Source organism: Pseudoalteromonas sp. NZS127_1, assembly GCF_015864295.1.
Classification (GTDB): Bacteria; Pseudomonadota; Gammaproteobacteria; order Enterobacterales; family Alteromonadaceae; genus Pseudoalteromonas; species Pseudoalteromonas arctica.
In genome coordinates this window covers 57,672-115,342 of record NZ_JADYXO010000006.1, presented here as the reverse complement: position 1 = coordinate 115,342, position 57,671 = coordinate 57,672, and the positions used below count along the sequence as shown (strand labels likewise).

Genomic DNA, 57,671 nt, shown 5'->3' with positions numbered 1-57,671 from the left:
TTTTTGTGTATTCATAATATTTGTTATTCTTGGCTCACTGTTACTAAAAAGAATTATAATGACTGAACTTAACTGCACTCAATGCCACAGTACTCTAACGTGTAATGTAGACGATATATCAGCGTGTTGGTGCAATGAGCTGCCGGCTATTTTACCGCTTGATATCACAGCAACAAGTTGTTTATGCCGCAAGTGCACGCTTAATAAAATAAATACTTTTTTAGAGGGTGTTTATACACAACCTATTAAAACCCAAATAGACTTTGCAAAACAATTTAGAGGTAACGAAAATTTAATTGAAGGCCTCGACTACACCATGCAAAGTGGTTACATGATATTTAGTAAGTGGTTTTTTTTAAAGCGTGGTTCGTGCTGCAAAAATGGTTGTAAAAACTGCCCTTATGGTTTTAGAAAGTAAAAACCATTTAATACAAATACGAGCAAACATTGGTTTTTACCTTCTCATTTTCTTCTCTTTCACTTTTTCTTGTGAGTAATATTTTTAAATACTGTTATTCACAAAGAGGTTTAGAGGCGCTGCGCTTTTAGAGTAAGCATTAGTTTTACCTTCTCATTTTCTTCTCTTTCACTTCTCCTTGTGAGTAATATTTTTAAATACTGTTATTCACAAAGAGGTTTAGAGACGCTGCGCTTTTAACGTGAGCAAGCTTTACATATCCAACACGTCTACTTTTCTCCCGTGGCGATGGGCAATGAATCACTTGCGCCCCACTCACTCCACGAACCATCATAAACGCTTAAATTACTGTAACCACACTCGGTAGCAAATAACGCTAAAACACAGGCTGTAATACCTGAGCCACAGCTAAATTGTAGCTGCTGCGCATCATCAACCACGTCATTAAATATCGCTTTAATTTCAGTAAGTGGTTTTGCTTCACCTTTATTGAGTAAATTCATAAAAGGTAACGAGCGACTATTTGGGATATGCCCGCTACGCATACCTTTTCGGGGTTCACTTTCTTCGCCTGTAAAACGCTTATAAGCACGTGCATCTAGCAATGCAGTGCTGGGCTCATCGATTACGTCAACCACTTGTTGGCTATTAATAAAATACGCAGAGTTATAGTTTGCCGTAAAATCACCTTTACCTGACGCTTTGCTATAACCTTGTTGTGTGGCGTAATCGCTCTCTAACCACTTTTTAAGGCCACCACTGAGTACTTTAACATTGTGATGCCCCATAGCTTTAAACATCCACCACGCTCTTGCTGCGCTAAATAAACCGCCATCTTCGTATACAACTATAAACGAGTCGTTATTTACACCTGCATTTTGCATCATGTGGGTAAACTGCTGCTCGCTGCATACCATACTTGGTAAGGGATTTGATCTATCGGCCAATTCGTTTTTTATGTCAAAACGTTTAGCGTTAGGCAGCATTGCTTGCGGCGAATAAGTACCCAAAACACCTGGGCGCAGCATACCTGCATCAAATATCACTAATGCAGGATTATTAAGTTGCTCGTGTAATTGCTGACAGCTAATTAGGTTTTTCATTAATTATTTAGCACTACATATTTTGTCTAATACGTTTCTTAATTTCGTACTAGATGTATGAGAGGTATAAGAGAAATAACATATTTCAACATTAAACTTTTTAAAGTCAGCTTCTATTTGGTTCCACTTATCGGTGCCCTTCCAATCATCACCCACGAACATTTTATCAAATTTTAAGTTGTTCCAGGCTTCTTCTTTGTCATAGTTAACCTGGGGAACAACTTCATCAACAAATTTTATTGCTTCAACTATTTCCATACGCTCCTGAAAAGGAATCACTGGCTCTTTATTTTTAGCTGACTTGCTTAACTCATCGGTAGTAATACCCACAATTAAGTAATCACACTCTAATTTGGCTCTTTTCAGAATATTTAAATGACCTATGTGGAATAAGTCAAAAACACCCGTTGTATATCCAATTTTTTTCATTTCTAAAGCCCAATTATAATTTAGAGTTTATAAATCCTTTTAGTAGTTCGATTACATCCAAATACTTTTGTAATAGTTATTTATTTTTTATTAAATATTGAACAATTCTGTTACTTGCTTTACCGTCCATTTTACCCGCTAACTTTTCTGATAAAGACAATCTAATATTAGCTAAGCTTTCTGGTTCAGCCAGTTGTTGTTCAACTAACTTTTTAAGGTTTTTATATTTTTTGGCGTGTATAGCAACATTCGCATACTCACCATAATCTTGATCCATTCGCTTTTTAAAACGATATGAAAATATTCCTTTGTATCCCCAACGCAACTTCAAAAAATCGCACCAAATGACCGGCTTGTTTAACAGAGCAAATTCAAATAAAGCTGATGATGCATCACTAATCAATAAATCTGCTTTATCTAAAAAAGGCACTAACGAATAATCTTCTACTTTTGCTAAATATACATTGGGATACGTTGACCAATGATCTAGCAATTTCACGTGTTTTTTATAACGCTCTTTACTAATAGAAAAGTAATGAGGTTTTATTAAGATGTTGTAATCGCCAAAATGTTCCGGCCAATTTTCAGGAAATAACTCTAAGCTGCTTGGATAAAATGTAGGAGCGTATAAAATAGTTTGTTTTTTATTATCAAAGTTAGTTAATTCTAACGTGCCATCAATTTTTTCCTTATTGAAAATAGGGTCTAATTTGCAAAAGCCTACATCAACAAATTCATCATTTGGATACATTGATTTTAAACGGTTTAGTCTGTACTGACCTTCAACAAACCTAACTGTCATTGCTTGACTAGACTTAGTATAGTAACTTGATTTAGGGCCTATTCCATGTCCGAGCTGAGCGCTTTTAGATACTTTATGTAAGCGGTCTAGGTAACAAAAAGAGTTAGCAAAAAAAACCCAATCAGCTTTTTCATTTTCGTAATAAGCAATTGATTGTTGTTGTTCGTTAACCCAGATGTGCTCTAAGTCATAGTCATCTATAACACGCTGAATTAAATGTTCATGGCTATTTTTATAAAATACAAATTTACTTTTGATGCCATTTCTACATAATTCTTTATATACAGGGATATACTGAGGGAGATAGTAAAGGCTTTGTGTATCAAAAATTATATTCATATAGGATCACTATTATTTTTTCTTTATATTCTACCTTGAAAGGAGCATAACAAAAACAAAGTGATTACATTTTTATAATTTCACTACGAAGTGGCGCCATTCTAGAAAGAATATCGTTTTGTAAGCTATGGCTAATATTTTGCTCATTCATTGCATTTATAAGCAAATCAACAACATGATTAAAATCTTTCTCTGTAATATGCATACCAGTATGAATAGCCACCATAGAGTCGCCATCGTATGTACATGGGCCTTCTACTAACATGCACATATGAGTAATAAACCCTTGGCGAAAGTACGCTATATTACTGTGTTCAAAGTAATGAATTATCTGCTCGTCATTACCTATTTGATAGATAAAGCTATCAATAATTCTGCCTATCCCCGCTTTACCATCCAGCTTTTGATAAAGTGAGAGCTTAGTAGAGTTCGCGCACCCACTAAGCAACCCTAAACAAATCAAAAAAATACTAACGCTTTTCATTACCAATACCCTGTTACCGATAAATACCAACCTGTTTGATCGTCAGCCCCTGCAATGCTTCCTAAATCAAGGTAAGCCGCTGTCACACTTACGTGCTTATTAGGCATCCATGCTACAAATAAGTCTTTCCAATCTTGTTCGCCTAAGTTTAAGTTATTTGATTTTTGACGATACTCAACACCTACGGCTACTTCACGACTAAAAAATATAGCTGTGCTGCCTTCAAATAGCACTTTACCACTACCATTTTCTCCACCGTAGCCAAGCAAACCAAGTTGATTAGCTTCGCTGTATCGTGTAGTTACGTTCCAAAACCAGTTATAACCAGCAATAGCCCCTAAATGTAATTTACTAGCAGCAAGGTAGTAGTCAGTGCCGCTGGTATCTTCTGCGCCTACAAGCGTTGCAATACTGCCATCATCCAGTGATTTATGCTGAATACCTAAGCTAAGTTGTGGCCAATCACTGTAAACAATATCACCATATAAACGTATTTTAGCACCTGTAATTGATTGCTCTATTTCAGCATCAAGTGCTGGTACATCAAAGCGCTGTTGGGCATAACTGAGCTCAACACGATTAAATAAATTAAGTTGTGCACCACATACGTCAAGTGTGTAGTCGGTTACATCTGCGCGGCTACAAAAGCCATTTACCGAAAATTCGTCATCACTTGCGTACCCAGCAAGTTGTGCCCACGGTACAATACCACCGCCGCCACTGCCTTCAATTTGAGAAACGCCCGGCGTAGCTAGCAGTTTTCCATTGCTTGCAATGCTCGGTACACTAATTATTAAAAACAAACTTGCTAATAAGTATTTAATTTTTTTCATAGTATTCCTCCAGCCATTCTTCTAATAGTTCTGCTTTTAAAGGCCTACTTAAGTAATAGCCTTGTGCATGGTCACACTGCATACCTCTAAGTAAATTTAATGAGCCAAGTGTTTCAACCCCCTCAGCTACAACCGAGAAACCTAGCTGATGCCCCAACGTAATTGATGATTGCACTATAAATTGATCTTTTTGCGATTCATCAAGTTTTAGGATAAAGCACTTATCTAGCTTAAGCTCATCAATCGGTAACATTTTTAATCGACCAAGTGATGTTTGCCCTACACCATAATCATCTAATGATATTTTAACGCCAATTGCCTTTAGGTTTTCGAGCGCTTTAATACCTTTTTCTTCGTTTTCGATCATATCGCGCTCAGTAAGCTCAATAGTAATCAGCTTAGGATCTACTTTGTACTTTTTAAGCGTACGAACTAATGCAGCATGAAAGCCCGGAAATGCTATATCTTGCGCAGATACATTTATTGCAGCCTGTAAGTTTATATTTTTAGACTGCCAATCCGCTACTTGTGCTACAACCGTATTAACAACCCACCCTGTAAGCTCAACAATAAGGCCCGACTGCTCAGCTAAGTCAATAAACAGTTCAGGATTAACCCAACTACCATCTTTTCGCTGCCAGCGAATAAGCGACTCAACTTTATCTATTTTTTGCGTTTTCATGTGTAATTTTGGCTGATAGGTCATAAATAGCTGACCATCATCATCACTAATTGCCTGCTTTAATTCATCAAGCATTATTAAGCGCTCTAAGTGCGCCTCGTCTTCACCATTTTGATAATAATGTATGCTCTCTTGTGTGTTTGCAGCACTTTCAACAGCAATTAGCACGCGGCGCATTAAGTCATCACTTGCAATTCCTTGCGTAGGATACTGCACAATGCCCGCACTAAAGCGTAAGTTAATTTTTAGTTTTTGAATGGTGTAGCACGCTTGTAATTGTGCCATTAAGCCAACAATACCGCTTTTGTGTTCGCGCGCTGCCGCAGTCGGAAACACAGTTAAAAACTCATCGCCGCCAATACGAGCATGAAAGCCCCCTAACTCATCCGAAAACTCACTTATCCTGCAAGCAACCGCCTTTAGGCAGTCATCACCAATGCGCGGACCGAGCTTATCGTTTATATGGCGAAGACCTTTGATGTCTATTGCAACGAGCGTGTACTCGGCTGATGAATCTAACTCTTCATCAAGCACCTCAAGCATGGCTGAGCGGTTATAAAAGCCTGTTAGGGAGTCGTGTCTGGCTTGAAAGCTAATTTGTTGCTCGCGCTGATTAATATCATTACCCATGCTATCAAACGCTGCGACTAGCGTGTCTATTTCGGTACTTTGCCTTCGCCCTTTAAATTCAAAAGCATAATTACCTTGTGCAAATTGCCTTGCTATTACAGCTAGTTGAGTAAGTGGCGTAGTTAAGTTATTTGCAAATATGCTGCTCGTAATAACACCTACAAACATAGTTAAAATAGCTAAAATAATAAGTGTAAAAAGAAGTTTTTCGAAGTCACTATAACTTTGTGTTAAATCGGCGCTCAGTAAAATAATTATAGGATGGGTCAACAACGATGGTAAATCTATATCTCGGTTACGATACACCAAATACTCACCAAAAAAACGCGATGTGGTTACGGTACTAAAATAGCTAACAGGTTCAAATTGCTCAGGGCGATTAGCTAATGAACTAATAACAATATCGTCAGCGCTACCTATAAAGCTCACATCCATGCCTGTTAAGCTTTTTAGTTCATGGGCTACATTGTCATCAATTTTAAAACCCACCAAACTATAGGCCACTGTACGTGGCGCTCTTACGGGTAATAAAATAATTTGGTAAAGCTCGTTATTTAGCACCACAAAACTAGACTCTTCTGGCGCACTTAAAAGCTCTTCCATTAACGGCTTTAAGTTATGTGCAAAAGCGTCTTCGTTAGTATTGGCGGAAATTAGCCTACCCGATAAATCAAGTAGCAGCATTAATTCGGCATCAATACGTTGGCTATGATTAAACAGCACACTGCTTATTGTCCCGGCATCCCGCGTTGCTACAGCTTGCTTAAAACCAAAGTCGGAGGTGAGTACTTTTGCTGCGGTTAGTAGTAGGCTTTCTTTTGATTTTAAATATTGCTTATAAACATTTTGCGCTACGGTAATGTCTTGATTTACTTTTTCTTCTTGAAACTTACTCGTAGACCACCAAAAACTAAACAAGCTGACCATAGTGGTTAATAACACTAAGCCAACACATAAAATGGTTATGCGATTTCGTAAACTATTAGTCATTACCAGCCTTAAACTTACTACCAAAGGTATTTCTAGGTGCTGGGGTCGATGTGTTTACTGTTATCTGTAACTGTTTTTGAGAACTAATTGTTATCATTTTTTTATTCTCCAATGGCGCTGTTTGTAAAGGGTGCCACACACTCACTTGTGCAGGCAGCGTATTAATAGGCAAACTAACATAGCCTTTTTTATCTGTTTTATATACGGATTCACTACTAGCTACATAGATATAGCCAACCATAGAGTCATGAATATTACACCCTAAAACAACAACCCCTTGTTGCTCAAACGTAATGGGCTCTTTTGGTTGCCCTGAATATAATCTTAGTTGAAAAGGCTTAGCTTGTGAAAAAGAATAAACATGATGGCGAATATTATCGCTGTTAGGAAAGTTAACTTTTTGACCCTGTTGTACAACTAATAATTCGGGTAAAAACTGCTTATGGACTTGATCCATTATAGCAATGGGCAAATTTGATGGTGTGGCTTGTTTGTCAGCAATATTAAGCTCAACCACTGCACCTGATAACTTTTGGCCGTGTTGATCTTCTATTACTAATTCAATATTAGCACTTAAAGCAAACTGACTAAAAAACAAACCTATAGCTAAAAAGTAACTGCTTTTTACAAATTTTTGCAATGCCCGCTCAAACATAACAACACCTAAATATTAATGTTAGGTTAAGTTAATTAGAGACGAGCACTAATTGCAAGAATTATAGCCCAGTAACTAAAAATAAAGACTTAGTTACTGGCTTTGTTAGCACTTAAGTGCTGCTATTTAACAATTAATCCGTAATCGTTATCTAAAATAGTAATTACTTCTTGGCGAGGATTCTCAGGGATCACAATATCTTTACCTACAATTTTACTCGCTATGCCAACATAGGTATTTGACACTTCAAGCATTACTGATTCAGGTAAAATATAATCTTTTGCTAACTGCTCACGCTCACTCATGCGATCTTTATTTAATAATACGTCGCTCTCTGGCACATTATTAATAAGTAATTGGCGAAAGCCTTCTTTAGAGTTTTCAACAATTTTACCGTTTTTGTATGCAGCTTCATCCCAAATACGCGATGAATCTGGCGTGCCTACTTCATCAATATAAATAAGTTGCTGTGCGCCATTTAAATCCTCTACATAACCAAACTCAAATTTTGTATCTACAAAAATCTGGTCAAGCTTAGCAAGTTCATCACTAATTAATTTAAAACCTTCAACTAACAGTTTTTCGTATTTTGTTACATCATCTGCCGATTTAAAGTTAAATACATCTAAGTTATTAGTAATGTTAGCGCGAGTAATATTTACATCATCAACGGCCGGAATATCGGCAACGCCTTCAATAATACCTTTTGTTGATGGCGTAATTAAAACGTTATCAAGCTTTTGGTTCGCTTTTAAATCCTCTGGCAAGTCAATACCACAAAAGTTACGTATGCCTTTGGCGTAATCGCGCCACATGCTACCCGTAATATATTGGCGAGCAATTGCCTCTACTTTTACTGTACTGGCTTTGCGTACAATCCACACATACGGATGCGGAATATCAACAATGTGGTTACCCGCAAGACCCGCTTTATCAAATAACTTAAACCAATGGGCTGCAACCGAGTTTAACGCTATACCTTTACCTGGTACGCCATTTAAACCATTTTCGCCTTGCCAAATGCAATCAAATGCAGAAATTCGGTCTGAAATAACCATAATCGCCAACTCAGTACCCTGTGGCACTTTGTAGCCTTTATCTTTAATTAGTCGCGCGCTATCTTCATCAGTTAACCAATAAACTGAACGAACTTTACCGCTGTGTACTTCACCTTTGGTACGAATGGGTAAATCATCGTTTACGTCTAAAACTTTATAGCTAGTCATGCTATCTCCGGGGTTAGGGATGCTCTTTGAGCAAAGTATGGTATGGGGTTATATGGGCTGTATAATAATCTAGCCAACCTCAAAGCTCAATCGGATGCTTAAAACAAATAAAGGCATATATTTATAAGCGAGTCGCAATGGGGTAAACTTAATGTGCCAACCAGCCTGAGGAGATAGCTTGAACTACTTAACTGCCACTAAAAATAAAAAATACTTGATGTATATTTCTCAAAACTATTCATATGCTATTTTGAGGCCTATTCAGGCTGCAATATTAGCTAATGGTGGTGAAGTGCGCTGGTTTTTACAAGGTTTGGCAGTCAATCCTAATTTTTTAAAAAAAGAAGAAAAACGGCTTAATACAATAGTAGATATTCACGAATGGAAACCCGATGCAACGTTTGCACCGGCTAATCTAATACCCACTTTTTTCCCTGGTATCAAAGTAGGTGTGTTTCATGGCTTTGATGCAGGTAAGCTAGATAAAAAAGGGAATAACGATCATCTTAAAGCTAGAGGTTGTTTCGATCTGTATTGTACACAAGGCCCAAATACAACAATCCCATTTAAAGCCTTACAAAGAAAACTAGGCTATTTCAAGGTAACAGAAACTGGCTGGCCTCCTCTTGACCGATTATTTGATGGCATCACCGAAACGCCTTATACAAATAAATCAGACACCCGACCAACCTTATTAATCTGCTCTACATTTTCAAAGCGACTATCGCTTGCACCAAAGCTATATGAGCAAATAAAACATTTTAGTGAAACCGGAAAATGGCGAATTTTAATGCAATTTCATCCAAAAATGCCAACTGAATTGGTGAGCAAATATAAGGCATTAAGCAATCAAAATTTAACGTTTATTGAGACCGACGACGTAGTCCCTTTATTAAAATCAGCCGATGTTATGTTATGCGATACATCATCAGTACTTTTAATGTTTTTAGTCCAACGAAAACCTGTGGTCACCTTTTGTAATAATGCTCCTGAGGAACACCTACTTAATGTAACAGACCCTAATAAAGTTGAAGAAGCCTTAGAGCAGGCTTTCACGTACCCTAAAACACTTATGAAAAACATTGAAAACTATTGCCAAGAGCTTCATCCATATACTGATGGGCAGTCGAGTGAACGCGTAGTTGCTGCAACAAATGAGTTTTTATTAAGTGAAGATAAACTAAAACCTAAGCCATTTAATATTATTAGGCAATTTAAAACGCGCAGAAACCTCAATTATTGGAAATGGTAAAATAAAGTAATGATCAACCTAAAAAACGTAACTTTTAAGTGGCATAAAAGCGATAGCTCACCCACGCTCAACATAAAAGAGTTAGTTATAGAAAAAGGTGAGCATATTTTTTTACACGGTCCTAGTGGCTCAGGTAAATCGACATTGTTAGCGATTCTTGCTGGTATTAATACAGCCACCAGCGGTGAGGTATCAATTTTAGACCAAAACCTAACTACATTAAGCAATACTACCCGTGATGTTTTTAGAGCGGATCACATTGGCTACATTTTTCAAAACTTTAACCTGCTTCCTTATTTAACTCCTATTGAAAATATAACGCTTGGGTGTGAGTTTTCAAAAAGCCGAAAACAAAAAATATTAAAGCAATCATCAAATAAAAACTCTGCCTTACAAAAAGAAGCGATGCGGTTATTAAATGCTTTAGGCCTTACTGCGCAGTATCACCATAAAGATGTAGCGACATTGAGTATTGGACAGCAACAGCGCGTTGCTGCCGCTCGCGCATTTATAGGCAGCCCTGAATTAATAATTGCTGATGAGCCCACATCTGCACTCGATACAAATAACCGTGAAAGCTTTATAAACCTACTGTTTGAGCAGGCAACGTTATCTAATAGTACGCTGGTATTTGTGAGCCACGATGAAACACTAAAGCCTTTATTTGACCGCTCCATTGACCTTATAAGCTTGCAGGAACAAGTATGATTCTCGCTAAACTTGCTTACAAAAGCTTATTAAACCGCCGCGCAAGTGTACTGCTTACATTATTTACTATCGCAATTAGTGTAATGCTACTTTTAAGTATTGAACGTGTACGAATTGATGCTAAAAGTAGTTTTAGTAATACTATTTCGGGCACTGATTTAATTGTTGGTGCACGTACCGGCGACATACAGTTGCTGCTTTCGTCAGTATTTAGAATCGGCCATACTAATAACGGCGTAAGCTGGAAAAGTTATGAATACATAACCAGTCAGCGAGGCGTAAAATGGAGCATACCTATAAGCCTAGGCGACAGCCATAAAGGCCAAGCGGTACTAGGCACAACACTTGATTATTTTAGCCATTATCGCTTTGCAAAAAAACAAAATTTAACCTTTAATAAAGGCCACCCTTTTGCTGCAATTAACGAAGTGGTGCTAGGTAGTGAAGTCGCTAATAAATTAGGTTATAAACTTAACGACTCTATTGTTATATCGCACGGTATGGGGAACACCAGCTTTCATCATCATGACGACAACCCATTTAAAATCGTCGGTATTTTAAATCCAACAGGCACGCCTGTTGATAAAACATTACATATACCTTTAGCTGCAATCGATTTAATTCACGGCGGTAAAGCGAGCCTTGAGCATGACGAACATAACAACCTAGTTGGGCATCCTAAACAAATTACAGCATTTTTAATGGGATTTAATTCGCCTTTGTACACACTACAAATTAGGCGCAATATAAATCAATATAAGCCAGAAGCCCTGCTTGGCATTATGCCAACCGTAACACTTAAAGAGTTATGGGAAATGCTCGCCATAGTAGAAAAGATACTGTTACTATTCTCAGCTGTTGTCGTGTTAGTAAGCCTACTTGGCATGCTAACGACATTGCTTGCAAATTTAAGTCAGCGTCGTCGCGAACTTGCTATATTACGTTCGGTAGGCGCTCGCCCTTGGCATTTATTTACACTTATAAGTATTGAGTCACTACTGACCACTTTACTTGGTTGCCTAGTAGGTAGTGTGCTTTACTATTTAGTTATTTTTTCAGCCGGCGGTTACTTACAAAGCCATGCCGGTATAAGCGTAAATATCACAATACTCTCTTACTATGAACTGGGCTTAATCGGCGTTATTATGGCAGCCGGTTTTATTATTGGCTTAATACCCGCTACTCGCGCTTATTTTTATTCACTCAGCGATGGTATGAGTATAAAAGCATAATTTTTAGGGATTTTATGACATTTTTTAAAACAGCTTTTCAGTACATTGCTGCTATTGGCTTATTATTTATAAGTGTAGCGAGTTATGCTAATCCACCAAAAGAAATTTTTTGGGAAGACTTAATCCCTAAAAACCACGTGCAAATAGACACTCAAGCACAAGCTAATCACGAAGGTAGTGATCAAAACTGGGTGCAACCCGATTTAGATGCACCAGTAGTAAAAGCACTTGATGGGCAATCGGTAAGCTTACCCGGCTTTGTTGTACCGCTTGAGGGCGATAGCGAAGTCATTACCGAGTTTTTACTCGTCCCTTATTTTGGCGCCTGTATACACGTACCACCACCACCGCCAAATCAAATAGTCCATGTAACAATTAAAGGTGGAGTACCAATAGATAGCCTATACGACGCAATTGTTGTAACTGGAATAATAAGTACTGAAACATGGTCGGGCGAAATAGCGCAGGTAGGATATAAAATGAAAGCGGTCGGTGTAGCACCGTTCGAGCTTTAAAATAAAGGGCCAGCTTTTAAAGCTGGCCCTTAAATATCATTAAATTTAGAATCGATAAAATTAAAATAACTAGATAACTACTTTTGGCAATTTGAGCAAAAAATAGTACTGCGCTGCCCCAATCTAATTTCTTCCAATTCGTTTTCACACGTCATACATGGCTTGCCTTTGCGCCCATATACTAATAACTCTTGAGCAAAATACCCTGGCTTACCATCACTTTGTGCAAAGTCTTTAAGCGTTGTACCGCCTTGCATAATGGCCGCAGCAAGCGTGTCTTTTATAATAGGGATAAGTGCTTGATAACGTTTGAGCGATACTTTTCCCGCTTCTCGCTTTGGATGTATACCCGCTTTAAATAACGATTCATTCGCGTAAATATTACCAACACCAACCACCACTGCGTTATCCATAATAAATTGCTTTACGGGTACTTTTTTATTGCGCGACTGTTCGTACACGCGTTTAGCAAAAAAGTCATCGGTAAGCGGCTCAGGACCAAGCTTAGAGAGTAGTTTATGCACTTCACCTGGCTCTTGCCATAAGCAGCAACCAAAGCGACGAGAATCATTTAAGCGCAGTGCTTTACAGTTACCAAAAATAAACTCTACGTGGTCATGCTTTTTAAGCGGCTCACTTTTATCTACAACACGTAAATTACCTGACATACCCAAATGTAAAATAGTGCTCCCAAGTTCACAGTGTAAAAGTAAGTATTTAGCTCGTCGTTCAATACTAGTAACAATTAGCCCTTCAAGTTGATACACGTCATCTGGCACTGGCCAGCGCATACTGGCATTGTAAATATTTACCTTTGTAACAACTTGGTTTTGTACGTGGGGAGTGATGCCCATTCGGCTCACTTCTACCTCTGGTAATTCAGGCATTAATTAGACTCACTTTGTGAAAAATCAAAACTAGGAAATAACTGCTGTGCAGTTTTTAAATCGAGTGCGAGTATTCGTTGGCTACTCTTTTCGAGTAAGTAATATTGCCCATCGCCTTTATAAAGCAAATAAACCCAAGGTAAACTCTCGCCAGCCAACTCAAATGTAGCAACATATAAAGGTGCATTAGGATTAAAAACAACAGATTCGTTAACACCCATTAACTGCGCGCTTTGCCATTGGTTAATTAAATCACTAAGTTGCTGCTCAGATGCTTGCCACACAAGCGGTATGTCTTTTTGTAGTGGGGTTGTACGCCAGCTTGTTCCTATTCGCTCAATTTTTTGATCAACAAATTGCAGTGTCAGTACAAAACTTTGCTGGGGGAGTACGGCTTGTAATGTTGGTTTATCCTCCCCTCCCAAAAGTTGCTTATGCCAGCCATTTAAGAAGAAGATCATAATCAACATCGAAAATATTATAACGTTGTTCCAACCTTTACGGCCCAGTCGCATATTAATACACCTAGTAAATTCAAGATTTTAAAGTGTAACTAAAACTTAATTGCGCTGTCTATATGTTAAAGGCCGCAGACTTTGTTAGAATATCGGCAAATTTAAAGGAGTTCCGTCAATGTCTATGTATGTAGTGGGCCATAAAATCCCAGATTCAGATTCTATTTGTGGTGCAATTGCACTGGCTTATTTAAAAAACCAAATCGATGAGCCTGCAATTCCAACTCGTCTTGGTGAAATTTCACCTGAAACTCAATTTATCCTTGATAAATTTGGCTTCGAAGCACCAGAGCTTAAATTAAGCTACGCGGGTGAAGATGTGTATATTGTAGATCACACAGAAAAAACACAAGCACCCGATGATATCGACCAAGCTCGCGTTGTTGGCGTGGTAGATCACCACAAATTAGGTGACTTAACATCATCTACCCCGCTTGAATGTTGGATTCGTCCTGTTGGTTGTTCAAACACCATTATTAAAATGATGTACGACTTCTACAGCGTAGAAATCCCTAAAGACATCGCGGGTATTATGATGTGTGCAATTTTAAGCGACACAGTCATATTTAAATCACCAACATGTACCACTGCCGATATTAAATGTGTTGAAGCGCTAGCTGAAATTGCAGGCGTAGAAGACTTTAAAGAACTGGGTATGGATATGTTCCGTGTTAAATCTGCGGTAGAAGACACACCAGCACGTGATTTAGTAATGCGTGACTTTAAAGATTTCAACATGAACGGTAACCTGGTAGGCATTGGCCAACTAGAAGTAATCGACCTTGCTGTTTTTGACGATATTAAAACAGACCTTGCAGCCGATATTGCTAAGCTAAAAGTTGAGGGCAACCGCCACTCGGTATTTTTACTGCTTACCGATATAATGAAAGAAGGCTCAGAAATGCTAATTGTATCTGACGATGCAAACTTAGTTGAGCAGGCTTACGGTGTAAAACCAGAGAATGATAAAGTATGGTTAGATGGTGTACTGAGCCGTAAAAAGCAAGTAGTACCACCACTACAAGATGCATTCACAAAAATATAATTGTGTTTTCATTTATTGATTTAAAAGCCTTGTTGGTTATGCCAACGAGGTTTTTTTATATCAATTCACTAATCATATTTTTAAAAACAAAAAACCCAGCCTAAGCTGGGTTTTTAAATTCTAAAAGAACTAAAATTACTTAATTTTAGCTTCTTTAAAAAGAACATGTTTACGAATCTTTGGATCAAACTTTTTGATTTCCATCTTCTCAGGCATGTTACGTTTGTTTTTGTCAGTAGTGTAGAAAAAACCAGTACCGGCAGTTGAAACTAAACGGATTTTATCGCGCATGATTCAGATCCTTAAACTTTAACGCCGCGAGCACGGATTTCTGTAAGAACCGTGTCGATGCCTTTTTTATCGATAATACGCATACCTTTAGTAGTAGTGCGTAATGTTACAAAACGTTTTTCACTTTCAACCCAAAAACGGTGTGTTTGTAGGTTAGGTAGGAAACGACGTCTAGTCGCGTTTCTCGCGTGTGAACGGTGATTACCAACCGCAGGACGCTTACCTGTAACTTGACATACTTTAGACATGTCTATATATCTCCAATAACTTCGCTCGAGCTTAATTTAATCTAAGGCCGTGTATTTCCGCCCTAGAGATAAATCGAAGGGCGCTCTTTATACAGCTTTTACAGGCAAAGATCAAACACTGATCTATCCAATCAGCTCATATATGTAAATTTGATAGCGGCTAATTATAAAGATCGAATGCCCTTAGGGAAAGTAAAAACTGCATTTAAATTAAACTAATTTGCCAAAACACGTTAAACAGCTCATTTTTAACACACTTCTGTATCTAACAAAGCTAAATCAGGCCTCGCTCGGCAAACGAAACACACGTTTCTCCGCCCACAATGATGTGATCGAGCACACTTATGTCGACCAATTGCAGTGCTTGCTGCAATTTATTAGTAATAAGTTTGTCTGCTTGGCTCGGTTCTGCAATACCACTTGGGTGATTATGTGCAAAAATAACAGCGGCTGCGTTATTTTTAAGCGCTGCTTTTACCACTTCACGCGGATACACACTGGCAGAATTAATAGTGCCATAAAAAAGTATCTCGTCTTTTACTAATCTATTTTGGCTATCTAGGTATAACACCATAAAGACTTCTTGTTGTAAGCCCCGCATTTGAATTGTTAGGTAATCGTAAACTGAGTTTGGCGAATTAAACACGGCGTCTCGTTGGCAACGCTCCTGCATATAACGTTGGCTTAGCTCTAACACAGCTTGTAGCTGAACATACTTAGCGGTCCCTAACCCCTTTTGAGAGCAAAACTCCTCAATGCTTGCATTAAACAAATTATGAAGTGTTTTATTCTCGTTTAATAAATGCTGAGCCAACTCAATTACATTCATTCCCGGTAACCCTGTTCGTAAAAATATGGCAAGAAGCTCTGCGTCAGTCAGCGCCTTAGCCCCCTTTGCTATGAGCTTTTCACGAGGTCGAAGTGAGTTTGGTAGTGAAGTAAGTTGCATTATTCATCCTTGAGAGGCGAAAGTGTCTTATAAATGTAATGCAAATTTGAAATTTAGCCTGTTATTTCGAATTAAAAAACTTCGCTGTATGGGTAAAGATTTGTTATTTTAAGCCCAATATTTAATAAAAACTGATGAACATCCATGACTAACTTAACAAACAAAAAAATTGTACTAGGTATTACCGGCGGTATTGCAGCTTATAAATGTGCAGAACTCGTTAGGCGATTAAAAGACTCTGGTTGTGAAGTAAAAGTAGTTATGACTGAATCAGCTAAATACTTTATTACACCACTGACCATGCAAGCCGTTAGTGGAGAAACAGTCTCTGACTCATTACTAGACCCTTCTGCTGAAGCTTCAATGGGGCATATTGAATTTGCAAAATGGGCTGACTTAATTTTAGTTGCTCCAGCGACGTGTAATATTATTGCTAAAATGGCAGCCGGCATTGCTGACGACCTACTAACAACGTTACTGCTAGCAACGCCTGCAAAAGTCGCAGTTGCACCAGCCATGAACCAGCAAATGTATGCACACGCAGCAACACAAGCTAATTTAGCCACATTAAAGGCACGTAACGTACTTATTTGGGGCCCGGGTAAAGGTGAGCAAGCGTGTGGTGATATAGGCGCTGGACGCATGTTAGAGCCTCATGAGCTAGTTGCGCTATGTATAGCAAAAGAGCAACCGCAATTACTTGCAGGAAAAACAATTACAATAACAGCAGGCCCAACGCGTGAGCCTCTCGACCCGGTACGCTTTATATCAAATCACAGCTCTGGAAAAATGGGTTATGCACTGGCAGAAGCCGCTTTGCAACTCGGTGCTAAGGTTAATTTAATTTCGGGTCCGGTCACTATAAAAGCCCCTACTGGCGTAAACCTTATCAATATAGAAAGCGCTGAGGAGCTATTAACTGAGTCACTTACCTATGCACCGCAATCAGATGCATTTATTGGCTGCGCTGCTGTAGCAGATTATCGAGCTGCAAACATTGCGACTCAAAAAATGAAAAAGCAAGGCGACGAACTCACTCTTACTTTAACTAAAAACCCTGACGTAATTGCAGCTATTGCCAACCTTAAACAAAACCGTCCTTATACTGTGGGGTTTGCCGCCGAAACTCAAAATGTAGAAAGCTATGCTAAAGGTAAACTACAAAATAAAAATCTAGATATGATTTGCGCTAATGACGTATCAAAAAGTGGCTTAGGGTTTAATTCCGATCATAATGCTTTAACACTGTACTGGCATAACGAACAACTAGAATTACCAACTACAAGTAAAATAGAAATAGCTCGCAAGGTGATCGAACAGCTGGCTAAACATCTATAAAAAGGCTGGAAACAAACTGAATAAAACATTAACATACGCCAATCATTTGAACAAAAAATGACTAGGGTTCTTAACTGCGCCACTAAGAATAACTAATAAAAAGGAATGTTCATGCCTGCGACAAAAAGAAGTAATCGCAAAGAGCAAATACTGCAAGCACTCGCACAAATGTTAGAAACTAATTTAGGACAACGTATCACCACAGCAAAACTAGCTGCTGAGGTGGGTGTGTCTGAAGCTGCGCTATACCGTCATTTTCCGAGCAAAGCGCGTATGTTTGAGGGCTTAATTGAGTTTATTGAAGATACCCTTTTATCGCGTATAAATATTATTATTGAAAACGAAAAAGAAAGCCAAACGCGCATTTACAACATTTTATTATTACTTCTAACCTTTGCTGAAAAAAACCCAGGCATTACCCGTATTTTAACCGGCGACGCATTGCAAGGTGAGCAGGAACGTTTACGCGAGCGTGTACAAAGTCTGTTTGAAAAATTAGAAACTCAGTTTAAACAAGTACTTCGTGAGCGTAAATTACGTGAAGGTAAAAACTTTCAAAGTGATGAGCTTACTCTTGCAAACTTTTTACTTGCCTACGTTGAAGGAAAAATGAATCAGTTTGTACGCAGCGACTTTAAAGCAAAGCCCAGTGTTCAATTTGAAAAACAATGGCTTGAGCTGCAAAAAATTTGGCTGTAATTACTGCTAAATTAATAAATTAAATACTAAATTAAATACTAAAAAACGACCTACGGGTCGTTTTGTCGTATGTAACTGCCATTTATCTGATCCGCTCGAATTATGAACCAAACTCGTTACAATGAAACCATGTCATAATACGAGAATCAATAATGAAAACAAAACTCACCCTATTAAGCACAGCACTCATTGCTAGCTTAACTAGCGCCGCCATACACGCTAAAGAATCGCTACAATTTAAAGATGTATTTGGTTTTAAATCAGCTAAAAGCACGCAACTGTCTGACAATGGTCAAGTACTCACTTTTAGTGCAACGCCGTATCGTGGTAATGCAACAGGCCAAGTTTACTCACTACAAAGCAATACTCTCATCGCAGAAGTAGAGCGCGGCACTAAGCCTCATATTAATAAAGCGGCAAACTGGGTCGCTTTTACACAAGTACCTACCTTACTTGAAAAAGAAACAACCAAAAAAAAAGACACCCTTAAAAACAATCTGGTACTCGTAAACACGCAATCAGGTGCCCAACAAAACTTTGCTGATGTAAAAGATTACACGTTATCTGATGACGGTATGTGGCTTGCTTATCGTTTAAATAAAAAAGACGATGACGCAAAAGTAGAAGATAAAACCGATAGCACTAAAAACGAAGAAGATAACGCTATCACGCCCGATAAAAAAGATAAGAGCTATGCGCTTGTTATCGTAAATTTATCTGATAAACGCACCCATACAATAGAAAACGTATTTAGCTACGCTATTAACTCAGCTAACAGCCAACTATTAGTGAGTCAAAGTTACAGCGACGGTAATAACAACCAAATAGCGTTAATTGAGCTAAGTAACTTTAATAACAGCGTATTAATTGATGAACCGGGCGTAATCGCAAATAAAATAGCGTGGCACCCAACTGACAACATTGCAGCGTTTACATTGGGTAATTATGTAAATGATGACACGCGTCGCCGTAGCTATAGTTTACAGCTATATAAAAACGATAAACTTTCAACAATAGCATCACCTGATAAAACATGGGTTTTAGGTAAAACAGCCTCTCTTAAGTGGTCAGAAAATGGCGAGCGCTTATATTTTGAAAACCATCCAAAATTAGCAGCTAAAGTAAAAGCCAAAGAATATACCGATGAAGCCTCATTGTACGACTTTGATACCATACGTGAACATAAAGGTTTAGATGTATGGCATAACAACGATGCGCAAATAAAACCACGTGAAGAACAACAATGGAATCAAGTTAATAAAAACCGCCATTACAGCGCGGTATATCACGTTAACTCGCAAAAAGTGGTACAACTAAGTACCTCTAATATGCCTGAAGTTGCGCTAAACCCTGAGCGAGATGTGTCTTTACTTGGCTCATCTAACATCCCCTACCTAGAAAAAATAATGTACGGCGGTTTTTTTGCTGATTACTTTGCAGTAAATATAAATACAGGTAAGCAAACACCCATTATTAGCAACTACCCGTTTAGACCAAGCCTTGCACCAAATGGTGAATTTGCGGCTTATTTTAACGATAGCCAAATACAGCTAAAAGATTTAAAAAATAATAAAGTAACACCGCTTACAAAAGCTATCCAGGCAACCTTTGCTGATGACAAACACGACTACCCATCTACCCAACCTGGTTATGGTTTTGCTGGTTGGATGACTGATAGCAGCCAAGTGCTTGCTTATAGTAAATACGATATTTGGGCGTTTGATGTAAAAACGCAGCAAGCTAAACGCCTAACGAATGGTAAGCAAAGCAATACGCAGTACCGTGTTATTAAGCTTGATAAAACCCAAGTGGGCTTTAAAAAAGGCGATACATTACTTGTCTCTGCTATTAATTTACAAACTAAACAAAGCGAAGTTGCAAAGCTCGACTTAGCCACTAACACAATCACTAACGTGCTTAGCGGTAATAAACGCTTTGATGTAGTTAAAAAAGCAAAAACTGCTGATAAATACATATTTACCGAGCAAACTTATAGTCAATTTCCTGATTACTACCAAACAGATTTTAGCTTTAGCGCACCAAAACAAGTGACCACGCTAAATCCACAAATTAGTAGTTTTGCATGGGGCGAAAAACCAGAGCTAATTAGCTATAAAGGGTTTGATGGCGAAGACCTACAAGGCGTACTAATAAAACCAGCGGGCTATAAAAAAGGCGATAAAGTGCCTGTGGTTGTGTATTTTTACCGTTACATGAGCCAGCGCATGTTTGATTTTCCAAAAATGGAATTAAACCATCGCCCTAATTTCCCTATGTTTACCTCAAACGGTTATGCAGTATTTTTACCTGATATACGCTTTGAAATAGGCCACCCTGGTAAATCGTCAACCCAAACAATGATTAACGCCACTCAAAAACTGATTGATTTAGGCATAGCTGATAAAAATAAAATTGGTTTGCAGGGTCACTCTTGGGCAGGTTATCAAAGTGCATTTATGATCACCCAAACAGATATGTTTAAAGCGGTTGTATCGGGTGCGCCAGTATCTAACATGACCAGCGCGTATAGTGGCATTCGCCTTAAGTCAGGTCTTGCACGTCAATTTCAATACGAAACAGGGCAAAGCCGTATTGGTAAAAACTTATTTGAAGCACCAGAGCTTTATATAGAAAACTCACCGGTATTTTTTGCAGACAAAGTTAATACGCCTATTTTAATCATGTCTGGCGACAAAGATGATGCAGTGCCTTGGCATGAAAGCGTGCAGTATTATTTAGCGCTACGCCGTGCAGGAAAAGATGCTACATTTTTACAATACGAAGGTGAACCACACCACTTGAAAAAGTTTCCTAATCAGGTCGATTTTTCAGTACGTATGATGCAGTACTTTGATCATTACTTAAAAGGCAAACCAGCTGCTAAGTGGATGACACAAGGTGAGGCATTCGTTGAAGAGTAAATAACCCACACTAAAAAGCCGATATTGCATAAACAATATCGGCTTTTTTGTTTTTAAAATTTCTCTTAAACTACAAACACAGCTCTCTAAATGGCAAAGTAGCTGCGCCAATTGATACCGGAAAATTATCAATATTAGATACCACCAACTTAGGCATTGGCCGCTTAGCGCCACGTCTAAATTGTGCATAAACCTCAGTACGTGCAATAACTTTTTCAGCCAACTCTTTTGGAATATGACCACCAATAATAATCGCTTCAGCATCTAATAATGCAGAGCAACAAGTTGCCACTAAATCAAATGAGTCTTGAACTTTAAACAGCCACTCTTCAACGCCTGGCCAATCGGGGTCAAAGTTGTCGTGCAGATCGTAAATAGAAGTAACGGCTACGCCATTTTTTTTCAAAATACGTTTTAGTAATTCAAGATTAGGGTGCGCATACAATTTAGGCGGTAGCATGTCGCCAAGCTCACCTGCGTTTCCGTAAGTACCACGCAGTACATCGCCATTATTTACAATACCGCCACCAAATGCGGCCGATACAAACATATAAACAAAGTTTTTGTACTCACGACCAATACCAGCAACGCCCTCGCCTGCAGCTGCGCCTGTTGCATCGTTAACAACCCACGTAGGAAGCTGAAAATGCTGCGACACAATATCGATAATATCAACTTGCGACCACTCTTCTAGCATATGATGGGTATTCATTTTCCCATCCATTGAGCTAAAAAAGCCAGAGATACCCACGCCCATTCCCAGCACTTTTTCACTTGGGATGTTCCGCTCAGCGCTTATATCTTCCACCAGCTTTTGTGCACATTTAAGCACATTATTAATGCTCATATCCGACATTAGCTGCATATGGGTGTAAACCACCTTTCCCGTAAAATCCATTACGGCAATTGAAATAGCATCAAGCAAAATAGCTAAGCCAAAGGTAAATCCATAATCGGGGTTAAGGGCAATGCCAAACCCTGGCTTACCTTTTTTATTTGGAATTAGCGTATCGCTTTGCACAATTACGCCGTGCTGGGTTAACGACTTAAGTAAACGCGACACAGTTTGTTGTGGAATACGAGTTGCGCTCACAATATGGCTTTGTGTTACGCACTTCTCCCAAAACACCACTTTTATAATATCGCGCTCAATATCTTGAAATAGCTTTTCGCCTTTCCCAAGCTCAAAACCAGAGCGTAATAAGTTACTGTTGTTTAACGAAAACATAGGTATTAACCCTAACAAAATTGGAGCACAAGATTACGTGAAACAATTATAAAGAACAAGTAGATAAACTGCGCCTATTCAATCACTATCACTCTAAAATCATTCACATTTGTGTTAGTTGGCCCAGTAATAATTAAATCATCAATAGCTTTAAAAAACTGATGGCTATTATGCCCTTCTAACTGTGCTTGAAGGCTCTCCCCGGCGTTTTGAGCGCGTGTAATTGTGGTGCTATTTATGTAAGCACCCGCTACATCTTTACTACCATCTACACCATCGGTATCACAAGCAAGTGCGTAAATACCCGCTTCGCCATTAAGTGCCTCAGCCAGCGCCATTAAGTATTCTTGATTTGGCCCGCCATCTCCATAAACATCAGCAACGGTGACGGTAAGCTCTCCACCGGAGAACAACATAACGCGCTTGCCTTGGGCTTTTTGCTCAAGAGCGATAGTCGCATGTTGCTTTGCAACCTCTTTAGCCTCGCCTTGAATATCATATCCTAGTACCAGGGTTTCCCAGCCTTGATGCTGTGCAACACTTATAGCGTTATCAATAGCATGCTGCGCGTTTGCAACAACAAAGTGCTCACCTATAGTATCGGCAGCTCTTTCTTGCTCAGGTTTTAATAAATGCGCTTGAACCTCTTTAATTGCCGGCCAATTGTACTTTTGTAAAATAGCCAGAGCATCGGCTTTAGTACTGCCATCGCTAATAGTCGGACCTGATGCTATATCACTTGGTTTATCCCCTACTACATCTGAAATAATGAGCGTAACGTAATCCGACTTAGCGGCCTGTGCTAACTTGCCACCTTTAACAAGTGAGAGTTGTTTGCGCACAACATTAATTTCATCAACGCTTGCACCACTTCTCAGTAAAAACTGATTAAGCTTTTGCTTTTGTGAAAAAGGTACATCATCAACAGGTAGGCACATCAACGACGAACCGCCACCCGAAATAATAAACAAAATAGGAATATCAGCCGGATTGTTTTTTACAAGATCCAATAACTCTTTACCTGCAGCTAAGCTGTTATCGTCTGGTGTTGGGTGGTTTGCACTAAGCACTTTAATTCGCCCAGTATCGCCGCTACTTTCGTAGCCATAACGCGTTACCACTGCGCCAAAACATTTATCACCATAAAAGCGATTAACTTCGGCGGCCATTTCAGCGGCGGCTTTACCCGCCCCCACTACACATAAACCTTTGCTTGCATCTATATTTTCTAAATACTTACTCATGCAAGCACTCGGTTTACAGGCATTTACCGCAGTGGTAAATAAATCAATTAAAAACGACTTTTTAGAATCCATTAGTCACAGCTCACGAAAAAATTGAAGGAATAGCTAAACAAATTAATATCATCACAATAAACATGCTAAGTAGCATAACGATATCTTTGCCAGTTAAAATTGAGTTTGATACTGTCTCGGCATTTTGTACTTTTGTTACTTCGTTTACCTCTCTTGGAATTAAACGACTCGTAACATAAATAATCACAGCAGCGCTTACAAAACCGATAAAATTCCACCAAAACCAGAAAATATCAGGCGCAAATACCGACACCAACAAGTTAATTAATACACCACTAATTAAGCCAATATTGGCATGCAATGCAGCACTGCGTTTACTTAGTACAGCAACTAAAAATACTGCCAGTATTGGGCCATAAAATAACGAGCCGACTTTGTTAATAGCTTCAATAATGGTCGGCGCTATGTCACCGGCAAAAAGTGATAGTACTAAGGTAATTGCGCCCCATGCTAAACCTAAGTATTTAGCTAACTTTAAGTAAGATGGTTGGTCTAGCTCTTTATTAGATATACGGCTGTAATCTTCAATACTTACCGCCGAAAGTGAATTAATTGCAGAGCTAAGTGACGACATCGCTGCCGACAAAATAGCGACAACCAATAAACCAATTAAGCCATGCGGTAGGTAATCTAAAATAAATATAGGCATCATCCAATCAGGGTTATCTGCTGGAATTTTTGCTAAAAATTCAGGGTTACTCATTGCCAGAGTGCCAACAATTAAACCCGACACGCAATATAAAATAGTAATAGGAAAGCGCACTACACCATTTGCTAAAATCATGTAGCGTAGGTTTTTAGGATCTTTTGCACTGAGCGCACGTTGCGCTTGCGTTTGGTCACACCCATAGTAAGAAGCGTAAAGTACCACACCACCAAAAATCATCGGTAAAAAGCCAAAGCCATCACCACTAAAACCAAATGAGTCAAACTTAATCGCTTCTAATCGGCTCGAATCAACATTGGCAATAAAGGTATCAACCCCACCCAAGTGATATAGTCCAAACCCAATACAAGCAATAGTACCCAATACAATGATGATCATTTGAATCGCATCACCGTACACTACGGCTTTCATCCCGCCTTGCAGTGAATATAAAACGGTTATAACGCCCGTTAGTACAATAGCTTGCCATGCTTCTATTCCCATGGTGCCTTGTAAAATAAGCGATACCGCGTAAATCATAATGCCGGTCGCAAACGCACGGCTAAATTGAAAAACCACACTAATAAGTACACGGGTTGAGCGCCCAAAGCGCATCTCTAGATAGTCGTAAATACTGACAATGCCGCTTTTATAAAGCTTGGGTAAAATAGTCGCTAAAATTAAAATCATCGCCAGCGGAACACCCAGCTCATACGAGAGCCATTGCATACCACCACCTTCACGCAAACCAACAAATGCAGGAGCCGAAATAAAGCTAATAGCCGAAAGCTGAGTGGCCATTACCGACAAAGCCAAAGGTTTCCAACCTAAGCTTTTACCCCCTAAAAAGTAATCATTTTTATTGGTTTGTTCGCGTAGCATAAATCCCATTACCAATAAGGCACCAAGATAAAGAGCAACTATTGAAAAATCTAATATATTCATAATTAATTCGCGTATTCACAATATGAAAACACTGCGCCTTTTCAAAAATAAAATACCAAATGGCTACCTGCCCTTATCTTTTTAATAAACGAGCCTAGTCAAAAAGATAAACCTGTAGCTAACTTAGCTGAAAAATGCATCACAATGCAAAAAACCTATTAACCCCAAAGTGAGTTAATAGGCATAAAGCATTTATTTAAAAGTCGTATTTAACTCTTAAAGTAACGCGTCGTGGGAGAATTGGGCGACCGACAAAGTATGGGTTATCTGCCGTTTGGCTATTACCTAGACGAGGTGAACCTTCAGTAACACCGTCAGAATCAAACAGGTTAAATACCCCAACGCTTAAGCGTACTGTTTGCTCTGGTGCAACTTGCCAGTTATAGCCTGCATCAAATCTAAATAAGTGGAATGAATCAAGTTCTACCGAGTTTGAGTCGTTAGCATAGTTTTTACCGGTAAAGTTATGGTAAATCGATGCATCCCAGTTATCTGCGGTGTAGCTAATAGATGAGTTAAATAATATTTTTGGTTTACGACGTAATTCGTTACCAATAATAGAAGGGTCTGAGTCAAATTCAGTAAATTCGTGATCGGTATAGGTCATATTGGCATCAACAGCCCACTCATCGGTAATATCGTAACGACCGGTAAGCTCAACACCCGTTGCTTTAGTTGATTGCATAACTGGCAGCTCTAATACGCCCCCATTACCATCATTTACAAAGTCTACGCTGCGTCTGTCTTTTAAGTCAGTTCTAAATAACGCAATGCTGCCGCTAAAGTCGTTATCAAAAAACTTAACACCTAGCTCGCCTTGCTCAACAATTTCAGCTTCATAGCTGGCAGGCTCGCCTAAATCATTGAACTGAATACCTCTAATTTCTGGGAAGAAAAACCCGCGTGATACATTCGCATATACATTTAAATTATCAGTTAAGCGATATAACGCCGCACCCGATACAGCAAATTCAGACGTATCTACTTCACCGTAGGTCATTACACCACTACCGGTTGTGTTTACTTGTAAGTTAGATGCGAGTGATGGGTCATTATTTATTTGTACAACTTGGCTGCCTTCGCGGCTAATTTTGCCTTCAATTTCTTCGTAGCGAACACCAAAGTCAAAAATCCAATCGTCACTTTCCATTTGATCCGCTACGTATAATGCACGGCGGGTAGCGCTAATGGTTTGGTTAGTATAAGAAATACCTGGGCCACTAATGCCATTTTGAGTGTACTGAATTTCGTCGCCATTAACATCGGTATACGTTAAGTCGATTAAGCGAGGGTTGTTATTAAATTCACCTAAGTAAGTCGTAATAACGTTATCGTCGTCGGCTTCACTGTGAGAGAAAAATGTACCGACTGTAATATCATGGCTAAAATCACCTACATAAATACTTTTGATGATATTAAATTCTGCAGAAAAATCTTCAGCTGGGCGGTCGCGGTCTAAAATGCGGTTAGCAAATAGTAAGTCATCGCTTGCAAGTGCGATACCTGAATTAACATAAGAAAACTCAGCGCCGCTTGCATCACCTAAGCCACGGTTAGCTAAAAAGTCGTCTTGGCTTTCAGGTACATTAATAATACCGTCGCCATCTAAAAATAAATTAAATTCGTGTTGGTATTTAGCGTATTTACTGCGCATGTTGATAGCAAAATCGTTAGCGAGTTCTTTTTCAAACACCACTGAAACAGAGCCACCTTTAGTGACTACACCATCGCTGATTGGCGATTCATAACGACCATTTGCTGTATCGTACGTTAAGTTAGATACTTGCGCTGTTTGCAGTGATTCTACTTCACGACCATCGTTACCGATTAAGCGCTCACGGCTTTCGCCATCAAGTGGAATAGGTAAATAAAACTGAGCTTGGTCGTCAATGTACTGTCCGTAAACCGTAAATGAGCCAGAGCCATCATCAAATTCTTTACGAATATTACCACGTAACTGAGTACCTTTAGTCTCAAGGCCTGTATCTAAAGGGCCCTCGTCGTAGCGGTAAAAACCAGAAAGCGCATAATATAAGCCGTCTTCATTAAGTGGACCGCTCGTTGCAAAATCTAAGCGTGTACGCCCTTGGTCAGAAAGCTCCATTTGTACGGTACTTTGCGGATCGTCACTGCCCGTTTTAGAAATATAGTTAATAATGCCGGCCACAGAGCCTTGGCCAAATAAATTAGATACACCACCACGCACAAACTCTACGCGTTCAATACCCAGATCGTTACGGTAATACACATCAAACGCCGATGAGTTCAAACCAAAAACACTCAGTGTCGGTGAACCATCATACGACAGTGGCGTAAATTGAAACTGACCCGATGAAGGTAAGCCTCTTACTTGAAGGTTAGTAGCGACTTCACCGCCACCGCCTTCTACTTTAATACCCGGAATATAGCGAAGCACATCTGCTTGGCTACTTGAAGAAAGCTTTACCAGCTCGTCTTCGCTAATAGATGTTACTGATTGTGGAGTGTCTGAAATAACACGCCCTTTACTGGTACCAGAGACGATAATACGCTCAACGTTGTTAGCTTTTTTTGCTGTATCTGGTGCAGTTTCTTCTGCTGCATAAGCGCCCTGTGCAAGGCATAAAGATACAATAGAGGCGATCGTAGTTTTATTCACGGGTATTCTCCATTTGTGCTAGTTGTCTGTGTGTATTTACTTAGAGTGTGGCTAAGTAAAGCCGAAATAATCAAGTGAACATGTTAGTTTTTTGTTACTTCGAACAGGATTTAAGCACAGAAAAAAAACATTTACAACCCATAATGAGTGCTTTAATATTGTCCAAATCGAAAATAACACACAAAGAGCACCCAATATGACTACTATAAACAGCGGTAAAATTGACTCAGCAACGGCTTCATCGCTTGCAGACCTTGCTACTAAAACACTTATAGCAAACGACTTAGGTGGCTATACAGTACCAACACATGGCCTATACCCGTTTCAGTGGAACTGGGACTCAGCCATTACAGCGCTAGGTTGGATGAAGTCTGACGAAAGCCGCGCATGGCAAGAAATTGATGTGTTATTTTCAGGCCAATGGGATGATGGCATGGTGCCGCACATCTTGTTTCATAAAGATTCAGATACTTATTTTCCAGGTCCTGACGTATGGGGATCAGATAAAAAAATCAAAAGTACCTCTATTTCTCAGCCGCCAGTAGTTGCTACTGTAATGAAGGAGATGCTTGCCAGTGCGAAAGACAAAACACTTGCAGAACAAAAAGTTAAAGCATTATTTTCACAAGTAGTTGACTATCATTTATGGTGGTACAACGACCGAGATCCTGAAAGTACTGGTTTAGTAGTGACATATCACCCGTGGGAGTCGGGCATGGATAACAGCCCATCGTGGGATGACGCTCTTCAAGCTGTGCCATGTGTGGATTGGGAATATACGCGCCGTGATACAAGCCATGTAGACTCTTCTCAACGTCCACATAAAAGTGAATACGACCGCTTTTTATACCTTGTAGACTTTTTTAAACGCAACAACTTTGACAGTAAAGTAATTTACGAAACCAGCCCGTACAAAATGAATGACCTAGGTATTATTGCTATTTTGCACCGTGCAACCAAAGATTTACTCAAAATGGGTGAACAACTTGGTTTAAACGATGCCCGCACTGATTACTTAGCACAGCGTTTACAAAAAACAGAGCAAGCCATAAACACTTTATGGTGTGAGCAAAGTCAGTATTTTTATTGTCGTGATGTATTAACTAACAGCTTAGCGAAAGTTAAAACATCAGCCGCGCTATTAACTGTATATGCAGGCTTAACAAGCGATGAGCAAACTAAAATAATTAATACAGCCACTGAAGATTTTATTGAGTCGAGCCAATTTAGTGTGGCTTCTACCCACCCTAAAGAAGAAAAATACGAGCCACAACGCTACTGGCGCGGCCCTATTTGGTTACACATTAACTGGATGATAGCCACAGGCCTTAAAGAAGCCGGCTGTGTAACAACGGCTGAAAAAATTCAAGATGATACGCGCAACCTCGTTGTTAAGTCAGGCTACTACGAATACTTTAACCCAGAAACAGGCGCAGGCTGTGGTGGTAAAGACTTCTCGTGGACAGCTGCAATAGCATTACATTGGCTACTTGACTAACAACTAAGGCAAGATCATGAAACACACAATATGCTTTGGTGAAGTACTGGTTGATTTACTTTCAAATAAATTGAGCCAAAACAGCAACGAACACGAAGCGTTTACAAAGTTTGCAGGCGGTGCGCCTGCAAACGTAAGCGTAGCTATTGCAAAGCTAGGCGGTAATGCCTACTTTGCAGGAATGCTAAGCACTGATAGCTTTGGCGACTTTTTACATAACGCATTAAAAGAGCAAGGTGTAAAAACCGACTTTATGCGCTTTACTGATCATGCTAAAACGGCGCTTGCGTTTGTGTCACTTGATAACGACGGCGATCGTACGTTTGAGTTTTATCGTGATAACACCGCCGATCTGCACTTTAGTAATAATGACTTTAGTAGCGAATGGTTTGAGCAATGCGATATTTTTCATATTTGCTCAAACACGTTAACCGACGAAAACATCAGAAACACCACCGCTTACGGTGTTAAATTTGCAAAACAAAATAACTCAATTGTGAGCTTTGATATTAACTTGCGCCTTAATTTATGGCCTAGCAATGCCAACCCTCGCGAGCATATTTTACCGTTATTAAAAGACTGCTCAATAATTAAAGCCTCAAAAGAAGAGCTTGAATACCTTGCGGGTGAGCAATCGAGTGATGAATTTATTGCCCAAACACTGAGTAACGGCTGTGAGTTATTTGTAGTTACTGATGCAAGTAACCCAATGTATTGGTTTACTAAACACGGCAAACAAATGCTTATCCCTAAAAAAGTAACTATGGTTGATGCTACCGCCGCCGGCGATGCCTTTGTAGGTGGCCTATTATATCAGCTAGGCTTACAAGCACTTACACCTGTGAGCTTTAGTACGCTTTGTGAAAATAATTCAAAGCTAAATACTATTTTTGAATTTGCTTCATTATGTGGTGCCCACGCAGCATCTTACAAAGGGGCATTTAACTCCCTACCTAATGAAAAATCTCTAAATGATTTTAGGAGCGCACTATGAAAAGCACACCTGATAACTTTAAAAGCCATGAATTTTTAACGCAGCACATTAGCGACACGTTAGCGTTTTATGAGCCAAATATTGACGACGAACACGGTGGTTTTTACCAAAACTTTTCTGATAATGGTGAGGTGTTTGATAAACAAACGCGCCATTTAGTAAGCTCTACTCGTTTTGTATTTAACTATGCACGCGCGTATCAAACCTTTAATGACGAAAAGTATCTTAATCGTGTTAAGTCGGGGATTGAGTTTATTCGTAAGCATCACCTTGTTGAGCAAACTGGCGGCTACAACTGGTTATTAAAAATTGAAAACGGCCAAGCAACCGTACTTGATAACACTAACCATTGTTATGGCTTTGCGTTTGTTATTTTAGCGTACAGCTGGGCATACCGTGTGGGCGTTACAGAGGCGCGTGAATACCTCAACGATACATTTCAAACAATGGAAACACATTTTTGGGATGCAAAAGCCGGGTTATATAAAGATCAGCACAACAGCGACTTCACAAAGTGCGATTCATACCGTGGCCAGAACGCCAACATGCACACCTGCGAAGCACTTATTGCCGCCTATGAAGCCACAAAAGACGAGATATTTTTAAACCGTGCGCTTACTCTTGCCGACAACATGGTTAACCGCCAAGCTAATTTAATGGGCGGATTAATCTGGGAGCATTACGATATAAATTGGCAGGTCGATTTAGAGTACAACAAAAACGATCCTAAAAATTTATTTCGTCCGTGGGGCTTTCAGCCTGGTCATCAAACAGAGTGGTCAAAACTGCTTATGTTTTTAAATAAACATAAACCACAAAAATGGCTTATCGAGCGCGCTCAAGCATTATTTGATAACTCAATAGATGTAGCATGGGATAAAAAACACGGCGGTATTTGCTACGGTTTTGCACCTGATAAAACTATTTGCGATGACGATAAGTACTTTTGGGTTCAAGCCGAAACACTGTGCTGTGCAGCCTACCTTTATGAAACCACAGGTGATGAAAAATACCAGCAATGGTACGACAAAATTTGGCAGTATTCATGGCAGCATTTAGTTGATCATCAATACGGTGCTTGGTTTAGAATTTTAACCGTAGATAACAAAAAAATGGATACCGAGAAAAGCCCTATTGGTAAAACTGATTACCACACTATGGGTGCCTGCTTTGATGTGCTCGAACTATTAAAGTAACTATGTAGTTATAACTTTTACAGTATTGTGTAGACCTTTTAACCGCCAGTTTGGCGGTTTTTTTCTTAATGGGTGGCCAAAATCACTGTACCACTTGTATCTTGAGGTTTTGGATGCAATCTCATCAGAGAAACAAACTCAGGCTAAAAAAACTGGTAAGGCTCGTAAACGCTCTGTTAGCACTGACTTGGAGAGAATTAAAGAAGATAAATCAAAAGAAAAAAGGCTAAAAGATAAATACCGACATGAGTTAGATGTTGCTAATCAAAGGCTAGATGAAGCATATGCAGAGCAAACAATGCTGTTAACTGCGATGATGAATTTTCTAGATATAGAAGATAGAATTAGATTATTACGAGAATCAAAACCTAAGATCGTTAGCATTAAATAGCTAGAGGTTATTAATAATTGCCGCTACATTGTAGGGAAAATATAAATGAAAAAGATAACAAGGAAGCAGCACTTCGTACCCAGGTGTTTACTTAAAAACTTTAGCTATAACGATGGTGCTATTAATATATTCGATTCAACTAGGAATAAGTTACGGCCATCTAATGTTGGAGCTGAACTATTCGAGAATAACTTCTATGATAAAGACAACACGATCGAAAATTTTTTGCGTGATTATATTGAAGGGCCAGGCGCTCAGGCTTTAAAAATAATTACAAGGGAAGTTGATGGACAATTGGATTTTGAAGGGCGAGTAGACCTTCTTCGGTTTATTTTAGTTCAATTAAGCCGTACACCAAATGCATATTCTTCCTCGCTAGATAATATTGACAATTATTTTAATGAATTAATAAATCAATTAGGTCAATTAAATGGTTTTGATAAAGAAGCTCTAGACGGTATAAAAGTTTCTTTTGATAACCCAAAATATTTTCTTCAACTGCAAACACTGGAAGCAGCGCTCAAAGTGCCTCTTCTCTTAGATTTAGAGTGGCACATACTAATTAATGAAACAGCCACTGAGTTTGTGATATCAGATCATCCTGTGGTTCATTACAACTGGTATCTTCGTAACTTACACTCAATAGATATCAGTGGTTTGTCTAAATGTGGATTGCAAGTTTTCTTACCAATATCAAGCACTATTACCTTATGTTTATATGATAGTAAGATCTATAAAATGGGAGCTAAAAATAGTTCCTGTACCATAATTGAAAACTTACCAGATATACATCTGCTAAATGAACTTCAATTTAGGAGTCGAGGCTCATTTATTGTTTTTAGGTCTACAGATGACTCAAACTATGTTAAAAAAATGAGCGATAAGTTTCCAGCGAATAGCATTTATAGTAATACAGTAAAAGCCATAGCTCCCACAATTATTGGAAGGGAAGCTAAAAGTAAAATCACCCTCTGGCGTAAATCTTATATTTTTGATAGATGGTTGTCATTTTGCAAAGTTAAAAACAAGAAAAAAAGTCAGGATATAACCTGTTATGATCGAATACCTGAAGAATTAGCTAAACATGAACAATTCATTAAAGAAATGAGGTCAAAAAAAGAATAAAAATATGACTTATTTGCTTGTTTTTCAATCGCTATTTTATTGCTTTTATGACTTAAATTATGACTTTATTTTTAAGGAATAAAATACATTAAATTCAAGTGGTTAACTTTCAATCATATTTTAAATAATATTTTTTACCAAGGTTAAGGGGTGAAGCGATCACCCCAAGGTTACAAACTTTATTGTCTCTACACAACCTAAGCATACTGCCCACAAGCAAATCCACAGCTCCACGCATACTGAAAATTGTAGCCCCCTAACCAACCCGTTACATCGGTTACTTCGCCTATAAAGTATAGGCCTTTAGCTTTTTTAGCTTCAAAGGTTTTTGAGCTCAACTCGTCGGTATCTACACCGCCCAATGTTACTTCTGCTGTTCTATAACCTTCTGTGCCATTGGGTTTAATTTGCCACGCATGAATATAATTTACTAACTCATCTATTTGAGCATGTGTAAGCTGATTAATATTACAATCTGGTATCGCTTTGCTTTCGTGCAGTACTTCTATAAAGCGTTTAGGTAAAATAGTCGCAAGGCTATTTTTTAACGACTTTTGAGCTTGTGTTTCACGCCAATCAGCAAGTTGTTGCCTTAAATCTATTTCAGGTAATAGGTTTATAGTAACAGCCTGCCCTGCTCGCCAAAATGAGCTTATTTGTAATATTGCAGGGCCCGATAACCCTCGGTGAGTAAAGAGGATATTTTCTTTAAATACGGAGCCATCTTCGCTTGAAACTTCACATGGGATACTAATTCCCGAAAGTCCTTCAAAACGGTCTTTATCGTGCTGGTGCAAAGTAAATGGTACAAGTGCTGCCATGGTTGGTAATACATTTAACCCAAACTGCTCTGCAATTTTATAACCTATTGGTGTAGCCCCTAGTTTTGGCATGGTTAAGCCACCTGATGCTATAACTAACGACTCACAGCTTAAGGTTTCTTGCTCTGTGGTAACGCTATAGCCGGTTTCGGTTTTTGATACGCTGATCACTTCACTGCGTAGCTTTATATTTACTCCGGCCCACTCACATTCGGTTAGTAAAATATCAACAATGTCTTGTGCATTGTTATCGCAAAAAAGCTGGCCTAGTGTTTTATGGTGATACGCCAAGCCATGTCTGTCCACCAGCTCAATAAAGTCATGCTGTGTATAACGACTTAAGCATGATTTAACAAAATGAGAGTTTGTGCATAGGTAGTTATCCGGGGTTGCATTTTCATTTGTAAAATTGCAACGCCCACCACCACTTATTAAAATTTTACGACCTGGTTTTTTCCCCATATCAAGTACTGTAACGCTTCGGCCACGGTATCCAGCTTGCGCTGCACACATTAATCCTGCTGCTCCCGCACCTATTACAATTACATCTACTTGGGTCATTTATTTATCTCATTAAAAAATTTGCTCGATTATAGCAAAGTTTAATAGCTAACAACGCAGCATTTGAATTATTAGTAATAACACAACAAAAACACATCAGTAATAAGTGGGGAATAATTACCCTCACAATAAAACAATCCTTTATACTTATTTTTAATTTATATGACAAATACTAAACAACGAGTAAACCGCTAAAAACCTGGGTTATAACTAAATGAAAGAGGTACATAATAAATTGATATTTTAACCTGATTAACAGATCGTTTACTTTTGTTCCCGCATCGTGATCTTATATCACGAAATAATAAATAAAAATCTAGGGATAATTATGACAACTAGTAAAACTTTTAAAAGATGCGCAATTGCAATTACAGTTAGTACGCTTTTTGCAGCAACATCTGGCATGGCTCAATCAGTTTCAAGTTCAATGGCTGAAACATCGGCTAAACTACAAAGCCAAGGCAGTTTCGAAACTCAGTTCATTATTAAATATAAAAATAATAACGAAATGGCGAGCTTTTCAACTGCTGACGCAAACCCGTCTAGCATGAAAAAGCGCGCACAGAGCTTTGTTAAAAACTTCGCTTCTAAAAAAGGCAAAGTAAAAGCAAAATATATTCGTGCAATGGCACTTAATAACCACCACGTAATGCGTGCTGATAAAAAATTAAGTGCGGCAGAGGCCCAAGAGTTTATGCAAGAAATGGTTGATTCAGGCAATGTTGAATACATTGAAGTGGATCAAATGTTAAAGCCGTTTTCAACTCCTAACGATCCACGCTTTGATGACCAATGGCACTACTACGAGCAAGCCGGTGGTTTAAACTTACCTACTGCATGGGATACCGCAACGGGTAGCGGTGTAGTTGTAGCTGTACTAGATACGGGTTACCGCCCACATGCCGATTTAAATGCTAACATTTTACCGGGTTACGATATGATCTCTAACCTATCGGTAGCTAACGATGGCGGTGGTCGCGATAGCGATGCACGTGATCCTGGTGATGCAGTTGCTGCGAATGAATGTGGCACTAACGGTGCACAAAACTCTAGCTGGCACGGCACGCACGTAGCCGGCACAGTTGCTGCGGTAACCAATAACGGTGAAGGTGTTGCAGGCGTAGCTTATAACGCAAAAGTAGTGCCTGTTCGTGTACTTGGTAAGTGTGGTGGTTTAACCTCTGATATTGCAGATGGTATTATTTGGGCATCTGGCGGAAGTGTTTCAGGCATTCCTGCTAACTCAAACCCTGCAGATGTAATAAATATGAGTTTAGGTGGCAGCGGTTCATGTAGCTCTACAACTCAAAATGCAATTAACACCGCGCGTAGTAACGGCACTGTGGTAGTTATTGCTGCAGGTAACGATAACGATAACTCCGCAAACTACAACCCAGGTAACTGTAATGGTGTAGTAAACGTAGCATCAGTAGGTCGTAATGGCGGTCGAGCTTATTACTCAAACTACGGTAGCAATATTGATGTTGCAGCACCGGGTGGCGCGCAAAGTTTTGCAAACGACTCCGAGGGTGTTCTATCAACTTATAACTCAGGTTCGTCTACACCTTCAAGCGACAGCTACGGTTATTCGCAAGGTACATCAATGGCTGCGCCTCACGTAGCAGGTGTTGCGGCACTTATTAAGCAAGCAAAACCAGATGCAACGCCTGACGAAATAGAAAGTATTTTAAAATCAACAACCCGTTCGTTCCCTGCTACATGTACTAGCTGTGGTACGGGTATTGTTGATGCAGCCGCAGCTGTTGCAGCTGCAAGTGGCGGCACTACTCCGCCTACAGGCGGTGATAGCGAGCTTATTAATGGTGAAGCTAAAACAGGTTTAAGTGGGGCTGCAAATGCACAAGCGTTTTACACTATGACCGTACCAAGCGGTGCAACTAACGTAACATTCACTATGAGTGGTGGTACTGGTGATGCTGATTTATACGTACGTGCGGGCAGTAAACCTACAACTACTACCTATGACTGTCGCCCTTATAAAGGCGGTAATAGCGAAGAGTGTTCTATTGATAACCCTACTGCGGGAACTTACCACGTAATGCTTAACGGCTACTCTGCGTATTCAGCTGTGAGCTTGGTAGGTAATATTACTGGTGGTTCATCGTCTGGTGGCGGTACAGGCACTCCACAAGCAGGCGGCGGCACTATAAGCGATGTGACAGCCAATACTGGTCAGTGGAAACATTACACGTTAGATGTACCTGCAGGAATGAGTACGTTTACAGTAACAACGTCGGGTGGAAGTGGCGATGCAGACTTATTTGTAAAATATGGCAGCCAACCAACAACCACTACGTACGATTGTCGCCCTTATAAAAATGGCAACGCAGAAACATGTACATTTACCAATCCACAAGCAGGTACTTGGCACTTAAGCGTTAACGCCTATAGCACTTTCTCTGGTTTAACACTTAGCGGACAATACCAACCGTAATTTAAAATTTGAGCCGTAAATAAAAAACCGATGTTGTTTCCAACATCGGTTTTTAAATAGTAAGTAGCTGATTAATTAAAGCTAAAACCTACATTTTATTACTGTTATAGCTTCTCTAGTACTGATTCTGCACGGCTTACAACAAACTCTTTGTCTTGCTCTAAAAATAAACCAGTTACTACTGCATTTTCAACAATCATAGCGTAACGCGTTGAACGTAAACCACCAAAACTAGCGGTATCTTTATCAAGCCCTAACGATTTAGTGAAACTTCCATCGCCATCAGCAAGCATTGTAATTTCTTGCGCGTTTTGCGAGTCGCCCCATGCTTTCATAACAAATGCGTCATTAACAGATACACAGTAAATAGCATCAACACCTTTTGCTTTAATTTTATCAGCAAGAGTAATAAATTCAGGTAGATGTGCATTTGAACACGTTGGTGTAAATGCACCTGGCACTGCAAATAACACGACTTTTTTACCTTCAAACAACTCTTTGTTTGTAAGAGATTGCATACCGTCGTCAGTTAATTGCGTTAACGTAACCGATGGTAATTCTTGGCCTTGCTCAATCATGGTGGTTCCTTTAAAAGATCAATACAGAATAAGTAACAATCATACTACGTAACCTATTACAGTGTAGGTAAAGTGTAACTAACTTAGTAACCCAGAGTAGTCTAGCAAAGGTTTATAGACCGCGTTCACTACATTTTATGAAAACTATTTTAGCTTCTATAGTTTTCATAAAATTTATTGCTCTGTAGTTAAGGTAAATTCAAATCGTTTATAAAGCGAGAAAAGTCATTACCTAACTTTTTATCCCGCATGCTGTACTCGACAATTGCTTTTAAATAGCCTAACTTATCTCCGCAATCGTGAGAGCGACCACTCATATGGAATGCTTCAACAGTTTCTTGTGCCATTAATGCGTCAATAGAATCTGTAAGTTGTATTTCACCGCCAGCACCTACAGACGTTTTTGCAAGTAGAGGCCAAATATTCTTACTCAGTACATATCGCCCTACAACAGCAAGATTTGAAGGTGCTAAATCTGCATCAGGTTTTTCAACCATTGCTTTAATTGCAGCACTTTTACCTGGCATTAACTCAACACCGTTTATATCAGCAATACCATATTTACTAACGTCTTCTTTAGCTACTGGCTCAAGCATTATTTGGCTTGCTTGAGTTTCTTTAAAGCGTTTAATCATGGCCGCTAAGTTTTCAGTTTCTTGATCGGCAGTATAAGCATCAAGTATCACATCTGGCAGGAGCACTACAAAGTTATCGTCACCAACTATTGGCTTAGCACACAAAATAGCATGCCCTAGCCCTTTAGCTTCTCCTTGACGTACACTCATAATGGTGACATCAGGCGGACAAATAGAGCGAATCTCATCTAATAAAGCACGTTTAACACGTTTTTCAAGAGTAGCTTCTAGCTCGTAACTTGTATCAAAATGGTTTTCGATTGCATTTTTAGAGCTGTGTGTAACTAATACAATATCTTTAATACCGGCAGATACACATTCGCTGACAATATATTGAATTAGAGGTTTATCAACTATAGGGAGCATTTCTTTTGGAATAGCTTTTGTCATAGGGAGCATTCTCGTCCCTAAGCCTGCTACTGGAATTACAGCTTTCATATCTATCCTTAGTGATTAAGTTTGTAAATAAACTAGCAGATACAAAATAGATACCAGCTGAATAAAGTTACCTCTTTTGAAGGAGTAAATTTGAAGCTGCTTTTAAAGTGAAGACTCTACACTTTGGGAATATAAAATAGATAGGTAAATAGTGAACTTATTAATGATTTTGTTGGGGGGGGGGGTGAGATTACATTAGCTAAATAAAAAAGCCTGAGATTGTTATTAATAACAACTTCAGACTAATCAATATTTAACAATACCTTACTGAAGGTAGAGTTATAAAACCTTTTTATAATTAAAGACCAGCGCGATCTTTAATCACTGCAATAAGTGGTGAGCTAGCAAAGTTGCCTTCAGCCCAAGCAATATCAGCACCATCTGTTAACGCACTTTTTGATAAGTTTTTAACTATATACTCACCAGTATCCACTGCATTACTAGCAACAGCATGACGTAATAAGTTATTACCATTACATTGTACTGCATCATAAATATTACGAATTTTTACACGAGAGCTTTTAAGCTTGCTGCGTAATCGGTTTTTATCGTCTGCCGCAATATATTCACAAATAGATACTGCTAATTGATCTTCAGCATTTGCAGGTGCTGTATACGAAAAAGAACTTACAGCGACAACAGCAGTAAGTGCAACTAGCTTTGGTAATTTAAACATGACAAACCCTTTATAATACTTTGTTCTTATATAGACTATCGAATATTATATCAATCTATCAAAAATTACGCAATAATGTTAATGTTCTTTATACAAAGTTACGAATTTATAACTAGATTTGTTTTTTTCATCAGGAAGGTTTTGTTGCTCTTCCTTCACGTTCCAATTAGCAACTTTATTGTAATCAGGAAACTGTGTATCGCCTTTAATATCTAAATCAATAAAGGTTAAATACAAGCGTTCTGCTTTTGGTAAAAATTGCTCATAAATATTACCGCCACCAATAATCATTACTTCTTCAACAGCACAAACTAGTTCTAGTGCGGCCTCTGGTGTGGTTACCACTTCAATACCCTGTGCAGTATATTCGCTGTTTCGAGTAATAATAATATTACGACGCCCGGGTAAAGGACGGCCTATTGACTCAAAAGTTTTACGACCCATGATCACAGGTTTACCCGTAGTTATTTTTTTAAAATGCTGAAGATCCGCAGGTAAATGCCATGGCATTTTATTATCTAGGCCAATTACACGGTTATTTGCCATTGCTGCAATCATTGAAATTATCATAATAAACACCTAGTACTTTATTCTTAAACAAAGAAAAAGGAGCATAAGCTCCTTTTTAATAAATTCTATTTAATTAACGCTCGTAGACAACTTCTACGTCGTAATCATCTTCATCCCAGTCGTCCCAATCATCATCATTGCCTTTACCTTTAGTGGCTTTTTCATGATAGGTATCCCACTTAAATTCAACTTCTTCATCTTCAACTTGTACAAACTTCTCTTTAGGCATGCTATCAAGTAGTGTCATTATGTTGTGGATTAAAGGTTGAGTATTAAGTTTATTAATTGCTGAAATGTGATAAATATTTTCAGTTTCGCCCAGCTCTTCTGCAATCGCTTCGCATAGCGCTTTTGCTTCATCTTCTGGTAATAAATCTATTTTATTAAACACTAACCAGCGTGGCTTTTCAGCTAATTTAGGGCTGTATTGGTGTAGCTCGTTAATAATCGAGAATGCATTATCAACAGGGTTTGAACCATCTACCGGCATTACATCAATAATGTGCAATAACACACGACAACGCTCTAAATGCTTCAAGAAGCGAATACCTAGGCCTGCACCATCAGATGCACCTTCAATTAGACCCGGAATATCGGCTATAACAAATGATTTATTTGCTTCTGGACGTACCACACCTAAATTAGGAATAAGCGTCGTGAATGGGTAATCAGCTACTTTTGGTCTTGCTGCAGATACACTGCGGATAAACGTAGATTTACCTGCATTTGGTAATCCTAGTAAGCCTACATCAGCTAATAATAGTAACTCTAACTTTAAGTTACGTACTTCACCGGGTGTGCCCAATGTTTTTTGACGAGGTGCTCGGTTAGTACTTGATTTAAAACGTGCATTCCCCAAGCCGTGGAAACCACCTTTTGCAACCAAAATTCGTTGACCATCTTGAGTTAAGTCGCCAAGTCCCTCTTGGGTATCAACATCCATGATGCGCGTGCCTACAGGCACCATAACAAATAAGTCATCGGCTTTTCGGCCTGTACAGTTACGGCTACGACCGTTAGTACCACGTTCAGCTCTATGAAAGCGCTCAAACTGATAATCAATTAGGGTATTTAAGTTTTCATCAGCTTGTAGATAAACACTACCACCGTCTCCACCGTCACCGCCGTCTGGTCCACCATCTGGAACATATTTTTCACGACGGAAAGACACGATGCCACTGCCACCGTCTCCAGCTTCTGCGCGAATTTCTACTTCATCTACAAACTTCATGATTACTCACTTTAGGGATTGGCTTGTTTAATAACTCTATTATATACACAAGCCAACACAAATGCAGGCTTGGGTATATATTTTGACTGACTACAAAACAAAAAACCCCGCAAAGGCGGGGTTTTTAACTACCTTACTGATTACTCAGTTACGATAGTTACGTATTTACGGTTTAAAGGACCTTTTTGTTCAAACTGAACTTTACCATCTGCTTTTGCGAAGATAGTGTGGTCTTTACCGATACCTACGTTAGTACCAGGGTGGAAACGAGTTCCACGCTGACGAACAATGATGCTACCCGCTAGAACTGATTCGCCACCAAAACGCTTAACACCTAGGCGTTTGCTTTCTGAATCGCGACCGTTACGAGTACTACCAGCTGCTTTTTTATGTGCCATTTCTAAGTACCTCTAATTAAGCGCTAATGCTAGTGATTTTAACTTCAGTGAACCATTGACGATGGCCCATTTGCTTACGAGAATGCTTACGGCGTCTAAATTTAACAACCTTAATCTTCTCACCGCGACCATGTGAAACAACCTCAGCTGTTATCTTGCCACCGTTTACGAACGGTACACCGATCTCGATTTTCTCACCATCAGCAACTAAAAGTACTGAATCAAATTCTACTGCCGCACCAGTTTCAACGTCTAATTTTTCAAGACGAATCGTTTGACCTTCAGTCACACGATGCTGTTTACCACCACTTTGGAAAACCGCGTACATAATTAACTCCGTCTGTGCACCCTCAAATCGGCGCAACTAAAATATTCTTCGATAGGGCGCGAAGTTTACGCTAACGCGAAATAACTAGCAAGCCTATTTTGTAATTAAAATGAATAAAAAGTAGCTGCTTTGAGAGCAATTCAATATTTACCCCATTTTATATTAATTAGCCCTTTTGCCAAGCGCTTTTTAACTCTTAGTCGAAATAAATTAATGTACTCAAATATGACCCTCACAGCTTAATATCTAAGCACACCATAAACTGTATATTGATTATCAATTAATCAGTTATCTTGGCTAATTCAGTCTAAATTAAGTACTTTAATAGTGTTTTTTCAATCAATCGTCACAAAATATCGAGCTAGTGCATTTTTTGTTGTACAATCTGCGCCGTTCACACATAAAAATTGGCTCGGAGATCAATGGATATAAAAGCTATCCAGGCGTTAATCGAAAGCGATATGAATGACGTCAATCAACTTATACATGCGCAAATGCGCTCAGATGTGGCGTTAGTTAATCAGCTTGGTTTATATATAGTTAGCAGTGGCGGCAAACGCGTTCGTCCAATGCTGGCGATTTTAGCAGCCAAAGCGCTCGGTTATCAGGGTAAAGATCACATAACACTTGCAACAATTGTTGAGTTTATTCATACAGCAACGCTATTGCATGACGATGTTGTAGATGAATCAAACTTACGACGTGGCACACCTACAGCAAATGCTGAATTTGGTAATGCTGCTAGCGTATTGGTTGGTGACTTTATTTACACTCGTTCATTTCAGCTTATGGTTGGCCTTGGAAAAATGCAGGTTATGCAAGTACTTGCCGATGCAACAAACATTATTGCTGAAGGTGAAGTATTGCAGTTAATGAACTGCAACGACCCAGATACGACCGAAGCCAGTTATATGCAGGTTATTTACTCTAAAACAGCTAAGTTGTTTGAAGCAGCGACAGGCCTTGCTGCCATTATTACTGAGCAAGACCAAACTACGCTCGATGCACTAAACCTTTACGGTATGCATTTAGGGACTGCGTTTCAGCTAGTAGACGATGTACTTGATTACAATGCAGATGCTGAGCAGCTGGGTAAAAACATTGGTGATGATTTAGCTGAAGGCAAACCAACGCTTCCACTTATTTATGCTATGCAACATGGTAGCGAGCAGCAAACGCAGCTTATTCGTGATGCAATAGAGCACAGTAATGGTATGGAGCATTTAGAAGACATTCTATCGGCACTGAAGCAAACTAATGCGCTTGAATTTACAATGCAAAAAGCAGAGCTTGAAGCTGACAAAGCTATTGCCTGTTTAGACTTTTTAGCTGAGTCTGACTATAAGCAAGCACTCATAAGCCTTGCTCGTATTGCGGTTGACCGCGACCACTAGTTACACAGTGTGACATTAATTCTGAGCAACAAAAAAGCCTGCAAATGCAGGCTTTTTTGTTATTCTACTTTGGCTATTACGCCATGAAATCAACACCTTCTTTGATGTCTTTTTTCAGTGTTTCAAGCATGTCATTTTTTGCTTTTGTTTCAAATGCGCTTAGTTCGCCGTAAGAAAGAATTTCTTCTACGCCGTTTTTACCTAAACGTACTGGGTGTGCAAAGTACTCTGCATCGCCATTTTCAACAGCAACGTAAGCGTAATCTACAACTTCTTCACCCTGTAGGCCTTTAACTAAAGACATACAAAAACGAGCAGCAGCTGCGCCCATTGATAATGTAGCTGAACCGCCACCGGCTTTAGCATTTACAACTTCAGTACCCGCATTTTGGATACGTGGAGTAAGTGCAGCAACTTCTTCATCAGTGAAAGAAACACCTTCAACTTGAGAAAGTAGAGGAAGAATGGTTGTGCCTGAGTGACCACCAATTACTGGTACTTTCACAGTTGCTACGTCTACGCCTTTAAGTTCAGCAACAAATGCTTCTGAACGAATAACGTCAAGCGTAGTAATACCGAATACGCGTTTAGCGTCGTAAGTACCTGCTTTTTTGAATACTTCAGCAACGATTGGAACTGTGCCATTTACTGGGTTAGTAATAATACCTACTAACGCTTTAGGACAGCTAGCAACAATGCCTTCTGCTAAAGTTTTGATGATACCAGCATTTACATTAAATAAATCAGCACGATCCATACCTGGTTTACGTGGCATACCCGCTGGGATAAGAACGATGTCAGAGCCTTCAAGCGCTTTGTTTAATTCGTCTGCGCCAAAGCCTGCTACTTTAACATCTGTTGGGATGTGAGAAAGGTCAACCGCAACACCTGGTACTACTGGTGCAACATCATAAAGTGATAATTCAGAGCCAGCTGGTAAGCCTGTTTTTAATAATAAAGACAACGCTTGGCCGATACCGCCTGCAGCACCTAATACAGCAACTTTCATTGGAATTCTCCGTAATTTGAGGTAGGAAACATTTGTGGCTCTTAAGATAATGAAATTAGCGACTAAAAACAAATTTATCCTGTCTATTTCAAGTATATTTTCGACCATAGTCGTAAACTTTTGTGATTTAACGCATCAAACTGGCAAGTTAACTAAACAACTGCTGCATAATTATTCATTTTTGTGTAGAATTTGCGGCATAAATAACAAAAACGAATAAAGACTATGCAACCACAAGATAAACAAGAAGCATTGGTAAAAGCATTTAAATCACTATTAAAAGAAGAAAATTTTGGCTCTCAAGGCGAAATAGTTGATGCATTAAAAGATCAAGGCTTTGACAATATAAGCCAAAGTAAAGTATCGCGCATGCTAAGTAAATTTGGTGCTGTACGCACACGTAACGCCAAACAAGAAATGGTTTACTGCTTACCAGCTGAAATGGGTGTACCTACGGCTAAAAGCCCATTACGCCAATTAGTAATCGACATTATGCACAACGAAATGATGATCATTATTCGTACCAGTCCAGGCGCCGCTCAGCTTATCGCGCGTTTATTAGATTCATTAGGTAAAGCAGATGGCGTACTAGGAACAATTGCAGGCGACGATACTATTTTTATCGCTCCTGCTAAAATATCTGAAATAGATGTAACACTTGAACGTGTTCGCATTTTATTTGATACGGTTTAATAGCAAACTAAATTTGTTTTAAAAACCCGACTGAAGGCGCAAAGAAAGCAGAACCCATATCGGCTTGAGTAAAATCAAGCCAGTGGTCGTAGCAATCACCTTCTCCTAAACGACTTTTAAGTACTTTTTCAAATGCAGTACCCGTACTAGCGCATGTAATTGATAACATTCCCTGCTCATACACATCGCCATAAGGCATGCTCTGATTTAATAATAGCGGTTGTCCGTCTTCGTCTTTTAGCTCACTACGTGAAGCATGGCTGGTTTCAATCGCGGGGATAATTAGTGTGTTATCAAGGCGCGTACGCCCCATTATTTGTTCTTGCTCACTCAATGATAAGTGCTGCCACATAGTTAAATCATGCTTATAACGCTGTACATGAATATAACTCCCCTGATCTTCAAAATTGCCAGGGTTACTAATTAAAGCCGTAGCGCGCTTTTTTCTTCCATGTGCGGTGTCGCCACCATAAATAAAACCATTAAAATCACGACCATCTAAAAAGCGAAAATTACGAATTTGCTCCACCAGCTCAACATCGGGGGCAAATAGTTTTAAAATTTGCAGCGCAAATAAATGGTTAACGTCTTCACGGTCAGAGCGAATTTGCACAAATAAATCGCACGGTTGTACGCTCATTTGATGATCGCTATGGTTTATATTAGGAAAGCTCTGTAATTCGCTTGGGATGTATTCAGGGAGGATATGCGGCCAATATTGCGCACCAATAGCAACCATACAAGAGAGCATTGATTCTGAAAATTGATCGCTAAATTCTTCTTCAATAGCGCTTACTTGTTTTAACTTTGCGCGAAGTGATTCATCTTGACCATCAAACACATTAAAAAATAAGTGCAAACCGTGTAAGTTTGCTTCAGCACAAATCCCTGATTGCGCTTGCGCCATTGTTATTCCTTAGTTTTATAGATAAAAACACAGCGAATAACAAATTAATTACGATTCGAAAAAATTCACCGTGTGAGGTTTTATTTTTATTATAACCTGCTCATTATTTTCAAATGACTGGCCATATTGTGCAGCAACTTCAATTTCTTGTTCATCAATAACAAGTGAATAAACATACGCCGAACCAATAAAGCGACGACTTATGATTGTAGCTCGCTTACTAAATTTGTCACTTTGGTTATCTGCCACTAATTCTATTTGATGGGGACGTACATATATAAGCCCTATGCTTACGTCATGCTTACTCTCAATATAAGATTCGACTAAACCAAATGGTGTTTTGTATTCAGTTGCTGTTAATACTTCTGCGCTCAAGTATATGCCTTGACCCAGAAACTCTGCAACCTCCTTTGAACATGGAGCTGCAAAAAGCTGCTCAGGCGTGCCTTGTTGCTCAATTTTACCGCGATGCATAATGGCAAGTGTATCTGAAAAGGCAAACGCCTCTTCTTTTGAATGTGTAACAAACACAGCAGATACTTGGGTTGCCTTAATAATTCGACGTATATCGGCAATTAATTCAAAGCGTACTTGTGTGTCGATATTTGAAAAGGGCTCATCAAGTAGCAATAAACTAGGCTTATAAGCTAATGCACGAGCAATAGCTACACGCTGCTGTTGGCCACCCGATAACTGATGCGGGAACCTGTCGGCACAGCCAATTAAATGTACCAGCTTAAGCATTTCATCTACGCGTTGCTGCTTTTGAGCTTTACTCATTTTACTAAGCCCAAATGCGATATTATTTGCCACCGTCAAATGCGGAAACAACGCATAGTCTTGAAACATCATGCCGATGTTACGGTGCTCAGGCGAGACAAACGATTGCTCATCACTCACTAATTTACCGTCTATAAAAATAGACCCTTGCTTAGCTTCAATTAAACCTGCAATCGCTTTTAACGTGGTCGTTTTGCCGCACCCACTCGCTCCGAGTAGACAAACAATTTCATCTTTACCCACTGTTAAATCTAAATCGTGAATAACCTTTGTACCGTTATAGTGATAGCTCACGCCTTGTAAAATTAAACTACTCATTTAACTACGCTGCTCCATAGAACGATTAATAAAATACAAAGGAATAAACCCAACAATAACAATAAATAATGCCGATATAGAAGCAAGCTCTAACTGCTCGTCACTCACATACTGAAATACATGAGTAGCTAAGCTTTCAAAATTAAACGGCCTGAGCAATAGCGCAGCCGGCAGTTCTTTCATGCACTCAATAAATACCAATAAAGCAGCAGTAAGCAATCCTCTTCGCAGTAAAGGTAGGTGCACTAAACGCAGTGTTTGTCCTTGGCTTTTACCCATTGATTGGCTTGCCATATCAAGTGATGGGCTAATACGTAAAAAACTCGACTCAATTGCTCCGTGTGCAATGGCGTAAAACCTAACAATATAAGCAATAATAATAGTAAGAATGCTACCTGTAAGCAGTAAGCCAATATCTAAATTATACGGCTCGAGCGCTGTGTTAATGGTGTTCTCTAATAATGTAAGTGGTAACAAAACCGCAATAGCGAGTACTGTGCCAGGCAACGCATATCCTGTGCTTGCTAAACGCCCAGGAATAAGCGGATACGTTTGCTTTGCCACACGCTGATAAAAAACGACAAAAATACTCAACGTAATCGTTATTAGGCTCACAACCCCAGCCACTTTTAAACTTTGCCAAGCGTAACTAAAAAACTCTACATTCCATGCTTTATCAAAGTAGGTAATGGCGTAATTTATAAGTACTGCAATAGGGATTACAAACGCGATAAATAAAATAAAGCTGCAAAATGCCGTTGCGAGCCAAGCTGACTTTCCTTTTAATACATAGAGAGATTCACTATTTACACTTGATTGGCGCTCAAATACCGCTTGGTTACGACGACTAAAGCGCTCTGCCATTAATGCTAAAAATAACAGTAATAACATCACACCCGATATTTTAGCTGCCGCTGTAAGTGAGTAATAACCAAACCACGTATCGTATACGGCAGTCGTTAATGTACTTACGGCAAAATAACTCACTGTTGCAAAGTCAGCCATGGTTTCCATACTTATAAGCGCAAGAGCCGCCACAATAGCCCCACGAGAGAGTACTAAGCTTACTTTAAAGAAACTTTGCCAAGGAGATAATCCCATTAACTGGCTAGCTTGTACTAATTTGAATGACTGCTCGCGAAGAGCCGTTTTAAAAATCAAAAATAAATACGGATAAAGCACCAAGGCAATCATAACGATGGCCCCGGGTAATGTACGTATATCAAAAAACCAATAGTCATTAGGCGATTGCCAGCCAAACCATTCTCTCAGCGCTATTTGCACCGGGCCCGCATAATCTAATAAATCAGTGTATACATAGGCAATAATATAGGTGGGCATAGCAAGGGGCAGCATAAGTGCCCATTCAAACTGTTTTTTACCCGGGAAACTACAGTAAGCCGTTAGCCACCCAAGTGGCAAAGCTATGGCGCAGCTAAGGACGCAAACACCTAAAACAAGCAATACGGTATTGGTTATGTAATCCCAAAGCACGGTATCCCACAGGTGGGAAAACACCTCAGAGCTACCTTGTAGAGATTCAAAAAGAAGAAAAAACAACGGGGCCGATAGAATTAAGCCAGTCGACCACGCAAAGAGCTGCCATTTAGACAGCTTAAATTTATTAGTCATTAAAGATCGAACTTCACCTCATCAATTAGCTTAAGCGCTAACGGACGATATTTACTAATCTCATCAAGTGGCAAGCTGTCTTCTTTAAAACTCCCCCAAGAGGCAACCAAACTTGATAGTTCAACACCCGACTTAACTGGATACTCCATATTTAATGAGGCATACATGTTTTGTGCTTTGCTGTCGGTCATATATTCTATGAGCTTTAATGCATTTTCAGGGTTTTTAGCATATTTGGTAATAACCGCACCCGAAACATTTATGTGTGAGCCACGATTAGTTTGATTTGGAAAGTTAATATTTACGGCCTCTGCCCAACCTTTTTGCTCTTTATCTTCTAGCATTTTACCAAGATAGTAACTATTACCTAATGCCAAGTTACATAAACCTTCTTTAACTGCTTTAACTTGAGCACGATCGTTACCTTGAGGTTTACGTGCTAAATTAGCCTTAACACCTTCAAGCCACTCTTTGGTTTGCGCTTCACCATGGTGTGCAATCATAGAAGCCACTAAACCTAAGTTATATGGATGTTTGCCTGATCGCGTACAAATTTGTCCTTTGTATTTAGGATCTGCTAAATCTTCATAAGTGAGCTTAGGTAACTCACCAACTCGCTCTTTTGATGAATACACATTACGCACTCGCTTAGTGAGCGCGACCCATTGGCCATCACCGTCACGAAAAGCTGCAGGCACGTTATTATTTACACTGTCACTTTTTATAGTTTGTGTTAATTTTAAATCTTCTAATTGAATAAGCGCACTAAAATTAGAGGTTAATACTAAATCGGCTTTACTGTGCTTACCTTCACGTTTAACACGCTCAATTAACCCTTTTTTAGCAAAAACAACATTGGTTTTTATTCCCGTTTGTTTTGTAAAATCTTCTAAAATTGGCTGAATCAAAAACGGCTGACGAAAAGAATAGATATTAACAACGTCACTTGCAAAGGCTGGTGCCGATGCTGCTAATCCTAAAAAAAGTGTAAATACTGTCTTCATTATTTCACCTAAATAATTGTTATTATCATCGAATTCTACCGCGCTCATTCAAAAAGTGCACACTTTAAATAAATGTAAATAACGCCCAAAAAGGAAATCCAGTGTAAGAGATGTCTCACGGATGTGACAGCTAATGAGTAAAAATCAAGATAAAAAACACACAAAAACAACCTAAGCACCTGTATTAATTGAGCTTTCACATTATTACTGTTGCATAAATACTAATTGAATGTAGTTTTATCCCTATTTTAGTTGCTCTATTGCACTATAATTTACGCATCAACCAAGCAATGACGCTTATTGAGTAAAAGGAAATGGACTGCTTACTCAACCAACCAATGATTAGGTTACCAGGACAACACGGATTTTAGGACAGGCTCAGGATGAGTATCATAACGCAATGTTGTAAAAAGGACAGCGTCAGGAAGATGCGAAAAGGATAACAACACGGCTAAGTTGTTTAAAGGAATAAATGGACAGGCCTTTAAGGCAACACAATGGATTGGTTAAAATAGGGATATACTAGGAAGTGTAATTAAGGATTTGGTAATAGTATTTACCCTACAGGATGTTTAGGAATTTAAGGATACAGGCCCGGATGGTCTACATTACATAGAACTAAAAAGTAATATAGTAATAAACATGGATTAGTAAAAATTGGAGTTGATTAAGTTCAATTGCAGGATGCAGAAAATTAGAAGATTCCGCAAGCGCGCCTAGAGATAGAGCGCGCTTTTCTTTGCCTAAAATTTGGGTTTAGTAAAGCTCTAAGCAACTACCACTAACTTTTGCAGGGTAATACTGCATCCCAGCTAATCAATATTAATACCTTCAAATACTTTATTAATATTTTAAATTTCGCTAAGTTTTTCATTAATTGCGCCGATAACTAAGTAACGCAAGGATCATAAATACTCAATGGATATGAATTTTAAAACGCCGCAAAGCAATACCTTTTTATGTAAAGTATCAGACGCAAGTACAGCAAAACCAATTGGCGTTTTTAGTGCCCAAACTCCCAACGAAAATCCGTATAAAGCTTTATTTAGCCCCAAAGGTTATAACTTTTTAAATATGCCAATGAGTGAGTTTAAAAACATACTTAACGTAATTATCCAGTTAGAAAGCGATATTTCTATTAGTAAATGGGGTGAGGGTTCTCGACCTGATGAATTTAGTTATCAGCTTAATAGAATATCTAACGCTATTGCGACTACTCACTTTAAAGGAAAAACCGATATTAGCTGTTACTTTTTAAAGCGAGTCGAAGAGGCTAAGGATATGATTGGTGAGGACTGCACCTCGTTTATTCAGGCTCACAATAGCGTAAGCCAATTATATAATACGGTTTTACAATTAACATCTGAAGAAGGCTTCAGAGCAATTCAAAATAAAGCACTTGCTCACTTAAAAGAGCAGCAAGCTTTCGCTTAACTGCGTAAAACTACTCTTCTAGCGGTCGGCCTTTATTGCGCTTACCAAGCAAATACGCATCACGAAACTTAATAAAATGCTGTTCTAATTTAGAAGATGCATCCATTTCTCCCGCAAGCGCTAGCACCATAATAGCCACTTCAGCAGTGCCTAGTTGATGCGCATGAGGGGCAACACGTAATCGGTAATCAGATAGTTTATCAGCAGTAACAGAAAGTACAGGCAAGTTATCTAAGTATGGGCTTTTGCGAATCATTTTTTTAGCTTCACGCCAGGTACCATCTAAAAATATAAATAGCGGTTTTTTACCCTCTTCAATACTTATTTCGGTAATGGCCCTGCCCTCTTCTACATCTTCAGCAGGGAATACTACCATTGGCTGATATTGTGAATCATTTATTAAAGCTAAAAGAGCGGGGTTAGGGTCTGTTCTATCCCATCTAAATGCGTGGTTATCTGGCACTATTTCAGCAATTAAGCGCCCAGTATTAGAAGGTTTAAAACTTTCATTGTGATACATTAATAAGCACACAGCTGCTTTACAATCTGCATGCTCAACACCTTTACAAATACAGTAGTGCTTAGCTATTAAGCATTGCTCACAGCGATCTAATTTACCGCCTCGAGCATTAAACTCTCGACGGGATTCACTTATTTGTTGAGCGCGTAATGCTAAAACTGAGTTTTTCACTGTATTTACCTTCAATTAATTAAGCGCGCATTGTAACGACTTATCGCTATTTAATCTTATATTTATAGTCATACCAACCTGCATAAATCTTTGATCAATTTAACGAATTAAATTGCACTATAACGTCGTTAAAAATTTTTTATTTAGAACAACTAGATACAAAAACTTTTGCCTAGTTCTAGCGTAATTTTCTTAACGTTAAATAGACCCCATATATAAGCAGATTGGTATCATTGAATTAATTCAACATCTCTTAAATTAAAAACCAGACATAAAAAACCCAACCGAAGTTGGGTTTTTCAAACAAATGCTAAAAAGTTAAATTACTTCTTTTTAACTGCTTTTTTGTTTGGTAAGTCAGTGATCGAACCTTCAAAAATTTCAGCTGCAAGGCCGATTGATTCATTCAATGTAGGGTGAGCATGAATAGTAAGCGCTAAGTCTTCACCATCAGCACCCATTTCAATACCTAAACCGATTTCGCCAAGCATTTCGCCCGCGTTAATACCGATCATAGCACCACCGATTATACGGCCACTTTCTTTATCAAAAATAAGTTTAGTAGAACCTTCAGTACGAGATGATGCAATAGCACGACCAGATGCTGCCCAAGGGAATACCGCAGTTTCAATTTTTAGGCCTTGCTCTTTTGCTTCTTTCTCAGTAACACCTACCCAAGCGATTTCTGGGTCAGTATACGCAATCGAAGGAATACATTTAGGGTCGAAGAAATGCTTCTGACCAGAAATAACTTCTGCAGCAACATGACCTTCATGAACCGCTTTATGCGCAAGCATAGGCTGGCCAACTAAGTCACCAATTGCAAAAATATGGCTTACGTTAGTACGTAATTGCTTATCAACATTAATAAAGCCACGCTCATCAACGTTTACGCCCGCTTTTTCAGCATCAAGTAAGTTACCGTTTGGAGTACGGCCAACTGCAACAAGCACTTTGTCGTAACGTACAGGTTCTGCTGGTGCGTTTTTACCTTCAAACGTTACGTATAAGCCATCTTTTTTAGCTTCAACACCAACAACTTTAGTTGAAAGCATTACGTTGAATTTTTTGCTTACGTATTTTTGGTAAATTTTGATAATGTCTTTATCAGCTGCTGGAACTAATTGGTCAGCAAATTCTACAACATCAATTGCAGAACCTAGTGCACGGTAAACCGTACCCATTTCAAGACCGATAATACCACCACCAAGTACAAGTAGTTTTTCTGGTACATCTTTAAGCTCTAGCGCGCCAGTTGAATCAATTACACGGTCATCTTGTGGGATGAAAGGTAAGTTAACTGGTTTAGAACCTGCTGCAATAATCGCGTTATCAAACGTGATAGTTGTAGAGTCTTTCTCGCCTTCAACTACTAAAGTATTGCTGCCAGTGAATTTGCCGTAACCAGATACAACTTTCACTTTACGCATTTTAGCCATGCCCTCTAGTCCACCAGTTAACTGGCCAACTACAGAATCTTTCCAAGTACGAACTTGGTCAAGATCGATCTTTGGTGCGCCAAAAGTAACACCATGAGATGACATTTCAGCTGCATCATCAATCACTTTAGCTACGTGTAAAAGTGCTTTTGAAGGAATACAACCAACATTAAGACATACGCCGCCTAATGTTTCACGAGATTCTACCAATGTAACTTCTAAGCCCAAGTCAGCAGCGCGGAATGCCGCAGAGTAACCACCAGGACCACCGCCTAGTACAACAACTTGAGTTTTTAATTCGTTGCTCATGCTATTACCTTAATTGTTTGAACGGGACACTGCCCTAAAGTTTAACTGCCATGTTTCTGCAAGGCAGAAAGTGAGAGCAGATCACAAATTTGTGCAAAGATTGTATCATTGCAAATGGTAAAAATCCCAGCTAAAAACAACTGGCTGGGATTTGATTCTATTCATTGTCCAGCGATTACATCACCAATTGGCGAATATCGCTCATGTAACTTGCAAGAGTCACAGTAAAGCGTGCAGCTAAGGCTCCGTCAATAACCCTATGGTCGTATGACATAGACAGCGGAACCATTAGTTTTGGTTCAAACTCTTTGCCATTCCATTTAGGTTTCATTTCAGATTTAGACACACCTAAAATAGCCACTTCTGGTGCATTAACAATCGGCGTAAATGCCGTACCGCCAATACCGCCAAGGCTAGAAATAGTAAAACAACCACCTTGCATATCAGACGATGTAAGCTTCCCGTCACGTGCTTTAACAGATACTTCCATTAATTCGCGTGATAGTTCAATAATGCCTTTTTTATCAACATCTTTAAACACTGGTACAACTAAACCGTTTGGCGTATCAACTGCAACACCAATGTTAATGTACTTTTTAAGGATTAAGCTTTCGCCGTCGGCAGAAAGCGATGAGTTGAATTTTGGAAATTCAGCAAGTGCTTTTGCAGCTGCTTTCATTACAAACACAAGTGGCGTAATTTTAACACCCAGCTTTTTCTTCTCGCTAAGCACATTTTGCTCTTTACGGAATACTTCAAGGCTTGTGATATCAGCTTCGTCAAACTGTGTAACATGTGGGATTTGCACCCAGTTACGGTGTAAGTTTTTGCCTGATAGCTTTTGAATACGAGACAGCTTTTGCTCTTCAATTTCGCCAAACTTAGCAAAATCTACTTTAGGCCATGGAATAAGACCAAGCTCGCTGCCACCAGCATTACTACCTGCTGACAATTGACCCGACTCAACTTGCTTAACTAAGTTTTTAACATAGTTTTGCACGTCTTCTTTAACTATACGGGCTTTGCGACCAGTGCCTTTTACGTTAGCTAGGTTAATACCAAACTCACGCGCTAAACGGCGAACAACAGGTGATGCATGAGCATACGCGCTGTTTTCTGTGAAGCTTTCATTACTTGCTTTTGCTGGTGCCGCTTGAGCCGGTGCCGACTCAGTTTTAGCCGCAGCTGCAGGTGCTGATTTTTCAGCTGGTGCAGGTGCTGCTACTGGCGCGCTGCCTGCAACTTCAAATACAAAAATTAATGAGCCAGTCGATACTTTATCGCCAGCGGCTACTTTAATTTCTTTAACTGTACCGGCAAATGGAGCGGGTACTTCCATTGCAGCTTTGTCGCCTTCAACGTTTAAGATTGATTGATCTTCTTCAACCGTATCGCCAACTGCAACCATAATTTCAGTTACTTCAACTTCATCGCCACCAATATCAGGTACATTTACTTCTTTAGTACTTGGTGCTGCGTTTGCTGTTGAGCTAGCTGCTGGCGCTTCTACAGGAGCCGACTCTTTAGCCGGTGCTGCAGATTCACTTCCTGCTACTTCAAAAACAAACACTAATGAGCCTGTTTTAACTGTATCGCCAGCGGCGACTTTAATTTCTTTAACTATACCGGCAAATGGAGCGGGAACTTCCATTGCTGCCTTGTCGCCTTCCACGTTTAAGATAGATTGCTCTTCTTCAACGGTGTCGCCAACAGCAACCATGATTTCAGTTACTTCAACTTCATCATCGCCAATATCTGGTACGGTTACTTCTTTAGTTGAAGAACCTGTAGAAGCAGCAGGTGCTGCCTCTTCAGATTTAGCTGGAGCAGCGGCTGATGCTTTTTCTTCACCAGTGCTTTCACTCTCGCCTTCAAACAAAAATACTAAAGAGCCTGTTGTAACGGTGTCGCCAACGTTTACTTTAATTTCTTTGACTGTACCCGCTTGCGAAGCCGGTATTTCCATTGATGCTTTGTCGCCTTCAACATTTAATAATGATTGGTCCACATCTACTTTGTCGCCAACGCTTACTAATATTTCGGTTACTTCTACTTCATCGTCACCAATATCTGGTACTTTAATTTCAATACTCATTGCAAACCTCTTATGCGTACAGTGGGTTAAGTTTGTTAGTGTCGATGTTGAACTTTTTAAGTGCTTCAACAACTACTGACTTCTCAACTTCACCGCGTTTAGCAAGTTCAGATAACGTAGCAACAACAACGTAGCCCGCGTTAACTTCAAAGTGACGACGTAGGTTTTCACGGCTATCAGAACGACCGTAACCATCTGTACCTAACACTTTGTAGTTGCTGCTTGGAATGAATGAACGCGCTTGTTCTGCGTAGTTTTTCATGTAATCCGTTGCTGCAACAGTCACAGAGTCGTTTAATACGCTTGTGATGAATGCTGTTTTTTGCTCGCCTTCAGGGTTAAGCATATTGAAACGTTCAACATCTTGACCTTCACGCGTTAATTCGTTGAAAGACGTTACAGAGAACACGTCAGACGCAATGCCATACTCTTCGCTTAGAATCGTAGCGGCTTTACGCACTTCAGTCATAATAGTACCTGAGCTTAATAGCTGTACGTTGGCTTTTTTACCTTCGTAACTTTCAAGCTTGTAAATACCCTTACGAATACCTTCTTCAGCGCCTTCTGGCATAGCTGGCTGATGGTAGTTTTCGTTCATAAGCGTTAGGTAGTAGTATATATTTTCTTGGTCATCACCGTACATACGACGAATACCGTCTTGTACAATAACAGCAACTTCAAACGCGTAAGTTGGGTCATATGAAATACAGTTAGGAACCGTATTAGCAAGAATATGACTGTGACCATCTTCGTGTTGCAAGCCTTCACCATTTAGCGTTGTACGACCCGCAGTAGCACCTAATAAGAAACCACGTGCTTGTTGATCGCCCGCCATCCATGCCATGTCGCCAACGCGTTGGAAACCAAACATAGAGTAGTAAATGTAGAACGGGATCATTGGTAAATCGTTAGTGCTATATGAAGTTGCAGCAGCAACCCATGACGACATTGCACCTAACTCATTAATACCTTCTTGAAGCACTTGCCCTGATACAGTTTCTTTGTAGTAAGAAACAATATCACGATCCTGTGGCGTATAGTTTTGGCCATGCGGATTGTAAATACCGATTTGACGGAATAAACCTTCCATACCAAATGTACGCGCTTCATCGGCAATAATTGGTACGATGTTTTTACCAATGCCTTTATCTTTTAATAAGATATTAAGTGCACGAACAAAACCCATAGTGGTTGAAATATCACGTTTTTGTTCTTCAAGTAGCGGCTTAAACGCGTCTACTTCTGGCAACGTAAGTTTTTCACTAAAACGTGGAATACGCTTAGGTGTATAACCTTTAAGTTCATCACGACGAGCATGTAGATATTTATACTCAGGTGAACCTTCTTCAAGCTCTAAATAAGGTAGTTCTGCAAGTTGCTCTTCAGATACTAAATCATCAAGACCAAGGCGTGAACGTAAATGCGCAACATGCGACATGTCCATTTTTTTCACTTGGTGCGCAATGTTTTTACCTTCAGCTGCTTCACCCATGCCGTAACCTTTTACAGTTTTAGCAAGAATTACAGTTGGACGGCCTTTAGTGTCTTCTGCTTTTTTAAATGCAGCAAATAATTTTGATGACTCATGACCACCACGCTTAAGCGCGAAAATTTCGTCATCTGTCATGTCAGCAACAAGTGCTGCTGTTTCTGGGTAACGACCAAAGAAGTTTTCACGTACGTACGCACCATCTTTAGCTTTATACGTTTGGTAATCGCCATCAACAGTTTCGTTCATTAACTGTAGTAATTTACCCGTTGTGTCTTTAGCTAGAAGAATATCCCAACCGCTGCCCCACACTAGTTTAATTACGTTCCAGCCAGCGCCTTTAAACAAGCCTTCTAGCTCTTGAATAATTTTACCGTTACCCATAACTGGGCCGTCTAAACGCTGTAAGTTACAGTTAACTAAGTAACAAAGATTATCTAGTTTTTCACGTGCAGCAAAAGAAATGGCACCGCGTGATTCTGGCTCATCCATTTCACCGTCACCTAAAAACGCGTATACACGTTGGTTTTTAGTATCTTTTAAGCCACGACCATCTAAGTATTTTAAGAAGCGTGCTTGGTAAATAGACGAAATAGGACCTAAGCCCATTGATACCGT

Annotated in this window: 53 protein-coding genes (2 of these 53 cut by a window edge); 18 read left to right on the top strand and 35 right to left on the bottom strand. The window is 39.3% G+C overall.

The features are described 5' to 3' along the window. Positions 1-15 carry the 5' portion of a hypothetical protein gene (locus I6F50_RS07845; protein ID WP_165727182.1) on the bottom strand. 312 nt of this gene lie to the left of the window's left edge, so 15 of the gene's 327 nt are visible here — the first part of the coding sequence; the start codon lies at positions 13-15; its stop codon lies off the left edge, out of view. Between the two features lie 43 nt (positions 16-58). On the opposite strand from I6F50_RS07845, the gene I6F50_RS07840 reads away from it, so the two are divergent. Then, positions 59-418 (top strand): DUF5522 domain-containing protein, encoded by a 360-nt coding sequence (locus tag I6F50_RS07840; RefSeq protein WP_165735484.1) that lies wholly within the window; start codon positions 59-61, stop codon positions 416-418. Between the two features lie 269 nt (positions 419-687). Here I6F50_RS07840 and I6F50_RS07835 read toward each other — a convergent pair whose 3' ends face one another. The 8 genes from I6F50_RS07835 to I6F50_RS07800 form a co-directional block, all read right to left on the bottom strand. Then, complete coding sequence (locus I6F50_RS07835; RefSeq protein ID WP_165740338.1) at positions 688-1,521, bottom strand: sulfurtransferase; 834 nt, start codon at positions 1,519-1,521, stop codon at positions 688-690. A gap of 3 nt (positions 1,522-1,524) precedes the next feature. Continuing rightward, positions 1,525-1,950, bottom strand: coding sequence for an adenylyltransferase/cytidyltransferase family protein (locus tag I6F50_RS07830; protein WP_004335499.1), 426 nt, complete (start codon positions 1,948-1,950; stop codon positions 1,525-1,527). A gap of 76 nt (positions 1,951-2,026) precedes the next feature. Further along, complete coding sequence (locus I6F50_RS07825) at positions 2,027-3,091, bottom strand: CDP-glycerol glycerophosphotransferase family protein (RefSeq protein ID WP_165727179.1); 1,065 nt, start codon at positions 3,089-3,091, stop codon at positions 2,027-2,029. A gap of 64 nt (positions 3,092-3,155) precedes the next feature. Next, on the bottom strand, positions 3,156-3,575 hold the full coding sequence (locus I6F50_RS07820; RefSeq protein ID WP_165727178.1) for a group 1 truncated hemoglobin: 420 nt from the start codon (positions 3,573-3,575) through the stop codon (positions 3,156-3,158). Beyond that, entirely contained in the window at positions 3,575-4,408 is an 834-nt protein-coding gene (locus tag I6F50_RS07815; protein WP_024606990.1) for a DUF3034 family protein, read from the bottom strand. Before I6F50_RS07815 ends, I6F50_RS07820 begins: the two co-directional genes overlap by 1 nt. Continuing rightward, positions 4,395-6,710 (bottom strand): EAL domain-containing protein, encoded by a 2,316-nt coding sequence (locus tag I6F50_RS07810; protein WP_197175880.1) that lies wholly within the window; start codon positions 6,708-6,710, stop codon positions 4,395-4,397. Before I6F50_RS07810 ends, I6F50_RS07815 begins: the two co-directional genes overlap by 14 nt. Beyond that, on the bottom strand, positions 6,703-7,365 hold the full coding sequence (locus I6F50_RS07805; protein ID WP_165727175.1) for a methylamine utilization protein: 663 nt from the start codon (positions 7,363-7,365) through the stop codon (positions 6,703-6,705). Before I6F50_RS07805 ends, I6F50_RS07810 begins: the two co-directional genes overlap by 8 nt. Before the next feature lie 122 nt (positions 7,366-7,487). Continuing rightward, complete coding sequence (locus tag I6F50_RS07800) at positions 7,488-8,591, bottom strand: phosphoribosylaminoimidazolesuccinocarboxamide synthase (protein WP_197175879.1); 1,104 nt, start codon at positions 8,589-8,591, stop codon at positions 7,488-7,490. Positions 8,592-8,769: 178 nt separating this feature from the next. Between I6F50_RS07800 and I6F50_RS07795 the strand changes: the two genes are divergently transcribed. From I6F50_RS07795 to I6F50_RS07780, 4 genes are read left to right on the top strand one after another with little or no spacing between them, the layout of a single operon-like run. Continuing rightward, positions 8,770-9,843 (top strand): CDP-glycerol glycerophosphotransferase family protein, encoded by a 1,074-nt coding sequence (locus I6F50_RS07795; RefSeq protein ID WP_197175878.1) that lies wholly within the window; start codon positions 8,770-8,772, stop codon positions 9,841-9,843. A gap of 9 nt (positions 9,844-9,852) precedes the next feature. Further along, positions 9,853-10,551, top strand: a complete 699-nt coding sequence (locus tag I6F50_RS07790; protein ID WP_165727173.1) for an ABC transporter ATP-binding protein — start codon at positions 9,853-9,855, stop codon at positions 10,549-10,551. Beyond that, entirely contained in the window at positions 10,548-11,783 is a 1,236-nt protein-coding gene (locus I6F50_RS07785; protein ID WP_197175877.1) for an ABC transporter permease, read from the top strand. Before I6F50_RS07790 ends, I6F50_RS07785 begins: the two co-directional genes overlap by 4 nt. A 14-nt stretch (positions 11,784-11,797) precedes the next feature. Then, positions 11,798-12,298 carry a DUF3299 domain-containing protein gene (locus tag I6F50_RS07780; protein ID WP_007581943.1) on the top strand — a complete coding sequence of 167 codons (501 nt, stop codon included), beginning with the start codon at positions 11,798-11,800 and terminating at the stop codon, positions 12,296-12,298. A 77-nt stretch (positions 12,299-12,375) separates the two neighbouring features. Here I6F50_RS07780 and mutM read toward each other — a convergent pair whose 3' ends face one another. Further along, positions 12,376-13,185, bottom strand: coding sequence for a bifunctional DNA-formamidopyrimidine glycosylase/DNA-(apurinic or apyrimidinic site) lyase (gene mutM / locus I6F50_RS07775; RefSeq protein ID WP_197140815.1), 810 nt, complete (start codon positions 13,183-13,185; stop codon positions 12,376-12,378). Beyond that, the gene (locus tag I6F50_RS07770; protein ID WP_007581940.1) at positions 13,185-13,700 is read right to left on the bottom strand and encodes a hypothetical protein; all 516 of its coding nucleotides are present in this window, start codon (positions 13,698-13,700) and stop codon (positions 13,185-13,187) included. The genes mutM and I6F50_RS07770 overlap by 1 nt, the downstream gene beginning before the upstream one ends. A 118-nt stretch (positions 13,701-13,818) precedes the next feature. On the opposite strand from I6F50_RS07770, the gene I6F50_RS07765 reads away from it, so the two are divergent. Further along, the gene (locus I6F50_RS07765) at positions 13,819-14,745 is read left to right on the top strand and encodes a manganese-dependent inorganic pyrophosphatase (RefSeq protein WP_024607080.1); all 927 of its coding nucleotides are present in this window, start codon (positions 13,819-13,821) and stop codon (positions 14,743-14,745) included. Positions 14,746-14,880: 135 nt separating this feature from the next. Here I6F50_RS07765 and rpmG read toward each other — a convergent pair whose 3' ends face one another. The 3 genes from rpmG to radC form a co-directional block, all read right to left on the bottom strand. Further along, the gene (rpmG, locus tag I6F50_RS07760; RefSeq protein WP_004335545.1) at positions 14,881-15,036 is read right to left on the bottom strand and encodes a 50S ribosomal protein L33; all 156 of its coding nucleotides are present in this window, start codon (positions 15,034-15,036) and stop codon (positions 14,881-14,883) included. 11 nt (positions 15,037-15,047) lie between these two features. Further along, the gene (rpmB, locus tag I6F50_RS07755) at positions 15,048-15,284 is read right to left on the bottom strand and encodes a 50S ribosomal protein L28 (protein WP_004335549.1); all 237 of its coding nucleotides are present in this window, start codon (positions 15,282-15,284) and stop codon (positions 15,048-15,050) included. A 274-nt stretch (positions 15,285-15,558) separates the two neighbouring features. Next, positions 15,559-16,233, bottom strand: a complete 675-nt coding sequence (radC, locus tag I6F50_RS07750; RefSeq protein ID WP_007581936.1) for a DNA repair protein RadC — start codon at positions 16,231-16,233, stop codon at positions 15,559-15,561. Between the two features lie 144 nt (positions 16,234-16,377). Here radC and coaBC point away from each other — a divergent pair, with 144 nt between their 5' ends. The 3 genes from coaBC (at position 16,378) to I6F50_RS07735 (ending at position 21,191) form a co-directional block, all read left to right on the top strand. After that, positions 16,378-17,571 (top strand): bifunctional phosphopantothenoylcysteine decarboxylase/phosphopantothenate--cysteine ligase CoaBC, encoded by a 1,194-nt coding sequence (gene coaBC, locus I6F50_RS07745; protein ID WP_197175876.1) that lies wholly within the window; start codon positions 16,378-16,380, stop codon positions 17,569-17,571. Positions 17,572-17,682: 111 nt separating this feature from the next. After that, positions 17,683-18,270 (top strand): nucleoid occlusion factor SlmA, encoded by a 588-nt coding sequence (gene slmA, locus I6F50_RS07740; protein ID WP_007581932.1) that lies wholly within the window; start codon positions 17,683-17,685, stop codon positions 18,268-18,270. 152 nt (positions 18,271-18,422) lie between these two features. Continuing rightward, positions 18,423-21,191: a prolyl oligopeptidase family serine peptidase gene (locus I6F50_RS07735; RefSeq protein WP_197175866.1), complete on the top strand. Its 2,769-nt coding sequence runs from the start codon at positions 18,423-18,425 to the stop codon at positions 21,189-21,191. 70 nt (positions 21,192-21,261) lie between these two features. On the opposite strand, the gene I6F50_RS07730 is transcribed toward I6F50_RS07735, so the two are convergent. The 4 genes from I6F50_RS07730 to I6F50_RS20490 form a co-directional block, all read right to left on the bottom strand. Next, on the bottom strand, positions 21,262-22,419 hold the full coding sequence (locus I6F50_RS07730) for an ROK family transcriptional regulator (protein ID WP_197175864.1): 1,158 nt from the start codon (positions 22,417-22,419) through the stop codon (positions 21,262-21,264). A 74-nt stretch (positions 22,420-22,493) separates the two neighbouring features. Beyond that, entirely contained in the window at positions 22,494-23,735 is a 1,242-nt protein-coding gene (locus I6F50_RS07725; protein WP_197175862.1) for a glycerate kinase, read from the bottom strand. Between the two features lie 10 nt (positions 23,736-23,745). Then, a complete protein-coding gene (locus tag I6F50_RS07720) occupies positions 23,746-25,326 on the bottom strand; it encodes a sodium:solute symporter (RefSeq protein ID WP_010553326.1) in 1,581 nt (526 codons plus the stop codon). 196 nt (positions 25,327-25,522) lie between these two features. Beyond that, complete coding sequence (locus tag I6F50_RS20490; RefSeq protein ID WP_197175860.1) at positions 25,523-27,964, bottom strand: TonB-dependent siderophore receptor; 2,442 nt, start codon at positions 27,962-27,964, stop codon at positions 25,523-25,525. 196 nt (positions 27,965-28,160) lie between these two features. Between I6F50_RS20490 and I6F50_RS07710 the strand changes: the two genes are divergently transcribed. The 5 genes from I6F50_RS07710 (at position 28,161) to I6F50_RS07690 (ending at position 33,168) form a co-directional block, all read left to right on the top strand. Next, on the top strand, positions 28,161-29,462 hold the full coding sequence (locus tag I6F50_RS07710) for a trehalase family glycosidase (RefSeq protein WP_166419669.1): 1,302 nt from the start codon (positions 28,161-28,163) through the stop codon (positions 29,460-29,462). A 16-nt stretch (positions 29,463-29,478) separates the two neighbouring features. Then, a complete protein-coding gene (locus tag I6F50_RS07705; protein ID WP_197140837.1) occupies positions 29,479-30,456 on the top strand; it encodes a carbohydrate kinase in 978 nt (325 codons plus the stop codon). Continuing rightward, positions 30,453-31,652, top strand: a complete 1,200-nt coding sequence (locus I6F50_RS07700) for an AGE family epimerase/isomerase (RefSeq protein ID WP_197140839.1) — start codon at positions 30,453-30,455, stop codon at positions 31,650-31,652. The genes I6F50_RS07705 and I6F50_RS07700 overlap by 4 nt, the downstream gene beginning before the upstream one ends. Positions 31,653-31,761: 109 nt before the next feature. Continuing rightward, positions 31,762-32,043, top strand: coding sequence for a hypothetical protein (locus I6F50_RS07695; RefSeq protein ID WP_133120271.1), 282 nt, complete (start codon positions 31,762-31,764; stop codon positions 32,041-32,043). A 45-nt stretch (positions 32,044-32,088) separates the two neighbouring features. Next, positions 32,089-33,168: a DUF4238 domain-containing protein gene (locus I6F50_RS07690; protein ID WP_024608050.1), complete on the top strand. Its 1,080-nt coding sequence runs from the start codon at positions 32,089-32,091 to the stop codon at positions 33,166-33,168. Between the two features lie 197 nt (positions 33,169-33,365). Here I6F50_RS07690 and I6F50_RS07685 read toward each other — a convergent pair whose 3' ends face one another. Beyond that, positions 33,366-34,550: an NAD(P)/FAD-dependent oxidoreductase gene (locus I6F50_RS07685; protein ID WP_197119674.1), complete on the bottom strand. Its 1,185-nt coding sequence runs from the start codon at positions 34,548-34,550 to the stop codon at positions 33,366-33,368. 328 nt (positions 34,551-34,878) lie between these two features. On the opposite strand from I6F50_RS07685, the gene I6F50_RS07680 reads away from it, so the two are divergent. After that, positions 34,879-37,005 carry a S8 family peptidase gene (locus I6F50_RS07680; RefSeq protein WP_165727155.1) on the top strand — a complete coding sequence of 709 codons (2,127 nt, stop codon included), beginning with the start codon at positions 34,879-34,881 and terminating at the stop codon, positions 37,003-37,005. Positions 37,006-37,109: 104 nt separating this feature from the next. Here I6F50_RS07680 and I6F50_RS07675 read toward each other — a convergent pair whose 3' ends face one another. The 7 genes from I6F50_RS07675 to rplU form a co-directional block, all read right to left on the bottom strand. Then, a complete protein-coding gene (locus I6F50_RS07675) occupies positions 37,110-37,583 on the bottom strand; it encodes a peroxiredoxin (protein WP_197175858.1) in 474 nt (157 codons plus the stop codon). Positions 37,584-37,771: 188 nt separating this feature from the next. Further along, positions 37,772-38,656 carry a UTP--glucose-1-phosphate uridylyltransferase GalU gene (galU, locus tag I6F50_RS07670; RefSeq protein WP_024593607.1) on the bottom strand — a complete coding sequence of 295 codons (885 nt, stop codon included), beginning with the start codon at positions 38,654-38,656 and terminating at the stop codon, positions 37,772-37,774. Between the two features lie 298 nt (positions 38,657-38,954). After that, positions 38,955-39,332 carry a DUF3718 domain-containing protein gene (locus I6F50_RS07665; RefSeq protein WP_007586082.1) on the bottom strand — a complete coding sequence of 126 codons (378 nt, stop codon included), beginning with the start codon at positions 39,330-39,332 and terminating at the stop codon, positions 38,955-38,957. A 78-nt stretch (positions 39,333-39,410) separates the two neighbouring features. Beyond that, positions 39,411-39,902, bottom strand: a complete 492-nt coding sequence (gene folA, locus I6F50_RS07660) for a type 3 dihydrofolate reductase (protein ID WP_165727153.1) — start codon at positions 39,900-39,902, stop codon at positions 39,411-39,413. A gap of 73 nt (positions 39,903-39,975) precedes the next feature. Then, the gene (gene cgtA / locus I6F50_RS07655; protein ID WP_007586086.1) at positions 39,976-41,133 is read right to left on the bottom strand and encodes an Obg family GTPase CgtA; all 1,158 of its coding nucleotides are present in this window, start codon (positions 41,131-41,133) and stop codon (positions 39,976-39,978) included. Between the two features lie 140 nt (positions 41,134-41,273). After that, the gene (gene rpmA, locus I6F50_RS07650) at positions 41,274-41,531 is read right to left on the bottom strand and encodes a 50S ribosomal protein L27 (RefSeq protein WP_002957747.1); all 258 of its coding nucleotides are present in this window, start codon (positions 41,529-41,531) and stop codon (positions 41,274-41,276) included. Positions 41,532-41,547: 16 nt separating this feature from the next. Then, entirely contained in the window at positions 41,548-41,859 is a 312-nt protein-coding gene (rplU, locus tag I6F50_RS07645) for a 50S ribosomal protein L21 (RefSeq protein WP_002957748.1), read from the bottom strand. A gap of 422 nt (positions 41,860-42,281) precedes the next feature. Between rplU and ispB the strand changes: the two genes are divergently transcribed. Then, positions 42,282-43,253 carry an octaprenyl diphosphate synthase gene (ispB, locus tag I6F50_RS07640; protein WP_007586099.1) on the top strand — a complete coding sequence of 324 codons (972 nt, stop codon included), beginning with the start codon at positions 42,282-42,284 and terminating at the stop codon, positions 43,251-43,253. A 76-nt stretch (positions 43,254-43,329) separates the two neighbouring features. On the opposite strand, the gene mdh is transcribed toward ispB, so the two are convergent. Beyond that, positions 43,330-44,262 (bottom strand): malate dehydrogenase, encoded by a 933-nt coding sequence (mdh, locus tag I6F50_RS07635; protein ID WP_007586102.1) that lies wholly within the window; start codon positions 44,260-44,262, stop codon positions 43,330-43,332. A 225-nt stretch (positions 44,263-44,487) separates the two neighbouring features. Between mdh and argR the strand changes: the two genes are divergently transcribed. Further along, positions 44,488-44,955 (top strand): transcriptional regulator ArgR, encoded by a 468-nt coding sequence (argR, locus tag I6F50_RS07630; protein WP_002957753.1) that lies wholly within the window; start codon positions 44,488-44,490, stop codon positions 44,953-44,955. 7 nt (positions 44,956-44,962) lie between these two features. Here argR and I6F50_RS07625 read toward each other — a convergent pair whose 3' ends face one another. The 4 genes from I6F50_RS07625 to I6F50_RS07610 are packed head-to-tail and all read right to left on the bottom strand — an operon-like array spanning position 44,963 to position 49,596. After that, complete coding sequence (locus I6F50_RS07625) at positions 44,963-45,862, bottom strand: Dyp-type peroxidase (protein WP_165727152.1); 900 nt, start codon at positions 45,860-45,862, stop codon at positions 44,963-44,965. Between the two features lie 48 nt (positions 45,863-45,910). Further along, positions 45,911-46,960, bottom strand: a complete 1,050-nt coding sequence (locus I6F50_RS07620; protein ID WP_197175856.1) for an ABC transporter ATP-binding protein — start codon at positions 46,958-46,960, stop codon at positions 45,911-45,913. After that, positions 46,961-48,592 carry an iron ABC transporter permease gene (locus I6F50_RS07615; protein WP_165727150.1) on the bottom strand — a complete coding sequence of 544 codons (1,632 nt, stop codon included), beginning with the start codon at positions 48,590-48,592 and terminating at the stop codon, positions 46,961-46,963. Continuing rightward, positions 48,592-49,596, bottom strand: coding sequence for a Fe(3+) ABC transporter substrate-binding protein (locus tag I6F50_RS07610; protein WP_197160337.1), 1,005 nt, complete (start codon positions 49,594-49,596; stop codon positions 48,592-48,594). Before I6F50_RS07610 ends, I6F50_RS07615 begins: the two co-directional genes overlap by 1 nt. A gap of 918 nt (positions 49,597-50,514) precedes the next feature. Here I6F50_RS07610 and I6F50_RS07605 point away from each other — a divergent pair. Beyond that, entirely contained in the window at positions 50,515-51,030 is a 516-nt protein-coding gene (locus I6F50_RS07605) for a hypothetical protein (protein WP_165727149.1), read from the top strand. Between the two features lie 10 nt (positions 51,031-51,040). Here the strand turns inward: I6F50_RS07605 and I6F50_RS07600 are convergent, their stop codons facing one another. The 4 genes from I6F50_RS07600 to aceE all read right to left on the bottom strand — a co-directional run. After that, complete coding sequence (locus tag I6F50_RS07600; protein ID WP_165742233.1) at positions 51,041-51,721, bottom strand: tRNA-uridine aminocarboxypropyltransferase; 681 nt, start codon at positions 51,719-51,721, stop codon at positions 51,041-51,043. Positions 51,722-52,044: 323 nt separating this feature from the next. Next, positions 52,045-53,469 carry a dihydrolipoyl dehydrogenase gene (gene lpdA / locus I6F50_RS07595; RefSeq protein WP_007586124.1) on the bottom strand — a complete coding sequence of 475 codons (1,425 nt, stop codon included), beginning with the start codon at positions 53,467-53,469 and terminating at the stop codon, positions 52,045-52,047. A gap of 175 nt (positions 53,470-53,644) precedes the next feature. After that, positions 53,645-55,564 carry a pyruvate dehydrogenase complex dihydrolipoyllysine-residue acetyltransferase gene (gene aceF / locus I6F50_RS07590; RefSeq protein WP_197175854.1) on the bottom strand — a complete coding sequence of 640 codons (1,920 nt, stop codon included), beginning with the start codon at positions 55,562-55,564 and terminating at the stop codon, positions 53,645-53,647. Between the two features lie 10 nt (positions 55,565-55,574). Further along, positions 55,575-57,671: the 3' portion of a pyruvate dehydrogenase (acetyl-transferring), homodimeric type gene (aceE, locus tag I6F50_RS07585; RefSeq protein ID WP_010553346.1), read on the bottom strand. Its footprint extends 570 nt past the window's final position; the window shows 2,097 of its 2,667 coding nt (coding positions 571-2,667); its start codon lies beyond the right edge, outside the window; the stop codon is at positions 55,575-55,577.

What these genes read in the sequence shown, in the direction of transcription:
- I6F50_RS07840 (WP_165735484.1), top strand. Translation starts at nt 59, where the DNA reads ATGACTGAACTTAACTGCACTCAATGCCACAGTACTCTAACGTGTAAT.
- I6F50_RS07835 (WP_165740338.1), bottom strand. Translation starts at nt 1,521, where the DNA reads ATGAAAAACCTAATTAGCTGTCAGCAATTACACGAGCAACTTAATAAT.
- I6F50_RS07830 (WP_004335499.1), bottom strand. Translation starts at nt 1,950, where the DNA reads ATGAAAAAAATTGGATATACAACGGGTGTTTTTGACTTATTCCACATA.
- I6F50_RS07825 (WP_165727179.1), bottom strand. Translation starts at nt 3,091, where the DNA reads ATGAATATAATTTTTGATACACAAAGCCTTTACTATCTCCCTCAGTAT.
- I6F50_RS07820 (WP_165727178.1), bottom strand. Translation starts at nt 3,575, where the DNA reads ATGAAAAGCGTTAGTATTTTTTTGATTTGTTTAGGGTTGCTTAGTGGG.
- I6F50_RS07815 (WP_024606990.1), bottom strand. Translation starts at nt 4,408, where the DNA reads ATGAAAAAAATTAAATACTTATTAGCAAGTTTGTTTTTAATAATTAGT.
- I6F50_RS07810 (WP_197175880.1), bottom strand. Translation starts at nt 6,710, where the DNA reads ATGACTAATAGTTTACGAAATCGCATAACCATTTTATGTGTTGGCTTA.
- I6F50_RS07805 (WP_165727175.1), bottom strand. Translation starts at nt 7,365, where the DNA reads ATGTTTGAGCGGGCATTGCAAAAATTTGTAAAAAGCAGTTACTTTTTA.
- I6F50_RS07800 (WP_197175879.1), bottom strand. Translation starts at nt 8,591, where the DNA reads ATGACTAGCTATAAAGTTTTAGACGTAAACGATGATTTACCCATTCGT.
- I6F50_RS07790 (WP_165727173.1), top strand. Translation starts at nt 9,853, where the DNA reads ATGATCAACCTAAAAAACGTAACTTTTAAGTGGCATAAAAGCGATAGC.
- I6F50_RS07785 (WP_197175877.1), top strand. Translation starts at nt 10,548, where the DNA reads ATGATTCTCGCTAAACTTGCTTACAAAAGCTTATTAAACCGCCGCGCA.
- I6F50_RS07780 (WP_007581943.1), top strand. Translation starts at nt 11,798, where the DNA reads ATGACATTTTTTAAAACAGCTTTTCAGTACATTGCTGCTATTGGCTTA.
- mutM (WP_197140815.1), bottom strand. Translation starts at nt 13,185, where the DNA reads ATGCCTGAATTACCAGAGGTAGAAGTGAGCCGAATGGGCATCACTCCC.
- I6F50_RS07770 (WP_007581940.1), bottom strand. Translation starts at nt 13,700, where the DNA reads ATGCGACTGGGCCGTAAAGGTTGGAACAACGTTATAATATTTTCGATG.
- I6F50_RS07765 (WP_024607080.1), top strand. Translation starts at nt 13,819, where the DNA reads ATGTCTATGTATGTAGTGGGCCATAAAATCCCAGATTCAGATTCTATT.
- rpmG (WP_004335545.1), bottom strand. Translation starts at nt 15,036, where the DNA reads ATGCGCGATAAAATCCGTTTAGTTTCAACTGCCGGTACTGGTTTTTTC.
- rpmB (WP_004335549.1), bottom strand. Translation starts at nt 15,284, where the DNA reads ATGTCTAAAGTATGTCAAGTTACAGGTAAGCGTCCTGCGGTTGGTAAT.
- radC (WP_007581936.1), bottom strand. Translation starts at nt 16,233, where the DNA reads ATGCAACTTACTTCACTACCAAACTCACTTCGACCTCGTGAAAAGCTC.
- coaBC (WP_197175876.1), top strand. Translation starts at nt 16,378, where the DNA reads ATGACTAACTTAACAAACAAAAAAATTGTACTAGGTATTACCGGCGGT.
- slmA (WP_007581932.1), top strand. Translation starts at nt 17,683, where the DNA reads ATGCCTGCGACAAAAAGAAGTAATCGCAAAGAGCAAATACTGCAAGCA.
- I6F50_RS07735 (WP_197175866.1), top strand. Translation starts at nt 18,423, where the DNA reads ATGAAAACAAAACTCACCCTATTAAGCACAGCACTCATTGCTAGCTTA.
- I6F50_RS07730 (WP_197175864.1), bottom strand. Translation starts at nt 22,419, where the DNA reads ATGTTTTCGTTAAACAACAGTAACTTATTACGCTCTGGTTTTGAGCTT.
- I6F50_RS07725 (WP_197175862.1), bottom strand. Translation starts at nt 23,735, where the DNA reads ATGGATTCTAAAAAGTCGTTTTTAATTGATTTATTTACCACTGCGGTA.
- I6F50_RS07720 (WP_010553326.1), bottom strand. Translation starts at nt 25,326, where the DNA reads ATGAATATATTAGATTTTTCAATAGTTGCTCTTTATCTTGGTGCCTTA.
- I6F50_RS07710 (WP_166419669.1), top strand. Translation starts at nt 28,161, where the DNA reads ATGACTACTATAAACAGCGGTAAAATTGACTCAGCAACGGCTTCATCG.
- I6F50_RS07705 (WP_197140837.1), top strand. Translation starts at nt 29,479, where the DNA reads ATGAAACACACAATATGCTTTGGTGAAGTACTGGTTGATTTACTTTCA.
- I6F50_RS07700 (WP_197140839.1), top strand. Translation starts at nt 30,453, where the DNA reads ATGAAAAGCACACCTGATAACTTTAAAAGCCATGAATTTTTAACGCAG.
- I6F50_RS07690 (WP_024608050.1), top strand. Translation starts at nt 32,089, where the DNA reads ATGAAAAAGATAACAAGGAAGCAGCACTTCGTACCCAGGTGTTTACTT.
- I6F50_RS07685 (WP_197119674.1), bottom strand. Translation starts at nt 34,550, where the DNA reads ATGACCCAAGTAGATGTAATTGTAATAGGTGCGGGAGCAGCAGGATTA.
- I6F50_RS07680 (WP_165727155.1), top strand. Translation starts at nt 34,879, where the DNA reads ATGACAACTAGTAAAACTTTTAAAAGATGCGCAATTGCAATTACAGTT.
- I6F50_RS07675 (WP_197175858.1), bottom strand. Translation starts at nt 37,583, where the DNA reads ATGATTGAGCAAGGCCAAGAATTACCATCGGTTACGTTAACGCAATTA.
- galU (WP_024593607.1), bottom strand. Translation starts at nt 38,656, where the DNA reads ATGAAAGCTGTAATTCCAGTAGCAGGCTTAGGGACGAGAATGCTCCCT.
- I6F50_RS07665 (WP_007586082.1), bottom strand. Translation starts at nt 39,332, where the DNA reads ATGTTTAAATTACCAAAGCTAGTTGCACTTACTGCTGTTGTCGCTGTA.
- folA (WP_165727153.1), bottom strand. Translation starts at nt 39,902, where the DNA reads ATGATAATTTCAATGATTGCAGCAATGGCAAATAACCGTGTAATTGGC.
- cgtA (WP_007586086.1), bottom strand. Translation starts at nt 41,133, where the DNA reads ATGAAGTTTGTAGATGAAGTAGAAATTCGCGCAGAAGCTGGAGACGGT.
- rpmA (WP_002957747.1), bottom strand. Translation starts at nt 41,531, where the DNA reads ATGGCACATAAAAAAGCAGCTGGTAGTACTCGTAACGGTCGCGATTCA.
- rplU (WP_002957748.1), bottom strand. Translation starts at nt 41,859, where the DNA reads ATGTACGCGGTTTTCCAAAGTGGTGGTAAACAGCATCGTGTGACTGAA.
- ispB (WP_007586099.1), top strand. Translation starts at nt 42,282, where the DNA reads ATGGATATAAAAGCTATCCAGGCGTTAATCGAAAGCGATATGAATGAC.
- mdh (WP_007586102.1), bottom strand. Translation starts at nt 44,262, where the DNA reads ATGAAAGTTGCTGTATTAGGTGCTGCAGGCGGTATCGGCCAAGCGTTG.
- argR (WP_002957753.1), top strand. Translation starts at nt 44,488, where the DNA reads ATGCAACCACAAGATAAACAAGAAGCATTGGTAAAAGCATTTAAATCA.
- I6F50_RS07625 (WP_165727152.1), bottom strand. Translation starts at nt 45,862, where the DNA reads ATGGCGCAAGCGCAATCAGGGATTTGTGCTGAAGCAAACTTACACGGT.
- I6F50_RS07620 (WP_197175856.1), bottom strand. Translation starts at nt 46,960, where the DNA reads ATGAGTAGTTTAATTTTACAAGGCGTGAGCTATCACTATAACGGTACA.
- I6F50_RS07615 (WP_165727150.1), bottom strand. Translation starts at nt 48,592, where the DNA reads ATGACTAATAAATTTAAGCTGTCTAAATGGCAGCTCTTTGCGTGGTCG.
- I6F50_RS07610 (WP_197160337.1), bottom strand. Translation starts at nt 49,596, where the DNA reads ATGAAGACAGTATTTACACTTTTTTTAGGATTAGCAGCATCGGCACCA.
- I6F50_RS07605 (WP_165727149.1), top strand. Translation starts at nt 50,515, where the DNA reads ATGGATATGAATTTTAAAACGCCGCAAAGCAATACCTTTTTATGTAAA.
- lpdA (WP_007586124.1), bottom strand. Translation starts at nt 53,469, where the DNA reads ATGAGCAACGAATTAAAAACTCAAGTTGTTGTACTAGGCGGTGGTCCT.
- aceF (WP_197175854.1), bottom strand. Translation starts at nt 55,564, where the DNA reads ATGAGTATTGAAATTAAAGTACCAGATATTGGTGACGATGAAGTAGAA.